Genomic DNA, 57671 nt, shown 5'->3' on the forward strand with positions numbered 1-57671 from the left:
CAGCGAAGTGGTGGTCATGTCCTCGGGCAGCGCTCCGTCGGCATTCCGTTCTGTCTTGCGATGGTCCACGAGACTCGCGAGCACACCGCCCGCCGCCATCCATGCCGCTGCGAGCAAATTGACGAAGCCACCGAACGACGACGCATACGGTGAAGGCAGGATCGCCGCATCGAGCAGAAAGTCGCTCACCTTCCCCGCGCGCCGCGTGGCGACGAACCGCTGCCATCGCGCCGACGCGCGTATCGCCTTGCGCAGGATCTCCGTGACCAGCCCGATCGCGACACCGATCCACACGGCCAGACGCTGGTAAGGGCGATCCTCGGTCATGCTCCGCAGCGCGCCCACGATCTTGTACGTCATGGCCGAGGTCCAGCGCGCGGGTTGCTGATCCGCGGGCAATACGGTCTGATCGAGACTCAGCACCGGATACGCGCTCATGAAGAGCCGCGCGAGCCAGACCGCGAGCAGCGCCCCGACCACGATGCCGGCGACCTGATAGCCGAACTGGACCACGCGGTCCGTGCCCAGCCGCCAGCCGGTGGATCGGTCCTGCTGCATGTCGGAGGCCACGGATGTCGAGACGAGCAGCACCGTCGCCGCGATCAGCCCCACATGCGGCTGGTGCAGGCCCATGGCGGCCATCAGAATCACGGTGAGCACGAACGCCGACGAGATCGGGTTCTGGTCGACCATGCCGACCGAAATGCCGTTGACGAGCGCGAACAGAAGCACCAGCAGCACGGCCAGCAGCTGATAGCCGGGCGGCTGGCCGAACCACACCATGCCAGCGACCACCACGGCGATGCCCCAGAAGACGACCCACGGCACGACCCACAGGAGCGACGGCGACGTTCGGGCGGCCGCATGCGCCGCCTTCCCACGCACGCGCGGCGACGCGCGCCCCAGGCGCGCCACCAGCATCGCGACGTCGACCGCGGCTGCGCCCATGATCATGCCGAGCGCGATCAGGAACGTGATCTTGCGGTACGGGTCGCCCGGTGCGAGCCATCCGATCGACACGAAGTAAGGCGTGAGCAGCCAGCCGGCAAGTCCGCCCGCGAGTGCCGCCAGGCCGATGCGCGCGCCCACGATCATGCCCACGCCGAACGTTGACGCCGACAGGTCGATGGCGCCGAGAAACGCGATACGCGACGCGCCGATGCCGGCCATCACGCCCAGCCCCATGCCGCCCGCGAGCCGCGTTATCGAATGCCGCAGCAGCGCGGGGTCGGTCAGCGCCCGGAGGATATTCGCCACCGCCAGCCCGGACGGAAACGTCAGCTGCATGCGATCCACGAGCAACGGCGTGTACAGCATGCCGACGCCGACGCCGTACATGCCGATGCACAGCATGTAGGCGACCAGTTGCCACAGCGGGGGCTCGGCGAGTCCCATCCACCCCATGGCCTGGATGATCACCGCCATGCCACCCATGCCCGCGACCGACGCCGCCGCGGTCTGGATATAGTTCGCGCCGTGGCGCCCCGATGCGCCATACCCCACCGTCACCACGGAACCGAGGATGCCGGCGAGCACCTGTCCGCCGACGAAGAAGCCCAGCGAGAAGTTCATGTATGCCGCCGCCACGCTGCCGAGCGGGCCGAGCACGAGCATGCCGGCCGCACCGAGCAGCAAGTGGTACCGCCAGCTTCCGGGCGCGGGCAGCCAGCGCCAGCGGGCGTTGGCGGATGGTGGCGCGGCCGGCGTGGGCGGCATGGAAGGCAGGGGCTCCAAGGACATGCACGCAAGCGTAGCGCTTCACGCGTGGCGGCGCCATCGTCAAAGCGTACCCGTTTCTGCGTGAGCACAATATCGTGCGCGAGGCCGCGCGGCGGGTAGAGCGTACCCGTTTCTGCGTGCCCCGGCCGCGCGACCGAAGCGGTTCGATAATCGAGCGGCGGGCGCGCGTCCGGCAAGCGCCAACGTCTTCGGGGGGCTAGAATGGCGCGTCAGTTTCCCTTCCCATCGCCCCGCCCCTGCCCTCATGAAGCCCGCCCTGTTGATCCTCATCCAGCTGGATTCCGAGCACCTCGCCCGCATCGGCGAGCACTACGCGATCCGCTACGCCCCTACCACCGCCGGCCGCGTCGCGGAGGTCGCCACGCACGGACCGACCTTCCGCGCGGTGCTGACCAATGGCACGACGGGTCTCACGGCCGACGAGATCGACGCGATGCCGGAGCTCGAGCTCGTCTGCGCATTGGGTGCGGGCTACGAGAACATCGACATCGCGCATGCGCGCACGCGCGGCATCGCGGTCGGCAATGGTGCCGGGACCAACGACAGCTGCGTGGCGGACCATGCGATGGCGCTGCTGCTGGCGACCGTGCGGCGCGTGCCCGCGCTCGACCGCGCCACCCGCGACGGGATCTGGCGCAACGCGCTGCCGCTGCCGCCGAACGTCTCGGGCAAGAAGCTCGGCATCATCGGCCTCGGCACGATCGGCCGCCGCATCGCGCAGCGCGGCGCCGCGTTCGATTGCGAGGTCGGGTATCACAACCGCAAACCGCGCGCGGATGCCCCCTATCGTTACTTCGATAATGTGAAGGCGCTCGCCGAATGGGCGGATTACCTCATCATCGCCACGCCTGGCGGTGCCGAAACGCGTCACCTCGTGAACACGGAGATCCTGCGCGCGCTCGGCCCGCGGGGATACCTCGTCAACATCGCGCGTGGCAGCGTGGTGGATACCTCGGCGCTGGCCGATGCGCTGCAGGCCGGCGAAGTCGGCGGAGCAGGGCTGGACGTCTACGAAAGCGAACCGGCGCCGCCGGTGGAACTGTTCGATTGCCCGAACGTCGTGCTGACGCCGCACATGGCAGGTTGGTCTCCCGAGGCCATCAACGCGTCGATCCAGCAATTCATCGAGAACGCGCGCTGCCATTTCGCCGGCGAGCCACTGGTGGCCCCCGTCAACTGAGCGCCGGGTTGTTTCAGGCTGCGCGCGGCAGCGGGAAGCGAATCCGCACCCGCAGGCCGGGCGCGGCGTCCTCGAGCGTCACGCCCGCGCCGTGCCGCTGCGCGATCTCCGCGACAATCGACAGGCCAAGCCCGCTGCCGCCGGTGGGCGCGTCGGGCAGCCGGTAAAAGCGGTCCAGCACGCGCGTCCGCTCGGCCTCGGGAATGCCGGGACCGTTGTCCTGCACCACCAGATCGATATACCCCACGCCGGCGCCAGCCTCCCCGGCACGGCAGACGCGCACATCGACACGGCTGCCCCGCGGCACGTAATGCAGCGCATTGTCCACGAGGTTGGTCAGCAGGATGCGCAGCGCATCGGCGTCGCCCTGCACGTTCGCGACCACATCGTCGGCGGCTTCGAGCCCAAGGTCCACTTCGCGATCGATGGCCGCCTGCGACATCTCCGCAACGACTCGCCCGGCCAGCGCGCGCAGATCGACGGCATCGTGCACGGGTGCGGAGGCGTTGGGCTCCTGCCGCGCGAGCGTGAGGAGCTGCGCCACCAGATGCGTGAGCCGCTCGAGCCCTGCCCGCAGTTGTCCGACCGCCTGCTGCCGCGATTCGGCGGTATCCGCGCGCTCCACGAGCTGCGCCTGCAATTGCAGGGCCGTCAGCGGCGTCCGCAGCGCGTGCGCGGCATCGGCCACGAAGGCGCGCTGCGTGTCGATCGCATGCGAGAGCCGCGCGAGCAGCTGGTTGAGCGCGGTGGCCACCGGCGCGATCTCGTCGGGCATCGGCCCGAGCGCGAGGGGTGTCAGCGTATTGGCATCGCGCGTGCGCACCTCGCTCGCGATCTGACGCAGTGGCCGCAGCCCGCGCCCCACGGCGAGCCAGACCAGCCAGCCAAGCAGCGGCAGCAGCAACAACAGCGGCGCCACCGTGCGCAGCGCCATATGCGCCGCCAGCGTGCGCCGCGCGCTCAGCGGCTGCGCGATCTGCACGACCGCCGGGCCCAGCTGCACGCTGTAGATGCGCCATTCGCCCTGATCCGTCCGCACGTTCGAGAACCCCAATTCCGCGCGCGGCGGCAGCGCCGGATGCGCGTGCGAGAGGTACAGGCTGCGTCCCGAGCCATCCCAGATATGGATGACCACATCCTCGTCCCCATGCAGCAGGTCCGCGCCCGTGCCGTCGGACGCGTCGAACGGCGGCGCGACGGGATTGCTGAACTGGCTCGGCAACGCTGCGGCCACCTGTTTCATCTGGTAGTCGAACAGCGCGTTGGCTTCTTGTCGCGCCTGCCCGTAAATGAGCACGGTGGCGATAGCGATGCCCGCCAGCAGGCCCGCCGCCAGCCACCACAGCAAGGTTCTCTGGATCGATCGCATCAGTCCGCGCTGCCTTCGTCGAGTTGCGGCATCAGATAGCCGACCCCCCGGATATTGCGGATCAGCGCGGCGCCGAATTTCTTGCGCAGCGCGTGGATATAGACCTCGACCGTATTGCTGCCGACCTCGTCGTCCCAGCCGTACAGGCGTTCCTGCAGTTGCGCGACGGACCATACCTTGCCCGGACGCGCCATCAGCGCGGACAGCAGCGCGAACTCGCGCGCGGACAGCTTGACGGCCTCGCCCGCCTGCGTGACTTCGCGCGTCGACGGATTGACCACGATCTCGCCATAGCGCAACACGGGTTCGGCCCGGCCTTCCGCGCGGCGCGCGAGCGCGTGCATGCGCGCGGCAAGCTCCTGCAGATCGAACGGTTTGACGAGGTAATCGTCGGCCCCTGCGTTGAGCCCGGCCACGCGGTCCGCCACCGCGTCGCGCGCGGTCAGGATCAGCACAGGCGTACGGTTGTTGCGGGCCCGCAGCGCGCGCAGGACCTCGAGCCCCGACTTGCGCGGCAGGCCCAGGTCGAGGAGCACGAGGTCGTAGTGGCCGCCCTCGGCGCCCTGCCCCGATGCGGCATCGAGACCGGACTCGCCGTCACGCACCCAGTCCAGCGTAAAGCCCTCCTGACGCAGCGCGACCTTCACGCTCTCGCCGATCATGGCGTCGTCTTCCACCAGCAGTACACGCATGATTCAGGACTTTCAGGAACGCCGGGACACATCGCGGCGCATGCCGCCTTCGAGCCGGTCCGCCAGCGCGTGGGCGAGCCCCGGCAGCGCCGGATACTCGGACGAGATCACGTAGACAGGAATGTCGGCGAGGTACGCACCCATGCGCCCCTTGGCCGCAAAGCGCTCGGCGAAGGGCGATTGCGCGAACGCGTCCACGAAGCGCGGCACGATGCCGCCGCCGATATAGACGCCACCGCGCGCGCCCAATACGAGGGCGACGTCGGCCGCCACCGATCCGAGCAGGCCGCAGAACACACGAAACGCGCGCTGGCACAGCGGGTCGCCACGCTTCACCGCACCTTCCGTGACCTGCGCCGGCGACAGCGGCGCGAGCAAAAGCGTACCCGTTTCTGCGGCGAGCGCGGCATGGGTTTCGGACAGGCCCATGCCGGACAGCAGCCGCTCCGCGGACACGCGTCCATGCGTGGCGTGGGCCGCGCGCCAGGCGACCCATTCGTCGTCGGTCGCCGGCATGATCTCGATGTGGCCGCCCTCCCCCGCCAGTGCGACAGCACCACCGCCTGGGGCCGGAATGAGGCCGGACACGCCCAGACCCGTGCCCGGACCGATGAGCGCGCGCGGCGCGGTGGCTACCGCCGTACCGGCCCGCACGCGCACGAGTTCGCTGTCGGGCAGATAGGGCAACGCCAGCGCCAGCGACGTGAAATCGTTGATCGCGACGAGCGTGTCCAGCCCGAGCGCCCGGCGCATGTCCTCGATCGAGAACGACCAGTTGTGATTGGTCAGCTTGACGTGGTCGCCGGTAACGGGGTTGGCCAGTCCGATTGCCGCGTGACGGGGCCGCGCGACCGCGGCGCCGGGCAGGCCATCGAGATAATGCCGGGTGGCATCCTCCAGCGACGGATAGTCGGCCACCTTCAGCGCGGTGACGGGGCCGATGCGCGCGGGCGCGGTCTCCAGCGCGAAGCGCACGTTGGTGCCGCCGACATCGGCAAGCAGGCGTGGATATGAGTCGTGATGTGACGAGGGGCGCGTCATCGGGGCATCTTCAGGTTCGGAAAATGTCCACGCCGTGGCGATGCCGCGCGAGCACGAGACTCACGGGCAGCGATGGTGTGGGGCCTTCGAGCGCCTGCGCGAGAACCGCGCCCTTCTTCTCGCCCGCGATCGCGAGGAACGTGCGCTCGGCCGCGAGCAGCGCGGCGAGGTTGAGCGTCACGCGCGCGTGCGGCGCGCTCGCGGGATGCGTGACGACGTAGCCCGGCTGTGGCTCGCTCAACGCGAGCTGTAGTTCGGGGGCGTCTGGAAACAGCGATGCGGTATGGCCATCCTCGCCCATGCCCAGCACCACCACGTCGGGCTGCTGGTACGCGGCGTTGAGGCGCTCGACCGCGCGCGCGGGCTGGACTGCCTCGGCGGCATCGGCGATCGCCGGCACGAAGGCGGCCAGCGCCGCGGCTTCACGCAACAGCGTGTTGCGCACGAGCGCGCCGTTGCTGTCCGCGTGGTCCGGCGGCACCGCGCGCTCGTCCACGAGCGTCACGGTCACCGCATCCCAGCGAATCGGCCGATAGCGCAGCCGCTCGAACATCGGCACCGGCGACTTGCCGCCCGACACGGCGAGCACCGCCCAGCCCTTGGCCTGTATCACCAGTTCCAGCGCATGACTGACGGAGATCGCAAGCGACTCCGCCTGATCCATCAACGTGGGATGTTCGAACTGTCGCATGCGGTCTCCGGTTGCGCCGTTGGATTCAGACTTCTTCGTGCCAGAGCGCGCCGTCGCGCGACATCAGCGCCGAAGACGCCGCGGGCCCCCAGGTCCCGGCCGTATAGGGCTTTGGCGGGACCGTGCTCGCATCCCATGTATCGATGATCGGCTCCACCCAGCGCCAGGCCTGCACCTGTTCGTCGCGGCGGACGAACAAACCCAGACGGCCGCGAATGACGTCGCGCAGCAGGCGCTCGTACGCGCCCGCGCGCCGTACCTTGAACGAGTGCGCGAAGTCGAGGTCGAGCGAAGTCGGCGTGAGTTCGAGCGTGTCGCCGGGCTGCTTGGCAAGAAAATACAGGCGAATGCTTTCCTCGGGCTGCAGCTGAATGACGAGGCGGTTCTGCGGGGACAGCGTGAGCGGCTTCGGGAAGATCGCGTGCGGCACGTCGCGGAAATGAATCACGATCTCGGCCAGCCGCGACTGCATGCGCTTGCCCGTGCGCAGGTAGAACGGCACGCCCTCCCACCGCCAGTTGGCGATCTCCGCCTTGATGGCGACGAACGTCTCCGTGCGGCTGTCGGGGGCGATGCCCTGTTCCTGCAGATAACCGGGCACGGGCTTGCCGCCGATGGCGCCTTCGCGATACTGCCCGCGCACGGTCTTCTCGGCCACGTCCTGCGGTGTGATGGGCTTGAGCGCCTTGAGGATCTTGATCTTCTCGTCGCGGATGGCGTCTTCGGACAGGCTTGCCGGCGGCTCCATGGCGACCATGCACAGCAACTGCAGCAGATGGTTCTGGACCATGTCGCGCAGCGCGCCCGTACGGTCGTAGAAGTCGCCGCGCGTCTCCACCCCGAGTTCCTCGGCAATGGTGATCTGCACGTCCTGCACCCACTCGCGGCGCCACAGCGGCTCGAACAGCGCGTTGCCGAAGCGGATCGCCATCAGGTTCTGGACCGACTCCTTCCCCAGGTAGTGGTCGATACGATAGATCTGATCCTCGGCGAAGAACTGCGCGACGGCGGCATTGATCGCTTCGTTGGACTCCAGATCGTGGCCGAGCGGCTTCTCCAGGACGACCCGCACGTTGGGCGTCGTCAGCCTGGTCCGATGGAGCTGCTCGCAGATCGGCACGAACAGATGCGGCGCGGTGGCGAGGTAACAGACGACGACTTCGGGGTTGCGCGAATGCACCTTCTCCGCGAGCGCGTCGAAGTTCGCTGGCTGGCGTGCATCGGCCTGCACATAACAGATACGCTCGACGAACGAGGCCCAGTCCTCGGGCTTCGCCTGTCCGAGTGCCGGCCGGACCGTTTCCTCAAGCGTGGCGATGTACTGTTCCGTCGTCTGCGCATGGCTGCCGGTCGCGAGGATGCGCGACGATGCATGCATGCCGCCGCAGCGGTGCGCATCGAAAAGGGCCGGCAGCAACTTGCGCCGTGCCAGGTCACCGGTGCCGCCGAACAGCACCATATCGAAATCGGGCAAGCTCACCCTGGACTCCTTGCGGGGGTTATCGCCGCGGGCCGCCTATCTCAGCCTCATGCTGGTGGCATGGACTGAGTGCGGCACAGCGGCCAGAAGTTCCGGACATGTTACGTGAGTCGCCTTCACTTGGGCAGTGGGGCGGAGCGTACCCGTTTCTGCGCAGGCGGGGTTCAATCCATCATCGCGATCGCGTAGATGTCATCGCGGTTGACGCAAAGCTTGGCCTTGCCACCAACCGCCTGCAGGAACATAGCCATTCTCACCATATGGTTATAGGCCCAATCCTGCGAACTGCGGGGATAGACGCGTCCGTACGAGGCCGAATGGCTCGATTCGTAACGGTATTTGAGGTACACCCCCTGCGTCCCGGAATACGTGGTGGTGGCAATGACCTGCAGGATTCGGCCTTCCACTTCCGTATACCCGTTGCAGATGGCGCCGGACCGGAAGTTGTAGCTCGCGGACGCGGGTGAACTGACGAGGACCGAAACCGCCAGCGGCAGGATGCAAAAAAGGCGTCGGGTGAGCATGACGAATCTCCTCATAGAAAGCGGCGCGACCCCGAACGCAGTATTCGGCAGCTATCACCCGTTTCTTTTGCGTTGAATCAAAACGCCCCAGCGCAGATTGTCTTTCCGCATATCTGCGGTGCGATTGTCAGCCGCTCACCGACACTACGCGACAGCCCTTTTGGGCTACGCTGAGAGCTTCCCGCCCCGCAGGAGAACGACAATGCCCCGACACCCCGTGCTGGAACGGGTCACGGCCCGCATCGTGGCCCGCAGCGCCGCCACGCGCCAGGCTTATCTCGCGCGCACGCGCGCCATGGCCGGCCAGAAGGTCGAACGCGCGAATCTCTCGTGTACCAATCTCGCGCACGCGGTGGCCGCGATGCCCGACGAGGCCAAGATCCGCCTCAAGGCACAGGAGCGCCCCAACCTCGCCATCGTGTCCGCCTACAACGACATGCTCTCGGCCCACCAGCCGCTGGCCGCGTTCCCACAATGGATCAAGGAGGCCGCGCTTGAAGCCGGCGGCACCGCGCAATTCGCGGGCGGCACTCCGGCCATGTGCGACGGCGTGACCCAGGGGCAGGACGGCATGGACCTGTCGCTGTTCTCGCGCGACGTCATCGCGATGTCCACGGCCGTCGCGCTGTCGCACCAGATGTTCGACGGCGCGCTCTACCTTGGCGTATGCGACAAGATCGTGCCCGGACTGGTGATGGGGGCGCTGTCGTTCGGCCACCTGCCCGCGGTCTTCGTGCCCGCCGGACCCATGACGACGGGTATCGGCAACGAGGAAAAGGCGCGCATCCGCCAGCTGTTCGCGGAAGGCAAGATCGACCGCAAGGGTCTGCTGGAAGCCGAGACGAAGTCCTACCACGGCCCCGGGACCTGCACGTTCTACGGGACGGCGAACTCGAATCAGATGCTCATGGAGATCATGGGCCTGCATCTGCCGGGGACCGCGTTCGTGAACCCCGGCACGCCGCTGCGCGAGGCGCTCACGCGCGAAGCCGCGCGGCAGGCCCTGCGCATCGTCCATGGCACCGAGCGCTATACGCCGGTGGCGGATGTGCTGGACGAGCGCGCATTCGTCAACGGCATCGTCGGCCTGCTGGCCACGGGGGGCTCCACCAACCATACGCTCCATTTGATCGCGATGGCCCGCGTGGCCGGCATCCAGCTCACGTGGGACGACTTCGACGAGCTGTCCGCCGCGGTGCCGCTGCTGGCGCGCGTGTATCCGAACGGCAAGGCCGACGTGAATCAGTTCCAGGCGGCCGGCGGCCTGGCGCTCGTGATTCGCGGGCTGCTGGCCGAAGGCCTGTTGCATGACGACGTGACGACGATCGTTGGCAAGGGCCTTGACGCCTATACACGCGAACCCGTGGTGCGGAACGGCGGCGTGCAGTGGATCGATGGCCCGGAGACCTCGCTCGACGACACGATCGTACGCACCTTCGACCGACCCTTCGCCCCCGATGGCGGCATCAAGGTTCTCGACGGCGCCCTCGGTCGCTGCGTGATCAAGACCTCGGCCGTCAAACCCGAGCATCAGGTCGTCGAAGCGCCCGCGATCGTTTTTCCCACGCAGGACGACGTCCTCGCCGCGTTCAAGCGCGGCGAACTCGAGCGCGACTTCGTGGCCGTGCTACCGTGGCAGGGTCCTGCCGCCTGCGGCATGCCCGAGCTGCACAAGCTCACGCCGACGCTGACGCTGCTACAGGACCGCGGCTTTCACGTGGCGCTGGTGACCGATGGACGCATGTCGGGTGCGTCGGGGAAGGTGCCCGCAGCCATCCACGTATGCCCGGAAGCGCTGAACGGCGGCGCGATCGGCCGCGTCCGCACCGGCGACATCGTGCGCGTCGATGCGCCGGCGGGGGTGCTTACCGTCACGGTGGACGAGGCCGACTGGCGCGCGCGCAAGGCGCAGCGCCCCGACCTCTCGCGCAATCGCCACGGCGTGGGGCGAGACCTGTTCGGCGGCTTCCGGCGCCATGTCGGCACGGCGGAGATGGGCGCATGCTCCCTGTTCGCCGATGAAGACACGATGGACGCACGGCTCGATGCCGGGCTGACGGACACGCATTCCGGCGACGCGCAGGACGCGAAACCCGCCGCGGGCGCGGGCGCCGGCTTCTCTCCCGCGCACGCAGAAACGGGTACGCCCCCGGCTTCGAATCCAACGCAGGACGCATGAAACAGGGGGCGCTGGCCCCCTTTTTTATTTTTGGCTAGCTGGCGCTCCTCGGCGCCACGCCATCGAAGCGCTGCACCCGGTCGCGGCCATTGCCATTGCCATTGCCATGCCCATGCGCCGGCTCCGGCAACCGCTCCTCGAACCCGGGCGCGCGCACCTCCTGCACCGGTACGGCGATCTCGCATCCCGCGGCGTTCAGCACTGCCTTGAGCCGCGCATAGAACCCGTATTGCACGTTCCAGAAGTCGTCGTTCGAGGTCCAGTACCGCGCGTTGAGTGTGATACCGCGGTCCGTATAGCGCACGACCATGACCTCCGGCTTCGGATCGGCGAGCAGCCGCGGCTCGGCGGCCAGCATCTGCCGCAGGGCCTCGAGACCGCGTCCCACCTCGCTGTCGAACGTAACCGTGACCTCGATATCCATCCGGCGCGTGAGGTTCTCGCTGTAATTCGTGATCGCGCTGCCCCAGATCTTGCTGTTGGGCACGCGCAGGCAAACGCCATCGAACGTCGTCAGTTCGGTCATGAACAGTCCGGTTTCGCGCACGGTCCCGGCCACGCCCTGTGCGTCGATGTACTGTCCCACGCGAAACGGCCGAAGCAGTACGAGCATGATGCCCGCGGCGATGTTCTGCAGCGTTCCCTGGAGTGCGAGGCCGATGGCGAGACCCGCGGCGCCGAGCATGGCAATGATGCTCGCGGTCTGCACCCCGAACTGCGAAAGCACGAGCACGATGGTGAGGACGCGCACGATCCATTGCACGACGCTGGCCAGCATGGGGCGCAGCGTGTCGTCGACATGCGTGTGCTGAAACGTCCGGCGAACGGTCTGCGCGGCGCGCGCGGCGAGCCACCATCCACCCACGAGAATCGCGAGCGCGGCGAGGCAGTTGAGGCCTTGATGGATCGCGAACTGCGCGAGGTAGGCCCAGGCGGCCTCCACCTTGTCGGCATCGAGGAATGTCAGATTCATGCAAGCAGCTCCGAGGATTTCAACTCGGATCCCCGTTGCGAAGGGCGTGCCAGCGCACTTCGCCTGCGCAGAGCGTACCCGTTTCTGCGTGCATGACCCGTCATGCGAACGCCTGCCACCACGAGCCGCGCGCGTGGATGTCGCGCGCGTGTCGTGCGTAGGGGTTACAAGCCGGGAAACGTGTCCCATGCAAATCCTGCATTCACGCAGAAACGGGTACGCTCCGGCGTGACAGGGTCATGTCAGCGCATCATGTCAGGGTGTCCCCACGTCGGGGCGGTCGTAGCTGCGCTCCTGTGCGAGCGCAGCGCGACAGCCTAACGAGCGGTTCCGGTCTGCTCGTGCAGACGGTCGCGGGAAGCGAGCGCCGGGAACAGCCGCATCCATGCGCCCACCACGAGGATGGTGCCAATGCCCCCGAGCAACACCGCGCCGACGGGCCCCAGCCAGGCGGCGGTGACGCCGGATTCAAATTCGCCAAGCTGGTTCGACGCGCCGATGAACACCGAGTTGACCGCGCCCACACGCCCTCGCATGTCGTCCGGCGTGTCGAGCTGCACGAGGGTCTGGCGCACGACCACGCTGATCATGTCGGAGGCGCCAAGTACGACGAGCGCACCCATCGACAACGGCAGCCAGTTCGAGATGCCGAATACCATCGTCGCCGCACCGAACAGCGCCACGGCGCCGAACATGATGCGGCCGACCCGACGGTTGAGCGGATGCCGCGACAGCCAGAGCGCCATCACGAGCGCGCCGATGGCGGGCGACGAACGCAGCAGGCCGAGCCCCCACGCATCGGTATGCAGGATGTCGCGCGCGTAGATAGGCAGCAGCGCGGTAGCGCCGCCAAGCAGCACCGCGAACATGTCGAGCGACACGGCGCCGAGCAGGATCGGATGGCTGCGAATGTACGAGAATCCCGCGAACAGCGTCTTGATCGATACCGGCGCGGTGGAACGGGGGGCGACCTGCCGCAGTTTTAGCGAGGCCACGAGCACCGCGGCGACCGCGAACAGAACGCCCGCGATCGCGTACACCACCCCGGGCCCCGCGACATAGGCAAACCCGCCCATGGCCGGACCGATGATGATCGCGGTCTGCGCCGCGGAGCTGGCGAGCGCCACGGCGCGGGGCAAGGCCTGCGGCGTCACCACGCTCGGCAGCAGCGCCTGCAGCGTGGGCGTCTCGAAGGCACGGCACGCGCCCATCAACGCGACGAAAACGAAGATGAAATCACGGTTGATCCAACCCGTGAAGCTCGCCACCGCCATGCCGATCGCGAGCAGGGCCTCAAGACTCTGGCAGGTCCGCACGATCACGCGCCGGTCGAACCGGTCGGCCACGTGGCCCGACATCAGGATTAGCGCGATCGATGGCAGGAACTGCACGAGGCCGACCATCCCCAGCATGAACGCATCGCGCGTCAGGTCGTACATCTGCCAGCCCACCGCGACGGTGACGACCTGGTACGCGATGGTGGTGCATAGCCGCGCGAACCAGTAATGGCGGAACGCGGGATCGCGGGAAACGGACTCCGGCGCATCGGCCGGAAGCGGGGCAGCGGTGGACATGGATGAGGAGGCGCGGCCAGCGGCACAGGCGACGCACCGGCAAAGTCCGCAATTTTATCCGAGCCGCCCCGCGCCGGGGCGGGCGTCATGTATCAAGGGCGATACATGACGCGCCACATTCAGACGATTTCCCGGGTTTCGAGGAACTGGAGGTTCGGGAAACGTTCCTGCGTCAGACGCAGGTTGACCATGCTCGGCGCCAGATAGACGTGGTCCCCGGCACCATCGAGCGCGACGTTGTGGCCAGCCTTGTCGATCAGCTTCTCGATCTCGGCCGCATCGCCCTTGAGCCAGCGCGCCGTGGCGCACTCGTGCGATTCGAAGATCGCGTCCACGCCGTACTCGTGCTCGAGCCGGTGCGCGACCACGTCGAACTGGAGGATACCGACCGCGCCCAGCACGAGTTCATTCGACCCCAGTGGCCGGAACATCTGCGTGGCGCCTTCTTCGGCCAGCTGCTGCAAACCCTTCTGCAGCTGCTTGACCTTGAGCGGGTTGTTCAGCCGCGCCCGGCGGAAGAACTCCGGCGCGAACGACGGAATGCCCGTGAACTTGAGCCCTTCGCCCTCGGTGAACACGTCGCCGAGACGGATCGTACCGTGGTTCGGCACGCCGATGATGTCGCCCGCGAACGCTTCTTCGGTCGTGTTGCGGTCCTGCGCCATGAAGGTGATGGCATTGTTGATCGCCACGGTCTTGCCCGCCGAGACGTGCAGCAGCTTCATGCCGCGGTCAAAACGGCCGGAGCAGACGCGCACGAACGCGATGCGGTCACGGTGGCGCGGATCCATGTTCGCCTGGATCTTGAACACGAAGCCCGTGAATTTCTGCTCCTCGGGTACCACGACGCGCGACTCGGTATTGCGCGCGAGCGGCGGCGGGGACAGCTCGCACAGTGCGTCCAGCAGTGACTGCACGCCGAAGTTGTTGATAGCGGAGCCGAAGTACACGGGGGTCTGCTTGCCGGCGAGGAACGCTTCCTTGTCGAAGGTATGCGAGGCGCCCCGCACGAGCTCCACTTCGATCCGCAGCTCCTCGGCCTGATCGCCCAGCACGCGATCGAGCTCCGGGTTGTCGAGGCCATCGACGATCGCCGACGTCCCCTTCTCGCCGCGCGGGTCGAACAGCTGCACCTTGTCGTCGATCAGGTGATACACGCCGCGGAACGCCTTGCCCATGCCGATCGGCCACGTCATCGGCGCGCACTGGATTTTCAGCACGTCCTCGATTTCATCGAGCAGTTCGATGGGCGAGCGGCCCTCGCGGTCCAGCTTGTTGATGAACGTGAGAATCGGCGTATCGCGCAGCCGGCACACGTTGAGCAGCTTGATCGTCTGCGCTTCCACGCCGTTGACCGAGTCGATCACCATCACGGCGGAATCGACCGCCGTCAGCGTCCGGTACGTGTCTTCCGAGAAGTCCTCGTGGCCCGGCGTGTCCAGCAGGTTCACGATGTTCTCTTCCACATCCGGCCGCGCGCGGTACGGGAACTGCATCACCGACGAGGTCACGGAAATGCCGCGCTGCTTTTCGAGTTCCATCCAGTCGGAGGTGGCGTGCCGGTCCGCCTTGCGCGCGCGGACTTCGCCAGCGACCTGGATCGCGCCACCGAACCACAGCAGCTTTTCGGTGAGGGTGGTCTTGCCGGCGTCCGGGTGGGAGATGATGGCAAAGGTGCGACGACGCGCAATTTCGGATACGAGCGAGCTCACGGCAGCGGGATCAGGGGGGCTGAATCGGGAAAGGCCGCTATTTTACCGGTTCGCGGGCGCAACGGGCGCGGCGGCCCCCGGATGCGATGGATCCTGTCCCCGCAGGCTGCCAAACTGCAGCGCATATTGCCGCGTCAGCTCCGCCCCGAAAAAGAAGATCTGGGCCGAGTAATAGATCCACAGCATCAACGCCACGACCGAACCCGCCGCCCCATATGACGAGGCCACGGCGCTGTTCCCGAGATACAGGCCGATCAGGCGCTTGCCGACCGAAAACAGCAGCGCCGTGATGATCGCGCCCATGATCACGTCGCGCCAGGCAATGCGGGCATTCGGCAGCATCTTGAAGATCACGGCGAACAGCATCGTCACGACGGTGAACGAGAATGCCGTGGAAATGGCGTCGGCCACGGGCGCGAACCAGGACGACGTCCACATCTGGCCCCAGAAGCGATCGAGCACCGCCAGCGCCGCGTTCACGACCAGCGACACCAGCAGCATGAACGCGAGCGCCAGCACGACGCTGAAGGACAGCAGCCGCGCGCGCACCAGCGTCTTCCAGCTCGCGCCGGGCGGCGGCGGCGCCTTCCAGATATCGTCGAGGCTGCTTTTGAGCTCGGCGAAGGCACTCGTCGCCCCGACAAACAGCACGCCGAAGGCGATGATCGCCGCCACGCCGCTCCCGCCCGCGCGATGCGTCGCGGCCAGGATGCCCTGGATGGCGGCGGCGCCCTGCTCGCCGACGAGCCCGTTGATCTGCGCGAAGATCTCGCCACGCGCGGCCTCGGCCCCGAAGAACAGGCCGGCAATGGAGATCACCAGCACGAGGATCGGGGCCAGCGAGAACAACATGTAGAACGACAGCGCGGCACCCTTGCTGGCCGCGCGGTGATCGAGCCAGTCCTTCACGGCAGCCACGACCACGCGCACGGTCCGCGCGCCAGTGTGCCGGTCGGGCAGCAAGCGGCCCCGGCGCGGCGACGGTGTCGAGTTCGAGGGCGGCGGCGAGGATGGCGTATCAGTCTGTCCCATGCGAGATGCGGTTCCGGAAAAATGCCTGCGTTCATCATACTGCCCATTCGAGTCTGGGGCGGGCGGCTTCGGGGCGACCTGCTAGAGTGAATCCATGTGCCGCCAATCGGCACCGATCGCCCACTGGAGATCTTCGTGACTTGCACACTTCATGCCGGACGCCGGATGTCCCTGGCGCTTGCGGTCTGCCTGCTGGCGCTGGCCGGCTGCGACAAGAGCCAGCCGGGCCCCGGCCCCGGCCCCAAACCGATTTCCGGCACCGCGCCGGCACCGGCCGCCAGCGCACCCGCCGCGCCGCGCTAGCCGCCCGCCTCCGGGTCACGCGCCGGCGGCCCCACGCCGCCGGGCATCGGGAGCCTGCGTACCCGTTTCTGCGTCAAACGCTTGTTTCAGCAATGCAACCGGATGCACGGCCTCCCGCGCGCGCTCGTCGCGCATTCGCCCCTACAGCCGATGCGATGCGAGCGGCCACTATTGTTGTAAGTGTTGCCCGGCGCGCCCACAAGGGTGACGGCAGCGAGGACTTAAGGTGGCGCACCCAGCTAAATCTTGCAGCCGGTGGCCACCTGCTTCCCACCCGAGTCGCTGGCGCGCGGAGGCGCCGGCGGACTTGCGTATTTTCATCGGGCGAACACCCTGGGCGGGCGTTTGACAACTTGCGTAACAGGCGCGAAACCGATCGCGGAGGGAAACCGCTCCCTTACCCCCGCAATCTCGTCCCCGCTTCCAGAATGCCGCGCCCCATAAGCGCTTGCGCGCATTGGCACGCTTGTCGCTTTGCAATAGGCGGGAGAAGTCCGAGTCAACATCACTAGAACGCAGGAGATCACTGCCATGCGTCATCCGCCCGCGCGCATGACGGCCCGCAGGCGATCCTATCGACTGGCCGGCCCGCCGCCGTCGGTACAGGATCTGCTGTCGCCGCCGTTACTGCCGTTTCCACATGCCCCGAGACATCCGTCGCCCTTCTGTGCCGCATCCAGCCGTATGTCGGCCGCGCGCGCGAGTCGCATGCGTCCCGCGAAATAGCGTCACGGCGAATGTCGCGTCACGTTGTTTATGTGCTCCGTCCCCCGGCGGGCACCTTCTTCCAGCCAGGGAGGGAGCCATCATGATTGCCAGAAAGATTGCCGCCGCGGCGCTGGCCCTGCTCTCCACCGCGGCCACGTCCGCGCTGGCGGGCAGCTATTCGTACTTCGACCGCGGCGACGCGGTGAATCCGAACAGCCACGCAGCCGTCAGCAACGACATCTATGTGCGCAGTTTCGGCTGGGCATGGGGAGACGTGAAATATGGCCGGGACGAGTCGCCGCCACAGTCGGACGGCCGTCAGGCGCGCGAGAGCGTGCTGGACCCGCGCGACCTGCCGCCCGGTCAGCTCGCCCCGCAGAACAACGCGCAGCCGCGCCAGCCGCGCGGCAAGATCAGCATGAACCTCGCGGCACAGTCATCCGCGCAGTGGCCTGCCTATCGGCTCGGGGAAGAGCCCGGGCCCGGGGGAGAGCCCGCAAGCCTGATGCGGCCGGGAGGGATCGAGCGCTAGCCCGCCGCCGCCGCAATGCACGGCGAGGGGTAACACGGGAGGCCGGCGAGCGGACGTCGCCGGCCTCCCGGTAGCGCCGCGCGGGCGGCGGCTATTCGCCTGCCGTCGCGCTCGCCTGCATATCCACGCGGATATTGTGCTTGTGCATGAGGCGGTACAGGGTGACCCGCGACACGTTGAGCTCGCGCGCGGCGGGCACCACATGGAAACCGTGGCTCGCCATGACCGTGCGGATGGCCTCGCGCTCGGCTTCCTCGCGAATCGCGTCGAGCGTCTTGCGCGGAAGCTCCGCACCCCCGTGCAACTGCAGGTCTTCCGCCGTGATCTTGCGGTTGTCCGTCATGACGATCGCGCGCCGGACCCGGTTGATGAGTTCGCGGACATTCCCCGGCCATGTGTACTGCATCATGGCCTGCGTCGCGCATGCGGAGAATCCCCGAATGCGGCGATGCGCTTCGTGACCGTGTTCGGCGAGCACGGCATTCGCGAGCAGCAGGATGTCCTCGCCCCGCTCCCGCAACGGCGGAATTGTCAGCGTAAGCACGCAGAGACGGTGAAACAGGTCGGAGCGGAACCGGCCGTCGGCCTGCGCCGCCACCAGGTCCACGTGCGTGGCCGAGATGATGCGCAGGTCCAGCGGAATCGACTGATGTCCGCCGAGCCGTGTGATCGTGCCCTGCTGCAGGAATCGCAGCAGCGCCACCTGGCTCTCGAGCGGCAGGTCGCCGATTTCGTCGAGGAACAGTGTGCCGCCCTGTGCCTGCTCGATCCAGCCGATCTTGCGCTGGTTCGCGCCGGTAAACGCGCCCTTCTCGTAGCCGAACAGTTCCGACTGCACGAGGTGCGATGGAATTGCACCGCAGTTGATGGCGACGAACGGCCCTTTGCGGCGATTCGACGATTCGTGGATGGCCTGCGCGGCGAGCTCCTTGCCCGTACCCGACTCGCCGGAGATGAAGACCGGCGCATCGTTGTGCGCCACCTTCGCCAGCGAGCGGAACATCATCCGCATGGCCCCGCATTCGCCGATCATCGGGCCATGCGAGGCGTGTTCGACCACGCGCGCGCCATGCAGGCATGCCATGCCGTGCGCGTGCTTGAGCGTGTAAAGCAGCTCGTCGAACGAGAAAGGCGTGCGCACGTAGTCCACGCAGTAGTCGCGGATGAGCCGGCGCACACGCTCGTCCTCGAGCATGACGGTCGACGTGATGGCCACCCACATCACGTGCAGATGCTGCAGGCCCTGCTCGAGCTGCGTGAGTTCCGCATCGGTGTAGGCAGCCTGCAGATCGATGATGCCGGCCATGGGCGCGCTCCCGCGCACCACGCGTTCGAGATCGCGAACCTGCTGGACACGCCGGATCTCCCATCCGGAGCCAAACTGGTTGGCGCTGAAACCAAAATCCTCATAGCGCGACACGAGCACGATCTGTGCGGAGCGTGTCGACGCCTTGCACAGTCGGTCCATGACGTTCTCCCTGACGTTGGCCTTCTTGTTGATGACGGCGGCGATGTCTGTATCCGCCGGCGGGGGATGCGCCCCCGCGCGCAACGTGGGAATCACGGTCTGGAAGGACTGCGGGATTGCTCTTCGAGGACGCTCCGATAGTCGCGTCCCGATTGCAACTGGTCGCGGATGCGCCGTCGGACCATGTCTTTTTCCCGCATGAGCTCCACGCTCGGCGATTCGGGGGTCTGGCCCGAGTACTGCAGATACAGCGCCTTGTAGGTGAGTTGGCTGAGGATCCATTCCTGCAGCAGCTTGCGCTGGCGCACGACTTCGACGGCGAGGAGCCGGTGGCGATTCAGCAGGCTTTCGACGGCACCGCGCACGCGTGGCGACAGATCGGGTTCTTCCGCGAGCATTGCCGCGAGATCGGCAAGCGTGTGTTCCTCGTGCCCGTTGTCCTGCCCTTGTTCTCTTATAGCGATGTCGTCCGCCGTGGCGGAGGCTTCTCCCAGCGCAGCCCAGGCGCGATGGATCGATTGGTTGGCGGATTCACTGATGGGCCCGATGTCCGGACGCCGGATCTCTCCTGCGGTCATGATCTGTTCCCCGTTGAACAACACCCCCGGCACTGCATGCTCGCGTCCCGCTCCCGTTCACCCGGTCGGTCCACGCGGTCGGTTCGCGCGGTCGGTCGCGACTACCACTGACTTGTCTGGTTTTCTGGCTTTCTTGTGGGCTATCGCGTCTCCGCGCGATCTGGGATGTCGCAATCTCCGTGGCGGAGTCGTGTTATCCACGCGTTGGAATGTCTGCCCCATTCCGAAAAGACCCGCGCGACATGTGCGGAGTCAAGAAAGGGCGCTCTTACGCGCCCTTCTCTGCCACGCATCTAGTTGAGTGCATTTGTGCCCGTTTGTCCAGTCCGCAGACCCCCCTTTCAGCCATATCTCATACTTTTGTATGAGAGCGAAACGCCGCATCCGTATTCGCCTTTAAGGTAAATGAGCACTCACATTTGGCGCAGCAACGGGTACGGTCGGTGGCTTGCGGGGCACGTGTGACTGGCGCAGAAACGGGTACGCTCGCGCCGGTCGGCTGGGGTCAGTGGCCCGGCAGGTAGTAGAACTTGAAGACGAACACCAGGGCGATGATCCACACGATGACCGGCACATCCCTCGCGCGGCCCGTCAGCAACTTGAGCGCCGCATAAGTAATGAAGCCGAACGCGACGCCATTGGCGACGGAATACGTGAATGGCATGCCCAGCGCCGTCAGGACGGCGGGCACGGCCTCGGTGACGTCATTCCATTCGATGTCCACGAGTTCGCGCAACATGAGGCACGAGACGTAAAGCAGCGCGGGCGCCGTCGCATAGGCGGGCACGGTGCCCGCAAGCGGCGCGAGGAACAGGCAGGCAAGGAACAGCGCGGCCACGGTGACGGCCGTCAAGCCCGTGCGGCCGCCGGCCTGCACGCCGGAGGCGCTCTCGATATAGGCCGTGGTAGACGACGTGCCAAGCAGCGAACCCGCCATGATCGCGGTGCTGTCCGCCATCAGGGCCTTGTTGAGCCGATGCATCTTGCCGGCCTTGAGCAGCCCCGCGCGATTCGCCACGCCCATCAGCGTGCCCGTCGCATCGAACAATTCGACGAGGAAGAAGACGAGCACCACGTTGATAATGCCGATGGAAAGCGCACCCGAGATATCGAGCTTGAACAACGTGGGCGCGAGCGACGGCGGCATCGACACGACACCGTGGAACGCGTTGCCACCGAAGATGAAGCTCAGCACCGTCGTGAACAGGATGCCGATCAGGATTGCACCCTTCACGCGCAGTCGCTCGAGCGCGACGATTGCGAGGAACCCGACAATCGCGAGCACGGCGGACGGCTGGTGCAGATCCCCCAGCGTCACCATCGTCACGGGATTCGCCGTGATGATGCCGGCGTTCTTCAGCGCGATGATCGCCAGGAAGAGGCCGATGCCCGCGGTGATGGCGACGCGGATCGCGTGCGGGATGCCGTTGACGATCATCTCGCGAATGCGCACCAGCGTCACGACCAGGAACAGGCATCCCGAGATGAACACCGCCCCGAGCGCGGCCTCCCACGGGAGCCCCATCCCCTTGACGACCGTGTATGCGAAGTACGCGTTGAGGCCCATGCCGGGCGCCATGCCGATCGGATAGTTGGCGTACAGCCCCATGATGAGCGTGCCGATCGCCGCGGCGAGGCAGGTGGCGACGAACACGGCATCCTTGGGCACGCCGGCATCGCCGAGGATGCTCGGATTGACGAAGACGATGTACGCCATCGTCAGGAACGTCGTCAGCCCGGCGAGCAGCTCCGTGCGGACGTTGGTGTCATGCTCGCGCAGCCGGAACCATCGTTCGATCGCGGACGATGGCGCAGTGGACGCATCCTGTGTCGGGGGCGCGGATTGTGGCATGGGTAGGGCTCCGGTTCTTGTGGGTGGCCGCTCGGCGCGGCATGGTGACGATTGCGTTGCACTGCCCCAGTGACAATAGCAACGAACGTGCGCACGGGCGAGGTGCACACGGATACGAAAAGGGCGCAATCATCCCATGGCCGGAGCCTGCCGGCACCATGTGACGTCGGGAATCACCCTACCTTGACGCTCCCGGGCATCCCTCGTATAAAATGCCCGGCAGATTCAAGCGACGAGGCAACAGCGCATTCGTTTGCCACCGTCTTGGTATTTCGGTTGTCCATGGTGTCCTTTCCTTGAGTTGGCAGTACGGTGGCAAATGCGCCATCGATTTCTTCATTTATTTATTTGGAAAGCAATACCATGTCCGCTCAAACCGGTATCGTGAAGTGGTTCAACGACGCAAAGGGCTTCGGCTTCATCAAGCCGGACGCCGGCGGCGACGATCTGTTCGCCCACTTCTCGGAAGTCCGCGTGGAAGGTTTCAAGTCGCTGCAGGAAAACCAGCGCGTGTCGTTCGAAGTCAAGAACGGCCCGAAGGGTCTGCAAGCCGCGAACATCACGCCGCTGTAAATCGTTCATTCGGTGCCCGCCGGGCACCGTGGAACACGAAAACCCTGCCGATGCGGCAGGGTTTTTTTTCGTCCGCAGGAATATCCATCTGGCCGCCCGCAGAAACGGGTACGCCGGCCCTGGCCGCCATGCCGCGCGTTGGGCGTTGGCGCTACGCCACATCGGCCCTGTTGCCCCACAAATATCGCTAGCAGAAACGGGTACGCCCGTGACCCGCGCGACACGCAGAATTGGGTACGCTTTTGCGGTTGTGCGAAGCGATCGCGGCTGTGGGCAGGCTGTGGGCAACGTTATCCACGCAGATTTTGGTACGAAAGCTCCCCTCGCAGCGGCCAGCACGCGGCCAGACGACGTCCGCGCAGAAACGGGTACGCTTCAGATATCCGTGCCACACAGTGGGAACACGCAGAATCGGGTACGCAGCGCGATACCGCCCCATGTATACGCGAGCGTATACGGACTGACGACACGTAAACGTTGCGCAGAAACGGGTACGCCACGGGGCGAACGACGCCGGTTTACGGTCGTATACAGTGAGCGCTGGCTCGGCTGGAAACGTCGCGTATACGTATACGTCGTGATGACTGCGCAAGGAGCGCCCGGAAAACCTACGCAGAAGTAGGTACGCTTTGCAAATTTCACACCGGGAAATGTTGCGCAGAAACGGGTACGTTTCGGCTTGAGCGCCGCCTGGGGCCTCGATCTCGCAGAAAGAGGTACGCCGCAGAAATGGGTACGTCCTACGTGCATGGCAGGCCTCAACCTCCAGCACGCAGAAGTAGGTACGCCCTGCGGGGGATTTCGCGCAGAAACAGGTACGCTTTGCCCAAAAGGGCGCGATGCACGGCTCGAAAACGTACTCGATTCTGCGTGGATAACCGGATTCCGCGCGGCACGAAGGCGGACGGCGCTCCGGCATCCGATCGACTGCGCAGAAACGGGTACGCTTTCGCGCGGGAAACTGTGGAAAAGCCTGTGGAATCACAGAGTTATCCCCGCTGAATCGGGTTCGTGCCGGGCGCTGAAACGGGTTCGGCCCGGCGCAGATTCGGGTTCGGGCCTACGCAGAAACGAGTACGGACGCGCGCAGAATCGGGTACGGACAGGTCAACTTTCGCCTTTGGAATCAGGCACGTATACGTCGCGTATACGGTTTACAAGTAGTTAACCCGTATCGGTATCGTTTACTGGTAGCTGATGTGCAGCCAACCGTGGACAACCCTCACGGGTTGCCCACCGTGTGCCCGCCATCCAGCCACCATTGAGAGACCCGATGAGCCCAACACAACGGGCCTGCGGGAAAAACCTCAGCGTACCTGTTTCTGCGTGACAAGAAGAATCGCTTCGCGTACAAAGGCGGGTAACTTGAAGCACGTCCCTTATGGCCATCAAACGCTCCCTTGCCACTGAAAAGGACCACGTCGGCGACCATACCGTCGGGGATCGCTCCGTCCTGGGTCTGGAACGCGAGCCGTCCCGGATCATCGTTCCCGGCAACGAAAACGCGCTGGTTCCGTCCGAAAAATTCCAGCGCCTCTTCGACGAAGCCCAGGCCATGGAACGCGAAGACGCGTGGCAAAGCGGGGAAGTGGGCTTCCTGAGTCGTGCAAGCGTGCAGGTCACGCTTCCGTATCGCGCGCCCAAGGGCGCGCCACCTGTCTGGACGCGCACGAGCGGCAACATCTCGCTGATGATCCAGCCGGGCTACTTCACGCAACAGCGGTCGGAACGCGCGTCCAATGGCCGGCAGAAGCTGGTTTCCGAGACCGTCTCGCTCGGCTATCCGTATGGGTCCTATCCACGCCTCATGCTGGCCTGGATCGGCAAGGAGATCATGGCCAAGAAGAAGCGGGGCGAGTTCACCGGCACCGTAGAGGATCGCCGTATCTCGCTCGGCAACTCGCTGTCGGAGTTCATGTATAACCTGGGCATTCCGATGGCCACGGGCGGCAAGCGCGGCACGATGACGCTGGTGCGTCAGCAGATGATCCGGCTGTTCTCCGCCACGATTGCGATCGTGCAGAACAAGTCCACACCGAGCCAGAACCAGAACCCCAACCATGAGCCCCTGGCGATCGATCGCGTGGGCTATCTGCTTGCCGATCAGCTGTCGACCTGGTGGGATCCCATGCAACCGGGGCAGGGCTCGATGTTCGAAAGCTTTGTCGTGCTGTCGGAGCCGTTCTTCAACGAGCTCGTGAACCGCCCGGTGCCCGTCGACATGCGCGCGTTGAAGGCCCTCAAGCAATCGCCGTTCGCGCTCGACGTCTATTCGTGGCTGACGTACCGGTTCTTCACGATCCAGCGCCGTACGGAAATTCCATGGGAAGCCCTGCAGATGCAGTTCGGCACGGAAACCGAGAGCGAGCGCAAGTTCCGGGCGCTCTTCCGCAAGGCGCTCAAGGACGTGCTGGTCGTATATCCGGGCGCCAAGGTCGATGCGGACTCTTCGAAGGCCCTTATCCTGCAGCCGTCACGCACCAGCGTCCGTAAGCTCGCCTGATTTGCGTCATTCGCCGGACCGTAGCGGCCGGAAAAAGAAAAAGGGCAAGCGATTCGCTTGCCCTTTTTGCTGCCGCGGCACTGACAGCTTGCCGCGGACTTCCACGCGAGTCGCGCTCAGGCGGGCTTGATGCCCGATGCCTGCAGGCCCTTAGGACCTTGCTTGACTTCAAACGTGACACGTTGACCGTCCTTCAGGGTCTTGAAGCCCGAACCCTGGATTTCGGAGAAGTGCGCGAACAGATCGGCACCGCCGTCGTCCGGGGTGATAAAGCCAAAGCCTTTGGTCTCGTTGAACCACTTGACCGTACCGGTTGCCATAGGAATTTCCTTTCGAAGCAAGTTCTTGTACACAACGCAAACAACCGTTCAAGCACGTTGAGGTCTCGTAGATACCGAACGGAAGTCGACGAGGTTGACACGACTTGACTCGACTGTAGCGCGCATCATAACCAGTTTGTTCTGCTGTGTCATGTGCGGGGTAATGCGCACTGCCTTTACTTTAGGCGGATTGCATGTCTCTTTTCAAGCAGAAGAATCCCGAAGATTCCACACCCTGTGCGTTGTCTCACGTTTTAGTGCGGATGGTACCCGGCACTTCGGATAATTATTTGAATAATTGAAATGCGGTTGAATAGCCAGTCTAATTTGGCTACAGTTGCGTCTTGTCAGTGGATCGCCCAACGCGCTTTCAGCGCTGAAAGTCTGGCGTTGAAACCAGGGCGCCGAAAAAGCGCCAACGATCGAGAGAGAGGCTGAAGTGGCAGCAAAAATCATCACCGTCTTCAACCAGAAGGGCGGTTGCGGCAAGACCACGGTCAGCATGCATCTGGCTGGAACGCTGGGCTTGCGCGGCGCGCGATCGATGCTCGTGGATATGGACGAGCAGGGGACAGCGACGCGATGGGCGGCTCAAGCCACCGATGATCGGCCGTTTCCCGCCTCCGTCATTGGGCTGGCCCCTTCGGGCGGTGCAATGCACCGTGAAGTGCGCAAATTTATCCACGACTACGATTACATCCTCGTCGATTGTCCGCCGGCGGTGCATTCGGCCGCCCCATCCAGCGCGCTGCTGATCTCGGATCTCGCCATTATTCCCGTCGTCCCCTCGCCCCCGGACTTGTGGGCGGCGGTGGCAGCCAAGACGCTCGCACAACACGCGCAGGTCCAGAACGAAACGCTGCAGATCCGCGTTATGGCCAACATGGTGCAGCGGCGCGTCTCCATCGCGCGTCAGGCCATCGAGATTCTTGGCGATGACGGGGACGTCCCGCTCCTGAACGCGATGATCGGATCCCGATCGGCGTTCCGGGAGTGCCAGGCGATCGGCTGTACGGTGCACGGTGTGCAGGGCGCGCGCGAGGCTGTCCAGGAGGTTGACATGATGGTCGACGAGGTCCTGTCGCTGATTGAGTAATACGTATGGCCACGAAATTGAAAAGTTTGAAAGCTGGCATGCTCGCCGGCATGGCTGCGGAGAAGACGCGCAGTGACACGATTGACCGGTTTGCACGTGCCGAGGCTGCAATCTCGCGCCACCCGAATGGCCTCTTGCAGGGGCGTCAGCCCGGAGACAGTAGCGCAGCTTTCAGCGCTGAAAGTGCGGATGGCGCGGAAAGCGGACGGCAACTGATCCGGATTCCCCTCGCGAATCTGCACGACAACCCGCTCAATGCCCGGCGCATCTATGACCCCGCCGTCGTGCAGGAGCGCGCCGCGTCGATCGCCACGCATGGTCAGAAGACGCCCGGTCTCGCGGCACCGGACCCGGCCCGGCCGGGTCATTACATCCTGATCGATGGGCATTACCGCAAGCGCGCGCTGGCGTCGGCGGGCAAGCTCGACATGGAATGCTTCATCGAGAGCGATCTCAGCGATCTGGATTTCTACCGCCTGTCGTTCCTCATGAACGAGCAGCGCTCGGATCAGTCGGCGCTCGATAACGCCATCGCCTGGCGCCAGTTACTGGACGAGGGCAAGGTGCAGAAGGAAGAGGAGATTTGCGAGCTGACCGGGATGTCGGCAGGGACCGTCAACAAGACGCTCGCACTGCTGAAGCTCCCGGACTCGGTGATCGCGGCCATGCGCGAGAGGCCGAGCGCAATCGGTATCGCGGCCGGTTATGAATTGACGCTGTACTTCAAACTGGCGGGCGAAGACAGGACGCGCGAGCTCGTCAGCCGCATCCTGACCGACGGGCTGTCGAGCCGCGAGGTGGAGGCCATCCGCAAGCAGGCTCAGGAAGGCAAGCCGCGCAAGGTGAAGGAAATCAGCCGCCAGTACAAGATCCGGACCGAAGCCGGGCAACTGCTGGGCACGATCAAGGAATGGGATTCGGGACGCGTGATGCTCGACGTCCAGCTGGCCGATCGCAATGCGCGCGAAGACCTCGTCGAATTGCTCAAGACGCGCTTCGGGCTGGACAAGACCTTGCTTTGACCGACCTGGGCCTCAGTCGCCGACGCGCCCGAGACGCAATTTCCGGGGCGTGAACGGCGGCTGCGGGCCACCGCACTCCCGCGCGTAGTCCTTCCACGCGCCGCGCAGCAACTGGTCCAGCCCACTTGGCGAGTAGCCGTTGAGCGATCCGGCGGCGTGCCGGGCGGCGGCGCGGCCGGTATGGGGAACATGCAGCGGTGCGAGCAAGGGCGCCTCCGGCATGGTCCGCGCATCGATGCCCCGGGCGTTCCAATGCGCGGCCAGCGCTCCACCGACGGCCGATTCGGTATCGTCGGAAACAGGTACGGAATCCCGGCAGCGCCAGGCGGCAATGTCACCAAGCCTGGCACCGTGGCGTACCAGATGCGCGGCGACGAGGGCCACGCGCCGGCGATCCGCCAGCAGCGGGTCGCACGGTGCGGCCCGCCCGGACACATCCGCCTGCCGCACCAGCCAATCGAGAAATTCCGCGATCGTTTGCGCGGTGAGCAATGCGCTCCCGCTTTCCTCTTCGCCGTCGTCATTGGGCTTACGGTGCGCGGTTGCCCGTGGCGTTGCCGATGGTGTCGCGGGAGGCGATGGCTGCACGGCGACCCGGCCGTCCCGATAAGCGGCGCGGGTGAGCGCGCGGACCACGCGCAGCGCTGCCTGTTGCGAGGCCGGACTCAGCGGCCCTTCGAAAGGCCGCCAATACTCGGCGTCGCGCGCACCGGCGGGCCCGCACCAGAAGGCTGCGGGCTGCGGGTCTTGCAGGAAGGCGGCATAGCGGATGAGCATTTCGCTATCGATGCCCGCCAGCGTCCGGCCCTGCGAGGCCAGCCACAGCAACAGCCGCTCCGCCTCCCGGCGATAGCTTTTGAAGGTATGCGGCTGCAATCCGGGACGCGCGAGCCATTGCCGCACCCATTGCACATCGGCATAAAGTGCTTCTTGAGACATATGAACCGCCGGACGCATATGTTCCAGGGGGACGGGGTAAGCCATGCCCCGCGCGAGCGGCATCCCACGTAATGGCTTACGAGGCGGGGCGGAGAGCGGGGGCTTGACATAAGGGCGTACCCAACCGACCGACCGCGGGCCGTCGAACGAGCCCTGCTGGATCAGCCAGCGGGTAATGGTGTCCGCGGACTTCGGCCCGAGGCGGGGCACCGCCCGCCACCAACTGCTGCCCCGGCGATTTGCCAGTGCCGTCAGGTCCGCGATGCGCAGGAGTCCGGCTGCGGTGAGCCGGCGGGCGAGGCTGGGGCCGAACCAGAGGCCCACTTCGTGCGTCTGTTGCGGGCGGCCCTGCCCGAGCTGCTCGAGCGACGAGAGCGCGTCGACGCGTCGTGTCATGCCGACGTCGGAGCGACCACGGAGCGCCTCGAACATGTCGGCGATATCGGGCCGGTCGTGTTGCAGCGCAAATTGGACGAGGCGGTCCCGCAGCGCGAGAATCCGGACGATGGCCTGAGCCTCGGTCAGCACGTCGTCGTCGTCGGGATCGACCAGATACCGGTTCGCGATATCCACGGGGCGCATGCCCTGTGCGTAGGCGCGGACCACGGCAAATTCGGTCCGCGTCAGTTTTGTCGCCGCCAGGGTGTCCCGATCCTCACTCATCCGCAGTCGCCCAAAGATCACCTAAGTGACTGATCTATAACCAAAATACCCGACCGTCGAACCGATCCGGGCGCTTTTGCATCACAAAAAGCAATGTAAATTATTTTCTGTGCAAAAGCCAACACTTTGACCGCATCGGCGTGTGTCCGAACCACGTCACACCAAACATTGACCCCACTGAAGCGGGAGATCGACCCGAATAAACCGCATATATGTGCCCCGAAGATCCCATATCGGCGGAAATCTTCGCCATACATTTAAGGACTTACCCTGTTGCGCTGCAGCATACGCTTGCAATTGAAGTGGACGATACCTATGCTGAACCCAGAATTAGATAAATTTTGAATCTGAATTCAGAAGTATCTAACGCGTCGTCATGACGCAAACGGGGCGGTCGGGCATCCTTGAGGGAGGATCCAGCAGCGAGAGAGCCAGGACAGGACGCGCTGCATGGACCAAGGAGGAGTCGCCAGACCGTATGGAACTGCAGCCACGATATAAGCGGAGCATTTCCAATCAGCGCGTACACGGTCCGTCGCAACCGGGGTCGCGCCAATAATAAGAGAGAGCGGCCATGGCCACCATCCTCTTGCTTGAGCCTCACCCGCTGTTACGTCTGGGACTGCGCCACCTCCTTGCACAGGCGCACATGCCCGGCGATCTGATCGACGTCGACCCGGCCGTACTGGCCGATCCCGATCCCTGGACCAGCCATGCGGATCTGCTGATTTACGGGCTGCCGACCGATGCGGCCGCTGGCTGGGAAACGCTGGGGACGTATTGCCGCCAGCTTTCGCCGCAGCGCGTCCTCGTGCTGGCCGAACACGTACCGCCGGTGTTGCCGGAGGGCGGTCTGCCGGAACCCGTGCGCGGACTGCTCGCCAAGGCGTGCAGCGCCGACGCGCTCGAAGCCGCGATCCGGCTTGTGCTGGCGGGCGGCGAGTGTTTCCCATCGCAACTACCGGCGATGCGCTGGGGCGACCTCCAGGCAAGTCAGCCGGCCGTGCAGCACGCCAGCCCGTTTGGCGCGGGCGCGCCGTCGCGCCAGATGCCTGTTTCCGAGCCGCGCTATCCGTCGGGCCATCCATCGGGCTATCCGTCGGCGCCCATCGTCGTGCCGCTGCACAGCATGAGCACCGTACCTGGCGAACTGCCGGTCGCGGAAGCGCATGGCCGGGCCGCCTCGGCACCGCCAGAAACCCCGGCAGCCGGTGCGCACCTGCTCAATATCACCGAGCGGCAATATGAAGTGCTGGCGCTGCTCGCGCGCGGCTATCCGATCAAGACGGTGAGCCGGCTGCTGAACATCTCGGTGGCCACCGCCAAGACGCATGCCTGCACGCTGTATCAGCGCCTGCATGTGCGCAACAAGGGCGAGGCCGTGTACGTCGCGCTGCAGCGCGGCGCCACGCTGAACTGGCCGGGACCGTCCGTCACCGCGCGTCCCGCGACGGCGTCCATGCCACTGCGGGAGGCATGCGAAGCGGCCTGACGCCGCGTGAAGCACCGGCGCGCGCATGCAGCGCGCGCTCGCCTGTCTACATCATCCTGCGCCGCCGTCTCATCCGTTTGCATGAGGCGGCGGCGTGCTTACGTTGCTAGCTTCTCAATATGCACGACGCGCGATAGAAGAAGGCCCAGAAGTAGAACGGTTGGCCTCAACCCGGCACGATCCGATACGCCATGCCGCACGCCGATATCCGGATGCCGATCATGAACGGGGAATGACAGGGCGCACCCAGCCACGCCATTCCACCCTGCCGAATGCTCGATGACGACCTACCTGATCGCCAGCAACGAGATGATGTGCCGTATCCTGGCGCGCCGCATGGAAGGACAGGACCTGCCCATGCCTGTCCTGTGGCGCACCCCCGACTGGCTCGACGATGAGACGCAGGACGACGCGGTCTCCGCCGGCGGTCCCGCCGATATTGCGCTGGTCGACTGCAGCGGCGCGTACGAAGACCCGCGCACGCTGCTTGATCGCGTGCGGGAGCGGCTGGCGCCACGCCGATGGCTGGTGCTCTCTGACGCGCTGGACGCGGAGCTGATGGTCCACGCCGCGCGCCTCGGCGCAAGCGGCTGCCTTGCCGTCCCGGCGCCAGTGGAACTCGTCTGCGCGGCGGCTTCTCTCGCATGGGCCGGGGGACAGTGTTTCCCGCGCTCGGCGCTGACGGTGCTGCGTGGGCACAACCGTCCGGCTGATCCACCCCCGGTTCTCCACTCATCCATCGGCAGCGTACAAGCCGGCGGCGCGGACGGTACTACTGCGATGGGATGAAGGCGCCTGACCCGCTGACGGGCTATGCTGAATGCGCCCGACGTAAGAAGCTGGTGCACAGGCCAGCCGACGCGGGATGCAGGGGGTCGTATGGAACGCGGTTTGGATATCCTGGTCATCCACGGCTTTGCCGTGCGCGAGGGCCGGGGAAAATGGGCATGTTGCTACGAGATACGGCTCGCCATCGTCAGTGGCGAGCCGCTGTTGTTATATCGGGGCGAACTGCACGGGCGACGTTTTCCGACCGAGGCGGCGGCGATCGTCGCGGCCTGCGAGATCGGTGAGCGCGAGGCGAGCCGTCATGTGGAGCGCGCCCGCGCGATGATCCTGACGTGGTCCCCTCGTTCGCCGATACCTCCGCAGACGGCCGAGTGCGCATCGTCTTCCAACGGCTCCTCGTCCGCCGATATCCCGCCGCGTTACGATACCCCGGCGCCTTGAGCGCGTACCAAAAAAGAAGCCCGCCGACCGGGGGACCATGCGGGCTTTGAAATGTCCGTCCATGTGGAATGGGCGGACATTACCTTGAGCATATCGAATCCATTCTGGCCGCTCCATCAACCAGAAGACGCATGCGCGGCGGGCATCTCATCCCCACCGCGCCATCACATGAACGTATTGAACCCGACATGAATTGGCATCTGGTTTCCTTCTTTGGCGAGTCCGCGTTTCTCATCCCATGCGCGGCGTTCCTCTACGGATGGCTGCGATGGCGTGGCGCGGGCGACGTCGCTCGTCATTGGCTGCTCGCGTTCTCCGTAACCGCGGCATTGGTGCTGATCTCCAAGCTCGCCTTTATGGGATGGGGCATTGGCAGCGCGCGCATGAACTTCACCGGATTCTCCGGGCACGCGATGATGGCCGCGTCGATCCTGCCCGTGCTGCTGTACCTGATGGTGCCCGCGGGTCGCCCGGCGCTGGGCGTGCTGGCCGCGCTCGCCGGTGTGCTCGCCGCGCTCGCGGTGGGCCTGTCTCGGCTCATGCTCCAGGCGCATTCGGTATCGGAGGTGGCGAGCGGGCTCGCGATCGGCTTCTGCGTCAGCCTGCCGTTCATTCTGCGGCGGGGCGTGCCGCGCGGCGCGGTGACGATGGCGCTCGTCTCCGCGGCGCTCGGCACGCTGCTGATTCTTCCCGTCGGCCGCGTGGCCGGTGTCACGCACGAATGGGTGCAGGACCTCGCCACGTTCCTCTCCGGACGCGATCGACCCTACGAGCGGGGCGAGTGGTCCTCGCAGCTTTGATCGGGAGCGCTCCCCGCCCAGGAACGTGTGTGCGCCCCCTAACAGACGCTCCGCGACGCGTGCGCAACCATGACCCAGATAGAAATCCCGAAAGGGTTTGGGAGCGGTCATGGCATCGAACTGGAATGTTGCCGCCGAGCGGCGTACAGCGCTTCACTACCTCTACAGACTTTGCGATGCGTTCCTGATCGCAATGAGCGGCGTCATCGTGGGCGAGCTGCATTTCCCGGGCGGCCTGCAGCAGGCTAACCCCGTCCACGGTTTTCTCACCATGCTGTGCGCGCTCGGCGCGCTCGTGGTGTTCCCGGCGTTCGGTCTCTACGACTCCTGGCGCGGCCGCAGCCAGGCGGTACTCGCCTTGCGCACGGGCGCGGCGTGGGCGACGGTGTTTCTCACGGCCCTGATGGGCGCGTTCCTGATCCATCAGATTGGGCACGTGTCGCGGATCTGGTCGATGGGATGGTTCCTCACCTCGACCACCGCGCTGCTGATCGCGCGCGTCATCATGTTCCGCATGCTCGCCAATGTGCGCGAGCAGGGTATCAACGCCAAGCGTGTGCTCATCTTCGGCTATGGACCGCTCGGCCGCGAGATGTACCTGCGTGTGCAGCAGATTCGCGCGGCGGGCTATCGCGTCGTGGGCATCTACGATGAAGCTTCGCAGTCGATTCCCGCCAATGTTGCAACGCTGCGCACGATGGATGACGTCAATCAGTTCGTGCACAGCGAGGGTGTGCGTGAAATCTGGCTGACGCTGCCGATGGCCGCCTGCCGCGACCTGTCCGACGTCGTGCGCCAGTTCCGGAACGAATTGATCGATATCCGATGGGTGCCCGACGTCGCATCGGTCGAACTGCTGGGCCACCGCTTCAGCGACTTCATGGGACTGCCCGTGATCGACCTGAACGCGCCGCCAGTCTCCGGCATCACGGGCGTGCTCAAGGCGAGCTTCGACCGTGTGTTTGCGGCGGCCGCGATTCTGGGGCTGTCGCCGATCATGCTGGTGATCGCCGTGCTCGTGAAGCTGTCGTCCCCAGGCCCCGTGCTGTTCCGCCAGCTGCGCCTCGGCATCGATGGCCGGCAGTTCCATGTGTACAAGTTCCGCACGATGAAGCTGCATCAGGATACGGGCGTGACGCAGGCCTGCCGCGGCGACGCGCGCGTCACGCGTATCGGCGCCTTCCTGCGGCGCACGAGCCTCGACGAGTTGCCCCAGTTCTTCAACGTGCTGCGCGGCGAGATGTCCGTGGTAGGTCCGCGTCCGCACGCGATGGAGCACAACGAGATCTACCGCGAGCTGATCGATCGCTACATGCTGCGCCACCGCGTCAAGCCCGGCATTACCGGCTGGGCGCAGATCAATGGCCTGCGCGGCCAGACCGATACCGTCGAGAAGATGCGCCGCCGCATCGAATTCGACATCTATTACATCCAGCACTGGTCATTCCAGCTCGACCTTCGCATCATTCTTCGCACCGCCCTGCATGGCTGGGCCGGCGCGGCCGCTTACTGAAAGACGCCAGGGCGGCGCCATGCCGCCCTTCCGCGCATACCTTCAGCAGAGGACATCCATGAAGACAACGATCCGCAAGATTCTTGGCGACGTCGGACGGCTCGACGTGCCGCCCGCCACACTGGCCGATGACGACGACCTCTATGCGGCGGGGCTGTCGTCGCTCGCGACGGTACACGTGATGCTCGCCCTGGAGAACGCGTTCGATATCGAGATCCCCGACCAGATGCTGACGCGCCAGCTGTTCCGCAGCATCGACTCGCTCGCCAGCGCGGTATCGGCGATCCGCGAGCGCCAGGAGGCGGCATGAGTGCTGTGGCCCGGATCGCGCTCGCGCACGCGAATCCCGGGGATACCATCGCTTCCAGCGCAGCGGCCGATACCCTGTTTGCGGGCGCCCGCGCCGCGGCCGCCGTCGCGGCCCAGCATGCGGACGCCGTCGATCGCGATGCGCGCTTTCCGGAAGAAGCCTTTGCCGCGCTACGCGAGCAGAAGCTCTTGGGAGCCATGGTGCCCGTGACGCTCGGCGGCGCCGGCGCGTCGCTCGCCACGGTCTCGAAGATCTGCCGCATCCTCGGCGAAGCCTGCGCGGCGACCGGCATGATCTACGCCATGCACCAGATCCAGGTTGCCTGCGTGGTCGAACATGGGGGAGGCAGCGCGTGGCATGACGGGCTGCTGGCGCGGGTCGCGGCCGAGCAGTTACTGCTGGCCTCGGCGACGTCGGAGGAGGCCATCGGCGGAGCCCTGCGCACGAGCGGCTGCGCGGTGAATGCGGAAGGGGATCGATTCCATCTGCACAAGATGGCGCCGACCATTTCCTATGGCGCCCATGCGGACGGGATCCTGATTACCGCGCGGCGCCATGCCGATGCGGCGCCTTCGGATCAGGTGCTGGTATGCGCGATGAAAGCCGACTACACGCTGCAGAGCCTGAACGCATGGGACACGCTCGGCATGCGCGGCACGTGCAGCAACGGCTTCCGGCTCGAAGCGACCGGCGATATCGCGCAGATCCTGCCCGTGCCCTTCAACGAAATCGCGGACGCCACGATGACGCCGGTCTCGCACATCGTTTGGGGTGCGCTGTGGCTTGGCGTCGCCAGCGACGCCGTGGGGCGCGCGAAGACATTCTTCCAGGGGCAGGCGCGCGCGCGTCCCGGATCGTTGCCGCCGTCGGGGGCGCGCGTGGCCGAAGCGGTCAGCATGCTGCAACTGATGGAGGCGCGGCTGGATATGGCGCTTGCGCACCAGCAGGCGCGGCATCGGGCCGACGGAGGCTCGCCCGAGGGTTCGGTGTCGGCCGCCTTTGCACTGGCCGCCGAGATGAACGGGCTCAAGACTTCGCTCTCCACGCTTGCGCTGCAGGCCGTGCAGCAGGCGCTGCTGGTCTGCGGCATGGCCGGCTACAAGCACGGCACGCCGTTCAGCCTCGGCCGCCACCTGCGTGACCTGTGGTCGGCGCCGCTGATGATCAACAACGATCGCATTCAGGCCAACACGGCCAACTTGCTGCTGGCGGATCGATCCTGACGGAGACAGAGATGGATGTTCAAGCACTGACAGACGTGAAGCCGGTTGGTGGTGCCGGCGACGCGGCGCGGCCGGCCTTTCTGGACCGGTTGCTCGAAGCGGGCCTGTTGATCGAGTCCGGCGTGCCCGGCCTATACGGACGCAGCGCGGTGTTCGAGTCCATTGCTGACGGCCTGAACGCGGCGGTCACGCGCATTGGCGCTGACCAGCACGCCGAGGTGTTGCGCTTTCCGCCCGCCATGGGTCAGCGCGACTTCGAGACCAGCGAGTACCTCAAGAGCTTTCCGCAACTGGCGGGCACCGTGCACAGCTTCTGCGGCGACGATCGCGGCCATCATAGGTTGCTTGCGCGCCTGGAAGACAAGCAGGACTGGACCGATCAGCAGGAGCCGACCGGCGTGGTGCTGACGCCCGCGGCATGCTATCCGGTCTACCCCGTGATCGCGCGGCGCGGCCCGCTGCCGGCGGACGGCAAGGTCGTCGACGTGCTGTCGTACTGCTACCGGCACGAGCCGTCGCTCGAGCCGACGCGCATGCAGCTGTTCCGGATGCGCGAGTACGTCTGCCTCGGCACGCCCGAGCAGATCGTGGCGTTCCGTCACAAATGGATGGAGCGTGGACAGGCGCTCGGCCGCGCGCTCCAGCTGCCTGTGGAACTGGACATCGCCAACGATCCGTTCTTCGGACGCGGCGGCAAGATCGTTGCGGACAGCCAGCGCGAGCAGAAGCTCAAGTTCGAGCTGCTGATTCCCGTCAACGACGGCGCCGGACCGACGGCATGCATGAGCTTCAACTACCACATGGATCATTTCGGCGAGCTCTGGCACATCGCACTGCCAGACGGCGGCGTCGCGCATACCGGTTGCGTGGGGTTCGGCATCGAACGTCTCACGCTTGCATTGCTGCGTCACCATGGGCTCGACCTCTCGCGCTGGCCGCAACCGGTACGGGAAACGCTTGGAGGCGTTTGAATGTACGGAGACGGCAAGGTACGCACACGCGGCGGGACGCGGGCACTGTTCGGGGGGAACCCCGTGTGGTCGCACGTCAATCGCCATATCGACCTGTGGGTCGAGCTGCTGCACGGATGGAATTTCGAGCCCATCGCGGCCTTGCCATTCACCGTCACGCTCGACTTCGCAGGCGACCAGTTCGTGTCGTCGAATATCCCTTCGGCCGATCTCGAGCGCCTCTACGGCATCGTGCAGGACGAGCTCTCGACGTACGGATCGCTCGAAGCGCATGTCGCCGCGCAGACGAGCCGCGGCAACGCGGTGCTGCTCGAAGTGGACAACTATCAGCTGCCGCAGCCGCCGGGCGCCTATCGCCGCCAGCACGCGCGCTCCTGCATCGCGATCGACGTACTGGTGCCGGAAGCGAACGCGGTGGGCTATTACCACCACGACGGCTATCACACGGCCAGCGGCGACGACTACATGTCGATCTTCCGCCTGACCGGCACTGAAGCGACCTGGGGCACGACGGCGTTTCCGCATGCGGAGGTGGTTCGGCGGCGCTTCGACGCGCTGAATTCCGACGAGCTGGTGCGCGTCTCGCTGCAGCTGCTGCGAGATCACCTCGGGCGGCGTCCGAGGACGAATCCGATCGAGGCGTTCCGCGCCGCGTTTCCCGCGCATCTGGAGCGCCTGATGTCGTGCGGCGAACCCACGTTCCAGGCCTACGCCGCCAGCGTGCTGCGCCAGCTCGGCGCGAACTTCGAATTGCTGGGCAGCTATCTGCGCTGGCTCGTGATGAATGGCCAGACGCTGCCCGATACGGTGGCGGAAGCGTGCTACACGATGGCGTCGGAAGCCATGGTCATGCAGTTCCGCCTGATGCGCGCCGTCATCAGCCACAAGACCGACAGCTGCGAGGACTGCCTCGAGCAGCTCGAACTGGCCTACCGGGACACCGTCCCCGCGCTGGCCGCTTACTTCGGGGAGACTGTCTCATGACCGCGCGCGACCCTATGCTTGCCCTGCAGCGCCTGCTGCAGCCCGGCGTGGCAGTCGGGCCTTCGAAGCTCGAAGGCGATTGGACGTTCCTCGAGACATTCGCGAACGCCGTGGCCCATCCCGATGAACTGTCGGAGAGTGGAAACTGGCTGCCGGCGCAGGTGCCGGGCACGGTGGCGGGCGCGCTGCGCGCCGCCAACCGCTGGGACGATACGGCGCCACCGCCGCTGCATCGCCACGACTATTGGTATCGCCTCCAGTTCTCCGGGTCTGGAGGCCGTCTGTTGCGCTTCAACGGGCTGGCGACGATCGCCGAGGTCTGGCTCAACGGCGTGCAGGTACTGACGACGCGGCATATGTTCGTCGCGCATCAGGTCGAGGTGCAGCTGGAAGGCCCAGACAACGTGTTGCATATCTGCTTCCGCGCGCTCCATCCCTGGCTCCGTGGCCAGCGCAGCCCGGTACGGTGGAAGCCGCGCATGATCGTGCCGCCGACGCTGCGGGCGGTGCGCACGACGCTGCTGGGGCACATGCCCGGCTGGTGCCCGCCCGTGCATGCAGTGGGACCCTGGCGCGATATCGAGTTGCTCGACCCCGTCGGTACCGAACCCACGCGCGGCGTGCGCGCCGAGTTGTCGAGCCGGCTCGATGGCAACGACGGCATCGTGTCGCTGCGTCTCCATATCGCGGGCTTGACGCCGGCGCATGGCGCCTTTGCCGTCACCGGCCCCGATCATGCGATCTGGCATGGGGAACTGCAACGTGTCGCGCCGAACATGCTGGCCGGCGAAGTTCGTGTGCCCGCCGTGCAGCGGTGGTGGCCCCACACCCACGGCGAGCCCGCGCTGTATGGCATCGAGGCGAGCCTCGGCGGCAACGTGGTGTCCTGCGGCAATGTGGGCTTTCGCACCATCGCCGCGGATCGCGACGGCGGGGCGTTCGCGCTGCGCATCAATGGCGAACGCGTGTTCTGCCGCGGCGCCTGCGTGTCGACGCACGACCTCCCGGGCCTGGCCGATACCGACGAGGCGGTCGCGCGCTGGCTGCGCCTGGCGCGCGACGCGGGGGCGAACATGGTGCGCGTGAGCGGCGTGACCTGCTATCCCGGCGAAGCCTTCTATCGCCAGTGCGACGCGCTGGGCCTGCTTGTCTGGCAGGATTTCATGTTCGCGAACTTCGACTACGGTGAAGCGGGCGGCGCGAATGCGGGCTTGATGAACGACGTCACGCAGGAGGTGGCGCAGTGGCTCGCTTCAACACGCGCGCATGCCAGCCTCGCCGTGCTGTGCGGCGGCAGCGAGGCCGAACAGCAGGCCGCGATGATGGGCGCGCCGCGCGGCGACTGGCGCCAGCCGGTTTTCGATACGCTGATTCCCGCGCTTGTGGCCGAGCATCGCCCGGACGTGGTCTACGTGCGCAATTCGCCCAGCGAGGGCGCGTGGCCGTTCCAGCCGGATACCGGCGTGACGCATTACTACGGCGTCGGCGCCTATCAGCGTCCCCTCTCCGATGCGCGCCTGTCGGGCGTGCGGTTCGCCGCGGAATGCCTGGCATTCGCCAACGTACCGTGCGCCCGAACGCTGGCCGAGGCTGGCCTCACGCAGCCGGTGCACGACCCGCGCTGGAAGGCGCGTGTGCCGCGCGATGCGGGAGCGGCGTGGGATTTCGAGGATATTCGCGACCATTACCTGCGCGCGCTCTACGACGTGGATCCGCCGCGCCTGCGCTACGAGCAGCCCGCGCGCTACCTCATGCTGTCGCGCGCCGTGGTAGCGGAACTGATGACGGACGTGTTCGGCGAGTGGCGGCGGGCCGGATCTTCATGCGCCGGCGGGCTCGTGTGGCAACTGCAAGACCTGCTCCCCGGTGCGGGATGGGGCATCGTCGATGCGCGGGCGCGGCCGAAGTCGGCCTGGCATGCGTTGCGGCAGGTGTGGCAGCCGCTGCAGGTCATCCTGACGGATGAGGGGCTCAACGGGCTCCATATCCACGTCGTCAACGAGACCGCGGCGCCGAAGACGGTACGTCTGTCCCTGCGCTGCCTGCGCGACGGGGAAGCCGTGGCGGCAAAGGCGTCGCTCGACATCACGCTCGCGCCGCGTGAAACGCGGCAGTTGACCGCCGCGGCGCTGCTCGATCATTTCTTCGATTTCACCTACGCATACCGCTTCGGGCCGCCGGCGCACGACGTGGTGCTGGCCACGCTGCACGACAGCGCGGGCATGCTCCTCAGCCAATCGGCTTACCTGCCCGACCGCCGCGCGGCGGCGCTGCGCGAGCCTCAACTGCATGCGAGCGTCGCGCGGGAGGACGGCGAGTGGTGGCTCACAATCGGTACGCGCCGCTTCGCGCGGTGGGTCCATGTGGATGACCACGCGTATGTGCCCGAACATGACTGGTTCCACCTCGCGCCGGGCGAAACGCGGCGTGTCCGCCTGATGCATGATGCGGCTGCCGCGGGCGGTGCAAACGCCATCCCTTCGGGGGAGATCCACGCGCTCAACGCCGATTCGCCGATCTTCTACCAGGGTTGATCTCAACCTTCTCCACCTTTCCCGCCAGCCCTCGCCAGGGTTGGCGGAATGCCGCTCTGACCCCCCTCGCCGCGTTGTTGCCCCTCCTCCACGCGGATGTGCCCCGCACGCGTTGTCTCCGCCCTTTTCCTCCATACAACCTACCAAAGCATGATCGTCTGACCTATCCGTCTGCCTACTGTCAGTTCTGTGCGCCATGACACTTAATACAAGCACAGCAAGAACGAACCGGGCGAATCGCTTGGGACAGGGAAACACGGGTGGCAACGGCGGCAGATGCCGAGAGGTTGCCGGAAATTTCGTCAGTCATCGAGATACGGTGGAGCGGCGAGATCGGGTCATACATCGCACGACGCACGTACGTTGCGACAGGGCCGATATCGCTTCTTCCAGGGTTAATGGGAGATAGAAAAAATGATTACGCATCGGTCGGACCTGCATGTCAATCACCTGCTCAACGCACTCCCCCGCCACGAGTGGGAAACACTCTCGCGGCATTTCGAACTGGTTCGCCTGCGTGCGGGTGAACTGCTGACTGACTCGGGTCAACGTATCGTCCACGTCTATTTCCCGACGACCTCGGTGGTGTCGCTGCTTTCGCTACTCGAGGATGGCGCTACGGTGGAGTTCTCGGCCGTGGGCAACGAAGGCCTGGTCGGTATCCCCGTGGTGACCGGCGGCGACACGATGCCGAGCCGCGTGGAGGTCCGTAGCCCCGGTTTCGCGTATCGCATCCCGGCGCGCGTACTGCGTGCCGAACTGGCGCATCTGCCCACGCTGCAGCGTGTGACGCTACTGTATGTGCAGGCCGTGCTCACGCAGATCGCGCAGACCGCCGCCTGCAACCGCCACCACTCTCTCAACAAGCAGTTGTGCCGCTGGCTGCTGCTGGCGATCGACCGCATGAGTTCCAACGAACTGGTGATCACGCAGCAGGTCATCGCGAACATGCTGGGGGTGCGCCGCGAGGGCGTGACGGAAGCCGCTGGCAAGCTCGAGGACCTGGGTCTGATCCACCATAGCCGCGGTCACATCACCGTGCTGGATCGCTGCGGGCTCGAGCGGCATTCCTGCGAGTGCTACAAGCTGGTCAAGCGCGAGTACGATCGCCTGTTGCCCGCGCTGGCTGGGGTGCATGCCTGATCGACAGCGCGGCGGCGCGGCGGCGACGCCGCGCGTCACGCATGCGCGGTGCTGGCGCGGCCGAACGAGTTCAGGAGTCCCTGCGTGACATGCGTGTAGGCGCTCTCGAGCGTATCCAGGCATTCACCGCACGCGTCGGCGCGGCCTCTCGCGACGGCGCGCGCCAGGCGGAACTGGAGCACCTTGCACTCGGTCGCCATCGACGCCGCGCTGGCGATGATCGACGGCGGCACGCGATAGCCATGTTCCCCGAGCCATGTCAGGCCATGCGAAAGCATTTCGAAGTTGGCGCCAAGCTGCCGCGGCAGATTGAATCCGTAATGATGAAAATACGCATCGCCGCGCGCGAGTGCCGTGCGCACATGGGCGTCGAAGACCTCGCGCCAGCGCGTCACGGGGTTGACGTCGGGCAGGCGGTCCAGATGCATGCGCATCTGCGCCGCCGCGGCATTCGACAACGCACGGCCCTCCAGCGGCGCCCGCACGCGCTTGACGCATTCGGCGTAGGGAAACAGCAGCAGCGCGTTGTCGCGCAGTTCCGGTTCCAGGCGCAGCAGGCCGCGATAATCGTCGCCTTCGACGGTGTAGCGGCCGACGTTGTGGAAGTAGGTAAGACGTTGCAGCGCGGGATCGATGGACTCCACCGCGATGGTCGTCTTCACATGACCGCGGCGATATGCGGTGGCGCGCGTGTCTGGCAGATAGTAGCTGTCGACTTCGACCAGCACGGCATGCCCGCGTCCGACCTGTTCGGCGACATGCGCCTCCAGCGTGTCGTAGATCGCCATCTCCTGCACGACGGTGCCGTACAGCTGTTCGAGGTCGGCGGAGGGGTACTTGAAGAAGGTGAAGTGGTCGCCTTCGAAGTCCTGCGTGACGGTGAACGCGAGCGCGGCGCGCGGATCGAGGCGCCAGCGGTAAAGCAGCTCGATCCACAGGTCCATGTAGCAATTGGTCTCCTGCCAGACGGCGTCTTCGCCGTGCAGATTGCCGGGGCGCGGGATGTCTTGCTGCCCGTCGGTGCCTGCGCACTCGAGGACCGTGTCCACCATGTCGATACCAGGCTCCATCTTCTCTCTCCGGAACGTTCGAAACAGCGGGTGTCATTGCAGCATCGGCGCGCGCGCGCATCTGTTCGCTCTCTAACCCAGTCGGCCCGGAAAATGCGCGCCGCGCGCCGCCGGGCAGCGTGTGCGGAATCGAACAGATACTGCGCAGCGCACGTTTCACACTGCCCTGCATCGCCCGGCCCTCGTGCCGGAATTGCTTTCGTACCCATTTCTGCGTGCCCGCGGGAGGCATCATGAGTGATCGGATTGAGGACGGCATCGCGCCGACGGGCATCACCTCCACTCTCGCCGGTGAGGCACAGCTGGAGGCTCCCTTGCGCGCCGCCGTGCAGCCGGTGATCCTCGCCGGTGGATCGGGTACGCGGTTGTGGCCGCTCTCGCGCGAGAAGCATCCGAAGCAGCTGCTGAACCTCGTCGCCGACGACACGCTGCTGGAAGCCACCGCCATGCGACTGGAAGGCGTGGCCGCGCGCACGGGCCGGCCCGCCGCGCTCGATGCCGCGCCGATCGTGGTCTGCGGCGAGGAACATCGCTTCATGGTGAGCGACATGCTGAAGCGGCAGGGCAAGCGTGCGCGCGTGGTATCGGAGCCCTGCGGTCGCAACACCGCGCCCGCGCTGACCGTGGCCGCCCTGCATGCGCTGATGGCGGCTGGAGACCATGGAGACCATGGCGATCATAGCGACGCGGTGCTGGTCGCCACGCCGGCCGATCACTGCGTGACCGACACCGAGGCATTCCGCAACGCCATCGCGAACGCCGTGCGGCACGCGGAGGCGGGCGCCATCGTCACGCTGGGTGCGCGTCCCACTGCGCCCGAGACCGGCTTCGGTTATATCCATGCTGGCGCGGCGGTATCGCCGGACGCCTTCCTGATCGACGGCTTCGTCGAGAAACCGCATCTGGAGCTTGCCCAACATTACGTCGCCTCCGGCGAATACTGGTGGAACTGCGGCATCTTCGTCGTCCGTGCGTCGGTCTGGCTCAAGGCTGTCAGCCAGTTGCAGCCGCAGATGTACCTGCAATGCCGCGCCGCATGCGAGCAGGCGACTGAAGGGGGGGCCGCGCAAGGTGGCGTGTACCAGCTCCACCGCGAAGCGTTCGAAGCCTGCCCGTCCGATTCGATCGACTACGCCGTGATGGAAAAGCTTGACGCGCTGCCCGGCATTCCGGGCATGCTCGTGCCGCTCGATGCGGGTTGGTCCGATGTCGGCTCGTGGGCGGCCATCTGGGATATCGCGACCAAGGATGACGCGGGTAACGCGGGCCGCGGCCGCGTGTTGTTCGACGGCGCCACGTCGTGCCTGGCGCATTCGGAAGGGCGCCTGATCGCGTGCGTCGGCGTGCAGGATGTCGTCGTCGTGGAAACCGCCGATGCGGTCCTGGTGGTCGACAAGCGCCACGTACAGGACGTCAAGAACGTGGTGCAGCGCCTGCGCACACAGCACGGCGCGGAGATCGTCAACCATCGCAAGGTGCGCCGCCCGTGGGGCTGCTACGACTCGATCGACCATGGCGACCGCTTTCAGGTCAAGCGCATCGTCGTCGATCCGGGCGCCAGCCTCTCGCTGCAGATGCACTACCACCGCGCCGAGCACTGGGTCGTGGTGCGCGGCACCGCGCGCGTGACGTGCGGCGACACGGTGAGCCTCCTTTCGGAAAACCAGTCCACATACATCCCGATCGGCACGCTGCATCGGCTCGAGAATCCGGGCAAGACGCCGCTCGAGATCATCGAGGTGCAGTCGGGCGCCTACCTCGAGGAAGACGACATCGTGCGATTCGAAGACAACTACGGGCGCAAGTAGCCACGACGCCAGGAGAGCATCACGTGAATACCATGTCATTTGCCGGCGCCATGCCGGCACCGGGGGAAACGGCACGCAAACGGGCCGTGCACGTGCGAGCGTGGATGGACCATGCGGGATGGATCATCGCGGCGGGCGCCGTGGGCGCGATGATCGCGGGCGTGGCGGCCGTTTCGCGGCCGTATGTCTATCGCGCTCATACGCTCATCCAGATTCATCAGAACGACACCGAGGCCACGGGCGCGAAGCGCGCCACCCCGTTCGATGCGGGCATGCTGCGCAGCCGCACGGTGGTGGGTCCGGTCGTCGAACGCCTGCGCCTCGACGTCTCGGTCGAACCGCTGCGCGCGCCATTGATCGGCGGCGTAGCCGCGCACCTCGCCGAGCCGGGCACCCTGCACGGTCCGTGGCCCGAGAGCCTTGGATATGCGTGGGGCGGCGAACGGCTGGAAGTCCGCACGCTCGACGTGCCGCCCTCGATGGTGGACAAGCCGCTGGTGCTGCAGGTGCTGCCAACGAACACGTATCGTGTATGGCGCGACGACAAGCCGTTGCTCGAAGGCAACGTCGGGGAACGCGTGCAGGCGAGCGGCGTGACATTCCAGGTGGATCGCATCGATGCGCGTCCCGGCACCCGATTCGTGGTGACGCGCCACGATACGGCGCAGACCATCGATACGATCGCGCGCGACCTGCGCATCGATAGCGATAGCAGCGACTTGAGCACGGTTCGCATCGCCTGGGAGAACCCAAGCCGCACCGCCGTGGCGCCGCTCGTGAATGGCATCGCGGAATCCTACATCGCCGAACAGGCCGGCCTGCGCCGCGAGGAAGGCGCGGCGGCCATCGCCTACCTGACCGGCGAACTACCACGCGTGCAGGCGGAACTCGAACGTGCCGAGGCGGCGCTGACGCGGTACCGGGCGAAGGAAGGCACGATCCAGCCGAGCCAGGACGCGCAGTCGTACCTCAACGGCAGCATGGACTATCAGCGTCAGATCGCGCAACTCAAGCTCGAGCGTACCAAGGCGCTGCAGCGCTTCACCGAGGAATCCAACGAGGTGAAGACCATCGACAACCAGATCCAGCAGCTGGCGCGCGAGCGGCGCGACATGGACTCCCGGCTGCAGAACCTGTCGGTCACCGAGCGCAAGTCCGTCGCGCTGACGCGTGACGTCAAGGTAGCCGAGGATACGTACCTTGGCCTTCGCAACCGCCTCGAACAGCTGACGCTGGCGAGCATGGATCGCGCGAAGTCCACGCGCGTGGTCGATGCCGCGCTGATGCCGGCCTCGCCCGTCGGGATGAGCACGGGCCTGCTGACGGCCGGCGGCGGGTTGCTGGGCGTCTTCCTCGCCATGGGGCTCGTGTCGTTCCGTCAGCGGATCAAGCCCGTCGTCGCGAACCTGAACGATGCGGAAGCGAGCCTCGGCCTGCCGATGCTCGGCGATATCTGCTACAGCCGCGAGCAGGTGGAACTGGAGCGCCTGCTGGCCTCGTGCACGCGCACGCACTGGTATCCGGACGGTACGCGGCTCGCCCAGCTTGCCGCGCCGCCGCCGGGGCGAGACGTCGTGGACGCACTGCTGTACGACGACGATGACGACGAGCACGATGCGCTGCCGGGCATGGTGCTGCACGACCACTTCCTCCTCGCGCGCAATGCGCCGCATTCCATGGCGGTGGAGGGCCTGCGCAACGTCCGAGCCGCGCTGCACTTCACGATGCTGGCCACCGGCAGCAAATCGGATGCGCCCCGCGCCAACGTGATTGCGGTGACGAGCCCTACGGCGGGCGCGGGCAAGACCTTCGTGTCAGTCAATCTGGCCGTGCTTTTCGCCGAGGCGGGCAAGCGCGTGCTGCTCATCGACGCGGACCTCCGGCGTGGCCGCGTGGCAAGCTGGTTCGACCAGCATCCGGAACCCGGCCTGTCCGAAGTGCTGGCCGGACGCGTGGACCTGTCCGATGCCGTGCGGCCCACCATCGTCAGCGGCCTGTCCGTGCTGTCCGCCGGTGCGGCGCCAACGAATCCTTCGGAACTGCTGATGCAGCCGTCCTTCGTTGAATGTCTCGACAGGTGCGCCGCGCGGTTCGACCTTGTGATGATCGACACCACGCCGGTACTGGCTGTCGCCGATGCAGCGCTCGTCGCCAATCTGGCGGGGTCCACGCTCCTCGTGCTGCGCGCGGAGTCCACGCTGCCCTCGCAGGCGGAGGAGACCCTCAAGCGCCTCGCGCGTGCCGATGCCCACATGCTCGGCGGAATTCTGAACGGTGTAACGCCCAAGCGCAGCAACCGCGCCGAGTTCGGCACCATGAATCCGTATCTCGGCATGCCGCTGATCGGCAGCACGGCTCAACCCAGGCGTCTCGGCCATGCCGCCGCCGAAGAAGAAAACAGTCACTGACACCCAGGATCCGGCGAGCGTGCCTGTTTCTGCGTACACCTTGGCGCGTACGCATCGCCGGGGCTGCTAAGCAGCCGAACTAGGGGATTCGATGCAACGAGTCATATTTGACGGCTGTGCGGGATGGCTGCACGCCGGTACGGGGCCCCTCGGCACGAGGGATACGGGGGTGGTGTTGTGCGCGCCCCTGGGTCATGAAGCGATGTGGGCGCACCGGGCATGGCGTCACCTCGCCGACCAGTTGGCTGCCGCGGGGATCCCGGTGCTGCGCTTCGACTATGCCGGCACGGGCGATTCGTCCGGTCCGTCCGGTCCGTCCGGTCCGTCCGGTTCCTCCGATCGCGGCGCGGGATCCGGCGAGCCGGGCTTCATCGCGCGCGCCGTCGCCGACATCGCGGCAGGCGCGGCGCTGCTGCGCGGGCAGAGCGGTGTAACGCACGTCGTGCTATGCGGCCTGCGCCTCGGCGCATCGCTGGCCGCACTCGCGGCGGAGCGCGTGGGCGCGTCCGGCGTCGCGATGCTGTCCCCCGTGGCCGATGGCCGCGCCTATCTGCGCGAACTGCGGGCCCTGCATGCCGGCTGGCGCAACAGCGCGATTCCCGAACTGCAGCCGCCCCCTGCACCCGCTGGCGATATGGATGTGTTGAGCTTCCGCTTGCCCGCCGCCACAGTACAGGCGATCCAGGCGGTGCGGCTCGATACGCTGGACAGGACGCCCGCGCCGCGCGTACTGCTGCTCGACGCGGGACCCGAGCACGTATCGCCCGCCCCCGCGCTCGCTGCGCAGTTCCGCGCGCACGGCGCGCAGGTGCGGCTCGACGGATTCGACGAGTACCCGATGATGATGCGTTCGTCCGAGTTCGCCGATGTGCCCGCGCGCGCGTGGTCGGCGGTGGTCGCCTGGGTCACGGAGCTATCGAGGCTCCGCATGGTCACCACCGAAGATCCGGTGCCGCCGCCACCGGATACGCTTGTGGCGGACGGCGTGGTCGAGCAGCCCATGCGGCTCGCCAACGGGCGTCTGTTCGGCATCCTGTGCGCACCCGAGCGCGCGCCGGCCGACATCGTCGTCGTCTTCCCGAATACCGGCGGTAACCATCACGTCGGCGATGGCCGCATCTTCGTGGAGTTGTCGCGCCGCCTCGCGCGCCATGGCGTCGCGGCCCTGCGGCTGGACGTGTCGCTGCTCGGCGACAGCGTGTGCGCCGCGCGGACGATGAATCTGTCCACGATCTACTCGCGCATCGCGCGTCACGACGTGAGCCTGGCCGTCGACGGCATGCGCGCGCAGGGATACCGCCACATCGTGCTGGCCGGTGTGTGCTCGGGCGCGTTTCTGAGCCTGCACGCGGCGCTCGCCAATCCGAACGTCACCGGGCTTGTGCTCGCGAATCTCGTGAAGTTTCGCTGGGACGCCGCCGACGACACCGAGGCCTCGGACGATCTGCGCTCGGCGCGCGTGTATCTGGCGGCGGCGTGCAAATGGGAGAACTGGCGCCGGCTGCTGAGCGGGCGACTCGGCGTCGGGCGCATCCTCAGCGCGACCCTGCGCCGCATTCGCCATCGCGCGCGCGCGGCCGGTGCCGGCGCCAATACCCCGGAGGGGGGCGAGTCCGCGGTGTCCGAATTCGCGTGCGGCGCCGTGCGCGAACTGGACCGGCGCGGCGTGCGGACCGACTTCGTCTATGGCTGCAGCGACGTGGGCCTGCGAGAATTGCGGCTGGGCTTCGGCAGGCAGCTCGAAGCAATCGAATCGCTGCCGTCCGTCGATGTCCGCATCCTGCCGATGCTCGATCACTCGTTGTTCCTCGTGGCGAGCCGCGAGGCGTTTGCCGAGCAGTTGCTGGCACACGTGGCACGCGTGCGCGAGTCGCTCGCGCGCCAGATGGTACGCGTCGATCGCGCGGCCGCTCGGAGCACCGTACGGCCCCCCCGGCCCGTGCGTGCCCCCGCGCGCACGGCACAGAACCCCGTGGCCAGGCAGAAAAGCTGAAGGTCGCGCCGACCATCGTGTCGGCGCGACCTTCGGCTATCGATCATCGACTGCGGATCCTGCGAGATCGTCAGAGTTCGGCACTTCGCTCGGGACGGCACTGGCCCGACAGCAGCTCGCGCAGGCCGATCAGATTTCCAGCAAGCCGGCCACGGCGATCGATATGCGCTTCGGGAAAGAGCGCCTTGCCGCCATTGGCGAGCAGCGCGCGGCACGTGTTGAGGATTGCCTCGCGCGCCGATAACGCGCCCTTCTGATACAGGTACCAGGCATTGACGATCTGGGAAAAGCCGAGCCGCTTGCCCGACGTCCGGCCGCCCGAGCGCAGGCCGAGATGCACGCCGCGCGCGGCATGCACTTCGAGCAACTGGCCGCGCCGCGCGACGGCGCGCGAGAAGTCCATGTCCTCGAGCCACCCGTACAGCACGAGGCGCTCGTCGAAGCGCAGATCCGCGATCGCGGCGCAGCGATAGGCCATGTTGCAGCCGTACAGTTTGCCGACCGGTACCAGCCCTCCGGCAGGCGCGTGCGCGGCATCGTCGGCCAGCAACGCGGCGGCCTGATTCCAGTCGAGCGCATCGCCGTTGGCACCATCGCGTATCACGGCGCCCGTCATGCCGACGGCATTGGGGCGCGCGTCGAGTCCTTCCGCGCAGCGTTCGAGCCAGTCGGATGCGGGAACGAAGTCGTCATCCAGGAACACCACGATGTCGCTCGCGTGCAGTACGCGATCCAGGCCGCGATTGCGTTGCGCGGGGAGGCCTGCGGGCCCGAAGACATACTCGATCGGCAACGTCGTGTCGAATGACATCTCCACGTCATCGTGCGAGGTCGCCGAGACGATGACGATCGCCGGTGCGAGTGTCTGCGTCTCGAGCAGTCGCAACACGTGCGAGAGCGCTTCTCTACGTCCTTTCGTGGCAAGCACGACGGCGATGCGGTGCGCGTGCGCCGCGCCTGGTGTCGGATGCGGGTTCACGTTTTCTCCCTGAATTCTTCGCGTTGTTGGGGTATCGATGCCAACTATGAGAACAGTGGTTCGCCGTCATCGGTCTGTTTGACCACCTATCCGGATGGTGACAGAGAGCGGCCTCACCCCGAAAACGAACTTTGTGCGGAAGCGCACGGATGAACGCGCCGTCGGACTCGCAAGATGACGCGATCATCCGGTGCTGCATGCACTGGCATTTCGAGGTTGGAGCGTTTCGATGAGCTGGACCCGCCGTGCATGGTTGCGCAGCATTTCAGTCACTGCCCTTGCCGTCGCTGCGCGCGACCTCGCGGCGCATATCGGTACAGGGCCGGTGGACCCATTGGTCGCCGCGCCAGACATCTGGGTGCTCGACAGCACCGGCCAGCGCCGCAGGCTGCCCGAGCTGCTTCGCGGCAAGGCCACGGCCGTGCAAACCATGTTCACCGGCTGCAGTTCGGTCTGTCCGCTGCAGGGCGCGATGTTCGGCGCCGTGCAGGAGGGTCTCGACCGCAATAGCGGTCGCCGCCCCAAGCGGCTGCTCTCGCTAAGCATCGACCCGCTCGGCGATACGCCTCAATCGATGCAGGAATGGCTACGCAAGATGAACGCCGGGCCCAAATGGGCTGGCGCGATTCCCGTCAGCGATGCGCGCGATGTGCGCAGCGCGCTGGCCGGCAGCCCGCCGGACGCCAACCTCGATCGCCACACCACACAGGTCTATTTTTTTAACGCGGCGGCTCAGCTGTGCTGGCGTAGTCCGTCGCTGCCGGAACCCGCGGACGTGATCAACGTCCTCGATCATTTGGCGAACACATAACGGCACACGCGGACACACCCAGACCCACGCAGACACCAAAACCATAACGTGCTAATCCGGTTCACTTCAGGGGAACCCATCATGAATCATCACACTCGCAACTGGTCGCCCCTTGCATGGCTGCCCAGATGGATCGGCGCGTGCATCGCGCTGTTTTTGTTGTGCGCCGCGCCCGCGCATGCACAATCGGCCCCCGTGCCCATCAAGCTCAGCGGCACCAACTTATGCCTCGACATTTCGGGTGGCGTCGTCGACAACGACGCGCCCGCCATCATCTGGACCTGCCATGGCGATGCCAACCAGCAATGGATCCTGACGAGCTTCGGTACGCAGTACCAGCTCGCGGCTTCGCATAGCAACAAGTGCCTCGACATTCAGTACGCAAGCACGGCGGACAACGCGCCCGCGCTGCAATGGACCTGCAGCGGCACGACGAATCAGCGTTACACGCTGCGCGCGCAGAACGGCGGCTACGCGATCGTGGCGGCGCACAGCGGCAAATGCCTGGCGCCGAACTCGGCGGCCGATGGACAGGCCGTGTTGCAGAAAACCTGCACGGGCGCCGTCGCGCAGACATGGAACGTCACGATCCAGCAGGTGACCGTGCTGCCGTCGAAGTGGACGTCGCCGATCACGCTGCCGCTCGTGCCCGCTGCCGCCGCGAACCTGCCTAACGGCCGCGTGCTCGTATGGTCCGCTTACGATCGCTTCAACTTTGGCGGCGACGCGGGCCAGACCTATACCGCGATCTTCAATCCGGCGAACAACTCGTCGACCGAAAAGCTGGTGACGAACACGCAGCACGACATGTTCTGCCCGGGCACCGCCAACCTGCCCGATGGGCGGATCCTGGTCAATGGGGGCAGCAGCGATGCCAAGACCAGCATCTACAACCCCAGCACCAACGCATGGACCACCGCGGCCCAGATGGTTCGGGGCCGGGGCTACCAGGGCGCCGCGACGCTGAGCAATGGCGGTGTGTTCACGATCGGCGGTTCGTGGAGCGGCAACATCGGCGACAAGGACGGCGAGACGTGGACCTCGGCCACGGGATGGCGGTTGAACAGCGCGGTGTGGGACGACTACATCCTCACCGGCGACGCAGGCGGCATCTACCGCTCCGACAACCATGCTTGGCTGTTCGCGGTGTCCAACGGCCGCGTGTTCCATGCCGGTCCGAGCAAGCAGATGAACTGGATCGATACTGCCGGCAATGGCGGCGTGACATCGGCCGGTACGCGCGCGGCCGATGGGGATGCGATGAACGGTAATGCGGTGCTGTACGACATCGGCCGCATCTTCACGGTCGGCGGCGCGCCCGATTACGAGAACTCGAACGCCACCGCGAACGCGCATGTGATCGACATCCGGACCACCACGCCGACGGTGCGCAAGGTGGCCTCGATGGCGTACGCACGGGCCTTCCACAACAGCGTGGTGCTGCCCAACGGGCAGATCGTCGTGATCGGCGGACAGGCATGGCCGGTGACGTTCAGCGACGACGGCGCGGTGCTGGTGCCCGAGCTGTGGGATCCGGCAACCGAGAAGTTCTCGCGCCTCGCCTCCATGGCCACGCCGCGCACGTATCACAGCGTGGCGCTGCTGCTGCCCGATGGCCGCGTGCTCAGCGGTGGCGGGGGCCTGTGCGGCAGCTGCGCGACCAACCACCCGAACGTCGAGATCCTGACGCCGCCCTACCTGCTCAATGCGAATGGCACCGCGGCGACGCGGCCCACCATCACGGCGGCGCCGGCGGATGCGTATCTTGGTACGACGATCGCCGTGACCGCCACGACGGGCATGCAGAAGTTCTCGCTCGTGCGGATGTCTTCGGTCACGCACTCGGTCAACAACGAGCAGCGCCGCATTCCGCTGAACTTCACGGTCGGCACAAGCGGCGAGTACCAGCTGCAGATTCCGGCCGATCCCGGCATCGCGGTGCCCGGCTACTACATGCTGTTCGCGATGAACGCCGCCGGGGTGCCTAGCGTGGCGTCGATCGTGCGCGTGCGTTGATGCGCGCCAGCGCCCGGCTGCGCAGGCTGGCATGGCTGATGGCCGCCGCCAGCCTGTGGGTACAGGCCGAAGCGGCCGTCGATGCCGAACAGGGCCGGCGCATCTTCACGGGCGATGCGCCGGTCGCCGCGCACATGCGCGGCGAGACGCGCGCGCTGCCCGCGGCGGCGGTGCGCTGCATCAACTGTCATATGCCGTCACGCGGTGCCGAACCCCTCGGCCCGCGGCTGACCGCCGACTACCTGCTCACGCTGACCCCGCGCCGCGGCGGCCCGCCGACCGCTTATGACCGCAACGGCTTCTGCCAGGCGCTCTCCAGTAGCGTCGACGTGGGCGGTGTGCTGCTGGCCAAGGCCATGCCGCAATACCAGCTCACCGACGCCGACTGCACGGCGCTCTGGTCGTTCCTGCTGACTCAGTGACGCGATCACGCGATCACGCGATTACGCAGTCGCGCCGCATCGCCCAGGCCCATGCCATCACAATCGCTACAAGGACACATGACATGCCCAGTCTTCGCAGAAGCTTCCTCGCCCGTATCGGGCTGATCGGCGGCACGGGAGCCGTGCTCGCGGCAACGGGCGCGTCGCGCAACGCGCTCGCGCGCCCCGGTGACGATGGCCCAGCCGAACGGGTGGTCTCCGTGGCCGAGTTCTCCGGGCTGGACCCGACCGGCCGTTCGCCGTCGGACGGCGCCTTCGCCAGCGCCATGCGCAATATGGCGTCGCAGGTGCGCACGTCCGCATTTGGCGAGAACCCAAACCTCATCGGCGGCAAGCGCATCGTGCTGCCGCCCGGCACCTACCGGTTGACGCGTCCCGGGGCGCTCTTCGACTCCTCGTTGCTCTCGGGCCGCACGCAGGGCCTTGTGATCGAAGGCGATGGCCCGCCCGGATCGGTGGTGATCCTTTATGAGCCTCGCGGCGCGGGCGCGCTCGTCCGCAACCAGGACAAGGCGCTCGTCGTGCGGTTCCGCAATCTGCAGTTCCATGGCAAGGCGCCCAACAACGACCTCATCGACAGCGTGAGCGCGGGCGGGGCGCAGGACTATGCATTCGACGACTGCATCTTTACGGGTGACTGGCGCTATGGCGCGAACCTCACGGGCGAGAACTGCAACAGCGAATGGAAGTTCTGGCGCTGCGCCTGGGCGGGAAACTGGAAATCGTTCCTCTTCGTTGGCAAGGACAACACTTCCGACCAGTTCCTCAACTACTGGTTCGATCATTGCAAGTACTGGTCCTCGAGCAACTGGATCGACATGCAGCGCGGCGGCAACGTGAAGCTGACCGACTGCGACGTCAGCGGCTTCGAGCCGACCAGCCAGACTTACCTGTTCAACCTGCGCGGCAACAACCATGCGCTCGGCGTGTGTTCGTTCAAGGCCGAAGGGCTGCGCGTCGAGCAGAAGACGAAGAACGCCGGGATTATCTACAGCGAGTGGGAGCAGGGCAATATCGGCTTCAAGGACTGCGATTTCGGCTCGCAGGTGTACCAGCCGTTCTCCGCTGGCGTGATCTCCGCGGTGTTCTCGCCCGGCAATACCGCGGGCGCGCAGGTGGTGTTCGACAATTGCGCCATCATGGGCAAGCACCAGTACAACGCGGGCCAGGGGCCGGCGGGGCAGGGCCGCGCGGTCTATCGCAATTGCGATTTCCTCAATTACAAGCATCCGGATGAAGCCGTGCTGTTCACGGAGGCGGGCAACCAGCTCGGCCGCCGGCGCGTGGTGACGATGGAAGGCTGCCGCGGCGACTCGTCCGGCGGCGTCTTCGCCGACGCGGAGATCGGCTGGCACGTGGCGGCGTCCGCCACGGTCCGCACCAAGGTCGTCTCGTTCAAGAATGCGTTCGGCAGGCTGCCGTCGGCGGCCGACGGCGCCCAGACCGTTGTGCTGCCGCTCAACGCGATCGTCACGCGCGTGATCCTCGATGTACCGCCCGGCGCCGCATCGTCGTCGGGGGCGGGCGTCTACACGATCCAGAGCGGCGAAACCAAGCCGACGGTCCTTGCGACGCTGCGCATGCAGTCGCTCTCGGCCGGCGGCCTGACGGACCAGCGCACGGTCTTCCGCTGCACCACGCGGCAGCACTGCACGCTGAGCCTGGTGGCGGGCGCCGGCACCGATCAATCGCCGGGCGGCGGCGCGGTCGCGCTTGTGGAATATATCGGCTGAACAACGGCCGATCTCGCTGCACGACATCGTACAAAACGAAAAGGGGCTGAGCCGCAAGGCTCAGCCCCTTTCTCATGCGCTTCAGAACCTGACTTAAGCGCGCTTTGCCTGTTCGGTGCTGCCGTACCGGTTCAGGTAGCGATACTTGCCGAAGCGGTAGTGCGCGCGGTACCAGCGTCCCTCCACCTTCAGGCCGTTGAACAGGACACCCTTGACATCGCCACCCGCCTGTTCGATCAGGCGCCGGGCGGCGGTGAGCTCGCTGGCCGTGGTGGCGTCCGCACGGGCCACCAGGAACACCGCGCCCGCCTTCGGCGCGAGGATGCTGGCATCCGAAGCCGCCAGCACCGGCGGCGTGTCGATCAGCACGAGGTCGTAACGGTCGCGCAGCGTGGCCAGCAGGCGGTCCATGCCTGGGCTTTGCAGGATGTCGGCCGCGAGTGGGGGCACCGCGCCGGTGGAGATGAAGTCCACGTTCGGCGCCACACCTTGCTGGATCACTTCGTCGAGGTCCGCGCCGGTGGTCAGCAGTTCGGTTAGGCCTGGCTTGCGCGTCGCATGGAAGCGGCTATTGAGCTCGCCGCGACGGAGGTCGCCGTCGATTAGCATCACCCGGCGGCCCGACGCCGCGGCAACCACGGCAAAGTTGGCCGACAGGAACGACTTGCCCGCATCGGGCGCCGGCCCCGTGAAGAGCACCACATGGTTGTCCGGCGCGTTGAGCAGCGCGAACTGTAGTGCCGTGCGGAAGCTGCGCAGGCTTTCGATCGCCGGGTCGTCGGGCTGCTGGATCGCCAGCACATCGTTCGGCGCGGACTTGGCGCGCGTCAGGCGTGCCTGCTGCGGGCTCATCGGGATCGTGGCATACACCGTCATGCCGCACTGTGATTCGATCTCGTCCGCGTCCGTCACGCCGCCGTCGAGCATGCGCCGCATGGCCACCACCAGCAGGGCCGCGATCACCGCTAGCGCCGCCGACGTTCCCGCGATCAGCATGCGATTGGGACGCACGGGCTTCATGGGCACCTCGGCCGGGTCCACCAGTCGCGCCGTACCGACCTTGCTGGCCTTCACCAGGCGCAGCTGCTGCACATCGTTGAGCAGCGACTGATAGAGCTCGGTGCTGACCTTGACGTCGCGCATGAGGCGCAGCACGTTCTGCTCGACTTCAGGCAGACGCTGGATCTTGCCGCTCACGCCGTTCAGCTGTCCGGTCAGGCCCGCGATCTGGTTGTCGAGGATCTCGATGGTCGGATGGTTGCCGGTGAAGCGCGCGATCAGCTCCTGGCGCTTCTGGCGCAGTTCCTGCAGTTTCGTCTGGATCTGTACCGACTGCGCGAGCATCAGCTTCGATTCCTCGCTGAGATCGATCGTGCCGCGCTGGTTACGCATCGCGTTGTAGCGGCTTTCTGCGGTCTCCACCTGCTGCTTGAGCTGCGGCAACTGGCCCTCGAGGAACGCGACCGATTTCTCGGCTTCCGCCGCCTTGCGACGCACGTTCTGCTCGACATACTCGTTGCCGATCTCGTTGAGGATCGCCGCCGTCTTGCCGGGCAGGTACCCTTCCAGCGCCACGCCGATCACGCCGCTCTGCTTGCCGCGCTCGCCGATCATCAGCTGGTCCTGCAGTTGCGTGATCGCGGCGCCGCGGCCGACATGGCGCACGACGAACTGCGCGCCGGGCTGGCCATCGAGCCGCTCGACCTGCAGCGTGACGTCGCCGCTGGGCAATGCCACGGTCAGCGGCGCGCCCACGGTGCCTTCGGCCGTCTGGTCGTTGCTGGCGAAGCTGAGCCGGTACTTCTTGTCGCCGAGCGCGGTGACCACCATGCGGCGGCCATCCATTTCGGCGGGCACGTCCAGCCGCGACACGGAGATCGACTCGCCGCCCCAGGCAAAACCGCCGAAGCCGAACAGGCCGGGCTTCGTCAGCTCGGGGTTATAGCTTGCGATCGCGGCGCCGATCAGCGGTAGGTACTTCGGCGCGGCCTCGATGTCGAGGCGCAGCGAATCCACCGCCTTGCCAACCACCATGCGCGAGCGCAGGAGTTCGATCTCGGCCGAGGCGGCCGGCTTGACGTCGAACACTGGCGAGATGTTCGCGACCATTTTGGTGGCCGAATTGCCGGGGGTCGTGTCTTCCACCTGCACCAGCATGTCGGCGCGATACACGGGTCTTGCCAGGAAGGCATAGAGCAGCCCGCACCCCAAAATCGCCGCAGCGACGAGAATAAAGGTCCATCGGTAGCGGATCAACACGTCCAGATAGGAGGTCATGTCGATCGGTTTATCGTCTTCTTCCCATGTATCGGGCGCCCGATCCCGGAAACTCCTAACGTTGCTCATCATGCCCCTCCGTCGTGATGGGTCGGCTCCGCGGCATGGATTCTTGCCGACCATGATTCAACACCAAGCTTGATCAAGCCAAGTACGATGACGAACATGCTTTGCGATCCACCATAGGGATCGGGCACATCGGTCTCTTCCTTCTCACACAGGCGATACGTCTTGCCGCGTGCATTGGGATACATCTCCTCCAGCGCCTCGCGCTGCTCGTTGTCCATCACCAGCACGAGGTCGGCGATGGCAACGAGCGAGGCGTCGATGGCGCGCGTGCGGTGGGCACTAAGGTCGTAGCCCTCGGTGGCCAGCAGGCGCACCGCGCGTGGGTCGGCCGGCAGGTCCCGCGGCGGCTCGAGGCCCGCGGAAATCACGCTGCAGTCCGGCAACGCGCGCTGCAGCAGATCGGCCGCCATCGGACTGCGGCAGCGATTGCCCAGGCACACGACGAGGACCGTGCGGACGGTTTGCATCCGGTCCATCGGGTCTCCTGTCACGGACGCGCGATGCTGGCCGTGCCGACAACCGGCTGGATCAGCAGCGTCATCACGCGGCTCCAGCGTACGAGGTCGCGCGCGTCCACATACACGACGTCCTTCGGTTCAAGTTCGAAGCTTTCCGCGATCGCAAGCGCGACGGGCGACGTACCGTCGAGGTGATAGACCTTCGGGTTGCCGTCGTTCTGCTTGCGGATCACGAAGATCTGCTCGGCGTTGGCGGAGGCGGGATTCACTCCGCCCGCGTCGCCGAGCGCCTCGTTGAGCGTCATGCGGCCGTTGCGCATCAGCAGCGAAGAGGGCTTGACCACTTCGCCGGTGACGAAGATCTTGCTGTCCTCGCGTTGCTCGACGCGCACGATGTCGCCGGAGCGCAGCAGGATGCGCGAGGGATCGGTGCCCTTGGCCAGCAGCGCCGGCATGTTGACGTACCAGCTACGTTCGCCGCGCGTCACACGCACGCGGCTGTTGTCGCCGGTAAGGTTCAGCACGCCGCCGGCGCGGTTGAGCGCCTCCACGAGCGTCATCGGCGCATCGTCGATGGCGAGCATGCCGGGCGTCTTGACCTCGCCGTCGACATAGACGCGCTGGCTGCGGAAGCCAAGCACGCGCACGGTCATCTGCGGATC

At 66.1% G+C, this 57671-nt stretch carries 47 protein-coding genes (2 of these 47 running past the window's edge); 26 read left to right on the top strand and 21 right to left on the bottom strand.

Annotation, left to right across the window (positions count from 1 at the left end):
- Positions 1 to 1716 carry the 5' portion of an OPT/YSL family transporter gene (locus tag KHP16_RS19720; protein WP_211960944.1) on the bottom strand. Its footprint begins 84 nt before the window's first position, so the window shows 1716 of its 1800 coding nt (coding positions 1-1716); its start codon is at positions 1714 to 1716; the stop codon falls past the left edge of the window.
- 268 nt (positions 1717 to 1984) lie between these two features.
- Here KHP16_RS19720 and KHP16_RS19725 point away from each other — a divergent pair, with 268 nt between their 5' ends.
- Positions 1985 to 2920, top strand: a complete 936-nt coding sequence (locus tag KHP16_RS19725) for a 2-hydroxyacid dehydrogenase (protein WP_109584752.1) — start codon at positions 1985 to 1987, stop codon at positions 2918 to 2920.
- Between the two features lie 13 nt (positions 2921 to 2933).
- Here the strand turns inward: KHP16_RS19725 and KHP16_RS19730 are convergent, their stop codons facing one another.
- The 6 genes from KHP16_RS19730 to KHP16_RS19755 form a co-directional block, all read right to left on the bottom strand.
- Positions 2934 to 4289, bottom strand: coding sequence for a sensor histidine kinase (locus KHP16_RS19730; protein WP_211960945.1), 1356 nt, complete (start codon positions 4287 to 4289; stop codon positions 2934 to 2936).
- Positions 4289 to 4981, bottom strand: a complete 693-nt coding sequence (locus tag KHP16_RS19735) for a response regulator transcription factor (protein ID WP_109584754.1) — start codon at positions 4979 to 4981, stop codon at positions 4289 to 4291. The genes KHP16_RS19730 and KHP16_RS19735 overlap by 1 nt, the downstream gene beginning before the upstream one ends.
- A 12-nt stretch (positions 4982 to 4993) precedes the next feature.
- On the bottom strand, positions 4994 to 6022 hold the full coding sequence (locus tag KHP16_RS19740) for a glucokinase (RefSeq protein WP_109584755.1): 1029 nt from the start codon (positions 6020 to 6022) through the stop codon (positions 4994 to 4996).
- A gap of 10 nt (positions 6023 to 6032) precedes the next feature.
- Complete coding sequence (gene pgl, locus KHP16_RS19745) at positions 6033 to 6713, bottom strand: 6-phosphogluconolactonase (RefSeq protein WP_109584756.1); 681 nt, start codon at positions 6711 to 6713, stop codon at positions 6033 to 6035.
- 25 nt (positions 6714 to 6738) lie between these two features.
- Entirely contained in the window at positions 6739 to 8187 is a 1449-nt protein-coding gene (gene zwf, locus KHP16_RS19750; protein ID WP_244214836.1) for a glucose-6-phosphate dehydrogenase, read from the bottom strand.
- Positions 8188 to 8357: 170 nt separating this feature from the next.
- The gene (locus tag KHP16_RS19755; RefSeq protein ID WP_109584758.1) at positions 8358 to 8717 is read right to left on the bottom strand and encodes a hypothetical protein; all 360 of its coding nucleotides are present in this window, start codon (positions 8715 to 8717) and stop codon (positions 8358 to 8360) included.
- Positions 8718 to 8919: 202 nt separating this feature from the next.
- Here KHP16_RS19755 and edd point away from each other — a divergent pair, with 202 nt between their 5' ends.
- Positions 8920 to 10896: a phosphogluconate dehydratase gene (gene edd / locus KHP16_RS19760; protein ID WP_211960946.1), complete on the top strand. Its 1977-nt coding sequence runs from the start codon at positions 8920 to 8922 to the stop codon at positions 10894 to 10896.
- Positions 10897 to 10930: 34 nt separating this feature from the next.
- On the opposite strand, the gene KHP16_RS19765 is transcribed toward edd, so the two are convergent.
- The 4 genes from KHP16_RS19765 to KHP16_RS19780 form a co-directional block, all read right to left on the bottom strand.
- A complete protein-coding gene (locus KHP16_RS19765) occupies positions 10931 to 11869 on the bottom strand; it encodes a mechanosensitive ion channel family protein (protein ID WP_211960947.1) in 939 nt (312 codons plus the stop codon).
- Between the two features lie 317 nt (positions 11870 to 12186).
- A complete protein-coding gene (locus tag KHP16_RS19770; protein ID WP_211960948.1) occupies positions 12187 to 13443 on the bottom strand; it encodes an MFS transporter in 1257 nt (418 codons plus the stop codon).
- Between the two features lie 119 nt (positions 13444 to 13562).
- Entirely contained in the window at positions 13563 to 15155 is a 1593-nt protein-coding gene (locus KHP16_RS19775; RefSeq protein WP_109584762.1) for a peptide chain release factor 3, read from the bottom strand.
- Between the two features lie 42 nt (positions 15156 to 15197).
- Positions 15198 to 16187: a YihY/virulence factor BrkB family protein gene (locus KHP16_RS19780; RefSeq protein ID WP_109584763.1), complete on the bottom strand. Its 990-nt coding sequence runs from the start codon at positions 16185 to 16187 to the stop codon at positions 15198 to 15200.
- Between the two features lie 135 nt (positions 16188 to 16322).
- Here KHP16_RS19780 and KHP16_RS19785 point away from each other — a divergent pair, with 135 nt between their 5' ends.
- Both KHP16_RS19785 and KHP16_RS28410 read left to right on the top strand, forming a co-directional pair.
- Positions 16323 to 16490, top strand: coding sequence for a hypothetical protein (locus tag KHP16_RS19785; RefSeq protein ID WP_167468509.1), 168 nt, complete (start codon positions 16323 to 16325; stop codon positions 16488 to 16490).
- Positions 16491 to 17298: 808 nt separating this feature from the next.
- Complete coding sequence (locus KHP16_RS28410; protein ID WP_244835890.1) at positions 17299 to 17730, top strand: hypothetical protein; 432 nt, start codon at positions 17299 to 17301, stop codon at positions 17728 to 17730.
- 91 nt (positions 17731 to 17821) lie between these two features.
- Here the strand turns inward: KHP16_RS28410 and KHP16_RS19795 are convergent, their stop codons facing one another.
- The 3 genes from KHP16_RS19795 to KHP16_RS19805 all read right to left on the bottom strand — a co-directional run bounded on the left by KHP16_RS19795 (position 17822) and on the right by KHP16_RS19805 (position 21628).
- A complete protein-coding gene (locus KHP16_RS19795) occupies positions 17822 to 19198 on the bottom strand; it encodes a sigma-54-dependent transcriptional regulator (protein WP_109584867.1) in 1377 nt (458 codons plus the stop codon).
- Between the two features lie 92 nt (positions 19199 to 19290).
- Positions 19291 to 19776 carry a hypothetical protein gene (locus tag KHP16_RS19800; protein WP_109584868.1) on the bottom strand — a complete coding sequence of 162 codons (486 nt, stop codon included), beginning with the start codon at positions 19774 to 19776 and terminating at the stop codon, positions 19291 to 19293.
- Between the two features lie 505 nt (positions 19777 to 20281).
- The gene (locus KHP16_RS19805; protein WP_211960949.1) at positions 20282 to 21628 is read right to left on the bottom strand and encodes an NCS2 family permease; all 1347 of its coding nucleotides are present in this window, start codon (positions 21626 to 21628) and stop codon (positions 20282 to 20284) included.
- A gap of 363 nt (positions 21629 to 21991) precedes the next feature.
- Between KHP16_RS19805 and KHP16_RS19810 the strand changes: the two genes are divergently transcribed.
- Together KHP16_RS19810 and KHP16_RS19815 are read left to right on the top strand one after the other, a co-directional pair.
- A complete protein-coding gene (locus KHP16_RS19810; RefSeq protein ID WP_109584765.1) occupies positions 21992 to 22201 on the top strand; it encodes a cold-shock protein in 210 nt (69 codons plus the stop codon).
- Between the two features lie 1381 nt (positions 22202 to 23582).
- Positions 23583 to 24704, top strand: coding sequence for a replication protein RepA (locus KHP16_RS19815; protein WP_109584766.1), 1122 nt, complete (start codon positions 23583 to 23585; stop codon positions 24702 to 24704).
- A gap of 116 nt (positions 24705 to 24820) precedes the next feature.
- Here KHP16_RS19815 and KHP16_RS19820 read toward each other — a convergent pair whose 3' ends face one another.
- Positions 24821 to 25024, bottom strand: a complete 204-nt coding sequence (locus tag KHP16_RS19820) for a cold-shock protein (RefSeq protein ID WP_029045138.1) — start codon at positions 25022 to 25024, stop codon at positions 24821 to 24823.
- A 439-nt stretch (positions 25025 to 25463) separates the two neighbouring features.
- Here KHP16_RS19820 and KHP16_RS19825 point away from each other — a divergent pair, with 439 nt between their 5' ends.
- Positions 25464 to 26120, top strand: a complete 657-nt coding sequence (locus tag KHP16_RS19825; protein WP_109584767.1) for an AAA family ATPase — start codon at positions 25464 to 25466, stop codon at positions 26118 to 26120.
- A gap of 5 nt (positions 26121 to 26125) precedes the next feature.
- Positions 26126 to 27142: a ParB/RepB/Spo0J family partition protein gene (locus KHP16_RS19830; RefSeq protein ID WP_115954939.1), complete on the top strand. Its 1017-nt coding sequence runs from the start codon at positions 26126 to 26128 to the stop codon at positions 27140 to 27142.
- Positions 27143 to 27154: 12 nt separating this feature from the next.
- On the opposite strand, the gene KHP16_RS19835 is transcribed toward KHP16_RS19830, so the two are convergent.
- Positions 27155 to 28744 carry a phage integrase family protein gene (locus KHP16_RS19835; RefSeq protein WP_211960950.1) on the bottom strand — a complete coding sequence of 530 codons (1590 nt, stop codon included), beginning with the start codon at positions 28742 to 28744 and terminating at the stop codon, positions 27155 to 27157.
- 574 nt (positions 28745 to 29318) lie between these two features.
- Here KHP16_RS19835 and KHP16_RS19840 point away from each other — a divergent pair.
- From KHP16_RS19840 to KHP16_RS19890, 11 genes are all read left to right on the top strand, one after another.
- Complete coding sequence (locus KHP16_RS19840; RefSeq protein WP_109584770.1) at positions 29319 to 30236, top strand: LuxR C-terminal-related transcriptional regulator; 918 nt, start codon at positions 29319 to 29321, stop codon at positions 30234 to 30236.
- Between the two features lie 279 nt (positions 30237 to 30515).
- Positions 30516 to 31025 (top strand): DNA-binding response regulator, encoded by a 510-nt coding sequence (locus tag KHP16_RS19845; RefSeq protein WP_244835891.1) that lies wholly within the window; start codon positions 30516 to 30518, stop codon positions 31023 to 31025.
- Positions 31026 to 31115: 90 nt separating this feature from the next.
- The gene (locus KHP16_RS19850; RefSeq protein WP_244214821.1) at positions 31116 to 31466 is read left to right on the top strand and encodes a hypothetical protein; all 351 of its coding nucleotides are present in this window, start codon (positions 31116 to 31118) and stop codon (positions 31464 to 31466) included.
- A 188-nt stretch (positions 31467 to 31654) separates the two neighbouring features.
- Complete coding sequence (locus KHP16_RS19855; protein ID WP_109584869.1) at positions 31655 to 32266, top strand: phosphatase PAP2 family protein; 612 nt, start codon at positions 31655 to 31657, stop codon at positions 32264 to 32266.
- Positions 32267 to 32375: 109 nt separating this feature from the next.
- Positions 32376 to 33779, top strand: coding sequence for an undecaprenyl-phosphate glucose phosphotransferase (locus KHP16_RS19860; RefSeq protein WP_115954947.1), 1404 nt, complete (start codon positions 32376 to 32378; stop codon positions 33777 to 33779).
- A gap of 58 nt (positions 33780 to 33837) precedes the next feature.
- A complete protein-coding gene (locus KHP16_RS19865; protein ID WP_109584772.1) occupies positions 33838 to 34089 on the top strand; it encodes an acyl carrier protein in 252 nt (83 codons plus the stop codon).
- Entirely contained in the window at positions 34086 to 35312 is a 1227-nt protein-coding gene (locus KHP16_RS19870; protein ID WP_115954949.1) for an acyl-CoA dehydrogenase family protein, read from the top strand. Before KHP16_RS19865 ends, KHP16_RS19870 begins: the two co-directional genes overlap by 4 nt.
- A gap of 11 nt (positions 35313 to 35323) precedes the next feature.
- A complete protein-coding gene (locus KHP16_RS19875; protein WP_121492739.1) occupies positions 35324 to 36283 on the top strand; it encodes an amino acid--[acyl-carrier-protein] ligase in 960 nt (319 codons plus the stop codon).
- Positions 36284 to 37267, top strand: a complete 984-nt coding sequence (locus tag KHP16_RS19880; RefSeq protein ID WP_115954953.1) for a DUF1839 family protein — start codon at positions 36284 to 36286, stop codon at positions 37265 to 37267. It abuts the gene before it with no gap.
- The gene (locus KHP16_RS19885; protein ID WP_211960951.1) at positions 37264 to 39801 is read left to right on the top strand and encodes a glycoside hydrolase family 2 protein; all 2538 of its coding nucleotides are present in this window, start codon (positions 37264 to 37266) and stop codon (positions 39799 to 39801) included. The genes KHP16_RS19880 and KHP16_RS19885 overlap by 4 nt, the downstream gene beginning before the upstream one ends.
- A gap of 414 nt (positions 39802 to 40215) precedes the next feature.
- Positions 40216 to 40944 carry a Crp/Fnr family transcriptional regulator gene (locus KHP16_RS19890; protein WP_109584777.1) on the top strand — a complete coding sequence of 243 codons (729 nt, stop codon included), beginning with the start codon at positions 40216 to 40218 and terminating at the stop codon, positions 40942 to 40944.
- A 35-nt stretch (positions 40945 to 40979) separates the two neighbouring features.
- Here KHP16_RS19890 and KHP16_RS19895 read toward each other — a convergent pair whose 3' ends face one another.
- Positions 40980 to 42014 (bottom strand): DUF1839 family protein, encoded by a 1035-nt coding sequence (locus tag KHP16_RS19895; RefSeq protein WP_121492741.1) that lies wholly within the window; start codon positions 42012 to 42014, stop codon positions 40980 to 40982.
- 272 nt (positions 42015 to 42286) lie between these two features.
- Between KHP16_RS19895 and KHP16_RS19900 the strand changes: the two genes are divergently transcribed.
- The 3 genes from KHP16_RS19900 (at position 42287) to KHP16_RS19910 (ending at position 48223) form a co-directional block, all read left to right on the top strand.
- Entirely contained in the window at positions 42287 to 43822 is a 1536-nt protein-coding gene (locus KHP16_RS19900) for a mannose-1-phosphate guanylyltransferase/mannose-6-phosphate isomerase (protein WP_244835899.1), read from the top strand.
- 32 nt (positions 43823 to 43854) lie between these two features.
- Positions 43855 to 46230 (top strand): polysaccharide biosynthesis tyrosine autokinase, encoded by a 2376-nt coding sequence (locus KHP16_RS19905; protein WP_179594656.1) that lies wholly within the window; start codon positions 43855 to 43857, stop codon positions 46228 to 46230.
- 91 nt (positions 46231 to 46321) lie between these two features.
- The gene (locus KHP16_RS19910) at positions 46322 to 48223 is read left to right on the top strand and encodes a serine aminopeptidase domain-containing protein (RefSeq protein ID WP_211960952.1); all 1902 of its coding nucleotides are present in this window, start codon (positions 46322 to 46324) and stop codon (positions 48221 to 48223) included.
- Between the two features lie 70 nt (positions 48224 to 48293).
- On the opposite strand, the gene KHP16_RS19915 is transcribed toward KHP16_RS19910, so the two are convergent.
- A complete protein-coding gene (locus KHP16_RS19915) occupies positions 48294 to 49202 on the bottom strand; it encodes a glycosyltransferase family 2 protein (RefSeq protein ID WP_115954963.1) in 909 nt (302 codons plus the stop codon).
- A gap of 190 nt (positions 49203 to 49392) precedes the next feature.
- Here KHP16_RS19915 and KHP16_RS19920 point away from each other — a divergent pair, with 190 nt between their 5' ends.
- The 4 genes from KHP16_RS19920 (at position 49393) to KHP16_RS19935 (ending at position 54205) form a co-directional block, all read left to right on the top strand.
- Positions 49393 to 50013: an SCO family protein gene (locus KHP16_RS19920; protein ID WP_244835892.1), complete on the top strand. Its 621-nt coding sequence runs from the start codon at positions 49393 to 49395 to the stop codon at positions 50011 to 50013.
- 81 nt (positions 50014 to 50094) lie between these two features.
- Positions 50095 to 52029, top strand: coding sequence for an RICIN domain-containing protein (locus KHP16_RS19925; protein ID WP_211960953.1), 1935 nt, complete (start codon positions 50095 to 50097; stop codon positions 52027 to 52029).
- Positions 52029 to 52451: a hypothetical protein gene (locus KHP16_RS19930; RefSeq protein WP_109584785.1), complete on the top strand. Its 423-nt coding sequence runs from the start codon at positions 52029 to 52031 to the stop codon at positions 52449 to 52451. The genes KHP16_RS19925 and KHP16_RS19930 overlap by 1 nt, the downstream gene beginning before the upstream one ends.
- Before the next feature lie 83 nt (positions 52452 to 52534).
- The gene (locus KHP16_RS19935; protein ID WP_109584786.1) at positions 52535 to 54205 is read left to right on the top strand and encodes a hypothetical protein; all 1671 of its coding nucleotides are present in this window, start codon (positions 52535 to 52537) and stop codon (positions 54203 to 54205) included.
- Positions 54206 to 54298: 93 nt separating this feature from the next.
- Here KHP16_RS19935 and KHP16_RS19940 read toward each other — a convergent pair whose 3' ends face one another.
- The 3 genes in view from KHP16_RS19940 to KHP16_RS19950 are tightly spaced (at most 20 nt apart) and all read right to left on the bottom strand, a layout consistent with a single transcriptional unit that may run on beyond the window.
- The gene (locus KHP16_RS19940; protein ID WP_115954969.1) at positions 54299 to 56551 is read right to left on the bottom strand and encodes a polysaccharide biosynthesis tyrosine autokinase; all 2253 of its coding nucleotides are present in this window, start codon (positions 56549 to 56551) and stop codon (positions 54299 to 54301) included.
- A complete protein-coding gene (locus KHP16_RS19945) occupies positions 56551 to 57018 on the bottom strand; it encodes a low molecular weight protein-tyrosine-phosphatase (RefSeq protein ID WP_109584871.1) in 468 nt (155 codons plus the stop codon). The genes KHP16_RS19940 and KHP16_RS19945 overlap by 1 nt, the downstream gene beginning before the upstream one ends.
- 20 nt (positions 57019 to 57038) lie before the next feature.
- Positions 57039 to 57671 carry the 3' portion of a polysaccharide biosynthesis/export family protein gene (locus KHP16_RS19950; protein ID WP_211960975.1) on the bottom strand. Its footprint extends 456 nt past the window's final position, so only the last 633 of its 1089 coding nucleotides appear in the window; its start codon lies off the right edge, out of view — the gene reads right to left on this strand; it ends in the stop codon at positions 57039 to 57041.

Source organism: Cupriavidus plantarum, assembly GCF_905397285.1.
Lineage (GTDB): Bacteria > Pseudomonadota > Gammaproteobacteria > Burkholderiales > Burkholderiaceae > Cupriavidus > Cupriavidus plantarum.

Excerpts from the sequence above, each read along its gene's own strand:
- KHP16_RS19910 (WP_211960952.1), top strand. The coding sequence starts at position 46,322 with ATGCAACGAGTCATATTTGACGGCTGTGCGGGATGGCTGCACGCCGGT.
- KHP16_RS19855 (WP_109584869.1), top strand. The coding sequence starts at position 31,655 with ATGAATTGGCATCTGGTTTCCTTCTTTGGCGAGTCCGCGTTTCTCATC.
- KHP16_RS19755 (WP_109584758.1), bottom strand. The coding sequence starts at position 8,717 with ATGCTCACCCGACGCCTTTTTTGCATCCTGCCGCTGGCGGTTTCGGTC.
- KHP16_RS19780 (WP_109584763.1), bottom strand. The coding sequence starts at position 16,187 with ATGGGACAGACTGATACGCCATCCTCGCCGCCGCCCTCGAACTCGACA.
- KHP16_RS19830 (WP_115954939.1), top strand. The coding sequence starts at position 26,126 with ATGGCCACGAAATTGAAAAGTTTGAAAGCTGGCATGCTCGCCGGCATG.
- KHP16_RS19835 (WP_211960950.1), bottom strand. The coding sequence starts at position 28,744 with ATGAGTGAGGATCGGGACACCCTGGCGGCGACAAAACTGACGCGGACC.
- KHP16_RS19895 (WP_121492741.1), bottom strand. The coding sequence starts at position 42,014 with ATGGAGCCTGGTATCGACATGGTGGACACGGTCCTCGAGTGCGCAGGC.
- KHP16_RS19735 (WP_109584754.1), bottom strand. The coding sequence starts at position 4,981 with ATGCGTGTACTGCTGGTGGAAGACGACGCCATGATCGGCGAGAGCGTG.
- KHP16_RS19870 (WP_115954949.1), top strand. The coding sequence starts at position 34,086 with ATGAGTGCTGTGGCCCGGATCGCGCTCGCGCACGCGAATCCCGGGGAT.
- KHP16_RS19815 (WP_109584766.1), top strand. The coding sequence starts at position 23,583 with ATGGCCATCAAACGCTCCCTTGCCACTGAAAAGGACCACGTCGGCGAC.
- KHP16_RS19905 (WP_179594656.1), top strand. The coding sequence starts at position 43,855 with ATGTCATTTGCCGGCGCCATGCCGGCACCGGGGGAAACGGCACGCAAA.
- KHP16_RS19725 (WP_109584752.1), top strand. The coding sequence starts at position 1,985 with ATGAAGCCCGCCCTGTTGATCCTCATCCAGCTGGATTCCGAGCACCTC.
- KHP16_RS19925 (WP_211960953.1), top strand. The coding sequence starts at position 50,095 with ATGAATCATCACACTCGCAACTGGTCGCCCCTTGCATGGCTGCCCAGA.
- KHP16_RS19810 (WP_109584765.1), top strand. The coding sequence starts at position 21,992 with ATGTCCGCTCAAACCGGTATCGTGAAGTGGTTCAACGACGCAAAGGGC.
- KHP16_RS19875 (WP_121492739.1), top strand. The coding sequence starts at position 35,324 with ATGGATGTTCAAGCACTGACAGACGTGAAGCCGGTTGGTGGTGCCGGC.
- edd (WP_211960946.1), top strand. The coding sequence starts at position 8,920 with ATGCCCCGACACCCCGTGCTGGAACGGGTCACGGCCCGCATCGTGGCC.
- KHP16_RS19890 (WP_109584777.1), top strand. The coding sequence starts at position 40,216 with ATGATTACGCATCGGTCGGACCTGCATGTCAATCACCTGCTCAACGCA.
- KHP16_RS19845 (WP_244835891.1), top strand. The coding sequence starts at position 30,516 with ATGACGACCTACCTGATCGCCAGCAACGAGATGATGTGCCGTATCCTG.
- KHP16_RS19945 (WP_109584871.1), bottom strand. The coding sequence starts at position 57,018 with ATGCAAACCGTCCGCACGGTCCTCGTCGTGTGCCTGGGCAATCGCTGC.
- KHP16_RS19940 (WP_115954969.1), bottom strand. The coding sequence starts at position 56,551 with ATGAGCAACGTTAGGAGTTTCCGGGATCGGGCGCCCGATACATGGGAA.
- KHP16_RS19820 (WP_029045138.1), bottom strand. The coding sequence starts at position 25,024 with ATGGCAACCGGTACGGTCAAGTGGTTCAACGAGACCAAAGGCTTTGGC.
- KHP16_RS19850 (WP_244214821.1), top strand. The coding sequence starts at position 31,116 with ATGGAACGCGGTTTGGATATCCTGGTCATCCACGGCTTTGCCGTGCGC.
- KHP16_RS19805 (WP_211960949.1), bottom strand. The coding sequence starts at position 21,628 with ATGCCACAATCCGCGCCCCCGACACAGGATGCGTCCACTGCGCCATCG.
- KHP16_RS19880 (WP_115954953.1), top strand. The coding sequence starts at position 36,284 with ATGTACGGAGACGGCAAGGTACGCACACGCGGCGGGACGCGGGCACTG.
- KHP16_RS19740 (WP_109584755.1), bottom strand. The coding sequence starts at position 6,022 with ATGACGCGCCCCTCGTCACATCACGACTCATATCCACGCCTGCTTGCC.
- KHP16_RS19930 (WP_109584785.1), top strand. The coding sequence starts at position 52,029 with ATGCGCGCCAGCGCCCGGCTGCGCAGGCTGGCATGGCTGATGGCCGCC.
- KHP16_RS19800 (WP_109584868.1), bottom strand. The coding sequence starts at position 19,776 with ATGACCGCAGGAGAGATCCGGCGTCCGGACATCGGGCCCATCAGTGAA.
- KHP16_RS19860 (WP_115954947.1), top strand. The coding sequence starts at position 32,376 with ATGGCATCGAACTGGAATGTTGCCGCCGAGCGGCGTACAGCGCTTCAC.
- KHP16_RS19885 (WP_211960951.1), top strand. The coding sequence starts at position 37,264 with ATGACCGCGCGCGACCCTATGCTTGCCCTGCAGCGCCTGCTGCAGCCC.
- KHP16_RS19770 (WP_211960948.1), bottom strand. The coding sequence starts at position 13,443 with ATGTCCACCGCTGCCCCGCTTCCGGCCGATGCGCCGGAGTCCGTTTCC.
- KHP16_RS19865 (WP_109584772.1), top strand. The coding sequence starts at position 33,838 with ATGAAGACAACGATCCGCAAGATTCTTGGCGACGTCGGACGGCTCGAC.
- KHP16_RS19935 (WP_109584786.1), top strand. The coding sequence starts at position 52,535 with ATGCCCAGTCTTCGCAGAAGCTTCCTCGCCCGTATCGGGCTGATCGGC.
- KHP16_RS19795 (WP_109584867.1), bottom strand. The coding sequence starts at position 19,198 with ATGGACCGACTGTGCAAGGCGTCGACACGCTCCGCACAGATCGTGCTC.
- pgl (WP_109584756.1), bottom strand. The coding sequence starts at position 6,713 with ATGCGACAGTTCGAACATCCCACGTTGATGGATCAGGCGGAGTCGCTT.
- KHP16_RS19840 (WP_109584770.1), top strand. The coding sequence starts at position 29,319 with ATGGCCACCATCCTCTTGCTTGAGCCTCACCCGCTGTTACGTCTGGGA.
- KHP16_RS28410 (WP_244835890.1), top strand. The coding sequence starts at position 17,299 with ATGATTGCCAGAAAGATTGCCGCCGCGGCGCTGGCCCTGCTCTCCACC.
- KHP16_RS19730 (WP_211960945.1), bottom strand. The coding sequence starts at position 4,289 with ATGCGATCGATCCAGAGAACCTTGCTGTGGTGGCTGGCGGCGGGCCTG.
- KHP16_RS19765 (WP_211960947.1), bottom strand. The coding sequence starts at position 11,869 with ATGAATCTGACATTCCTCGATGCCGACAAGGTGGAGGCCGCCTGGGCC.